At 64.0% G+C, this 55,917-nt stretch carries 50 protein-coding genes (1 of these 50 cut by a window edge); 17 read left to right on the top strand and 33 right to left on the bottom strand.

Annotated elements, in window-relative coordinates; all coding sequences use genetic code 11:
* Positions 1-273: 273 nt before the first annotated feature.
* The 3 genes from ACVNHC_RS20660 to ACVNHC_RS20650 form a co-directional block, all read right to left on the bottom strand.
* The gene (locus ACVNHC_RS20660; RefSeq protein ID WP_050473904.1) at positions 274-1,329 is read right to left on the bottom strand and encodes a patatin-like phospholipase family protein; all 1,056 of its coding nucleotides are present in this window, start codon (positions 1,327-1,329) and stop codon (positions 274-276) included.
* Entirely contained in the window at positions 1,329-2,111 is a 783-nt protein-coding gene (locus ACVNHC_RS20655) for a 3-hydroxybutyrate dehydrogenase (protein WP_050473905.1), read from the bottom strand. The genes ACVNHC_RS20660 and ACVNHC_RS20655 overlap by 1 nt, the downstream gene beginning before the upstream one ends.
* Positions 2,112-2,266: 155 nt before the next feature.
* A complete protein-coding gene (locus ACVNHC_RS20650; RefSeq protein ID WP_457169173.1) occupies positions 2,267-3,037 on the bottom strand; it encodes a hypothetical protein in 771 nt (256 codons plus the stop codon).
* Positions 3,038-3,274: 237 nt separating this feature from the next.
* Between ACVNHC_RS20650 and ispG the strand changes: the two genes are divergently transcribed.
* The 3 genes from ispG to ACVNHC_RS20635 are packed head-to-tail and all read left to right on the top strand — an operon-like array spanning position 3,275 to position 6,216.
* Positions 3,275-4,543, top strand: a complete 1,269-nt coding sequence (gene ispG / locus ACVNHC_RS20645) for a flavodoxin-dependent (E)-4-hydroxy-3-methylbut-2-enyl-diphosphate synthase (protein WP_050473907.1) — start codon at positions 3,275-3,277, stop codon at positions 4,541-4,543.
* A gap of 42 nt (positions 4,544-4,585) precedes the next feature.
* Positions 4,586-5,470 (top strand): pyridoxal kinase, encoded by an 885-nt coding sequence (pdxY, locus tag ACVNHC_RS20640; protein WP_058898570.1) that lies wholly within the window; start codon positions 4,586-4,588, stop codon positions 5,468-5,470.
* Entirely contained in the window at positions 5,467-6,216 is a 750-nt protein-coding gene (locus tag ACVNHC_RS20635; protein WP_457169170.1) for a DUF429 domain-containing protein, read from the top strand. The genes pdxY and ACVNHC_RS20635 overlap by 4 nt, the downstream gene beginning before the upstream one ends.
* Positions 6,217-6,229: 13 nt before the next feature.
* Here ACVNHC_RS20635 and ACVNHC_RS20630 read toward each other — a convergent pair whose 3' ends face one another.
* From ACVNHC_RS20630 to ACVNHC_RS20620, 3 genes are all read right to left on the bottom strand, one after another.
* On the bottom strand, positions 6,230-7,597 hold the full coding sequence (locus ACVNHC_RS20630) for a L,D-transpeptidase family protein (RefSeq protein ID WP_457169168.1): 1,368 nt from the start codon (positions 7,595-7,597) through the stop codon (positions 6,230-6,232).
* A gap of 228 nt (positions 7,598-7,825) precedes the next feature.
* A complete protein-coding gene (locus ACVNHC_RS20625; RefSeq protein ID WP_050473911.1) occupies positions 7,826-8,779 on the bottom strand; it encodes an acetyl-CoA carboxylase carboxyltransferase subunit alpha in 954 nt (317 codons plus the stop codon).
* 209 nt (positions 8,780-8,988) lie between these two features.
* Entirely contained in the window at positions 8,989-9,855 is an 867-nt protein-coding gene (locus tag ACVNHC_RS20620; protein WP_208982729.1) for a DUF3108 domain-containing protein, read from the bottom strand.
* A 377-nt stretch (positions 9,856-10,232) separates the two neighbouring features.
* On the opposite strand from ACVNHC_RS20620, the gene rpmB reads away from it, so the two are divergent.
* Entirely contained in the window at positions 10,233-10,529 is a 297-nt protein-coding gene (gene rpmB / locus ACVNHC_RS20615; RefSeq protein ID WP_050473912.1) for a 50S ribosomal protein L28, read from the top strand.
* A gap of 16 nt (positions 10,530-10,545) precedes the next feature.
* Positions 10,546-11,211, top strand: a complete 666-nt coding sequence (locus tag ACVNHC_RS20610) for a VUT family protein (RefSeq protein ID WP_058898573.1) — start codon at positions 10,546-10,548, stop codon at positions 11,209-11,211.
* A 9-nt stretch (positions 11,212-11,220) separates the two neighbouring features.
* Here ACVNHC_RS20610 and ACVNHC_RS20605 read toward each other — a convergent pair whose 3' ends face one another.
* The 4 genes from ACVNHC_RS20605 to ACVNHC_RS20590 all read right to left on the bottom strand — a co-directional run bounded on the left by ACVNHC_RS20605 (position 11,221) and on the right by ACVNHC_RS20590 (position 15,807).
* On the bottom strand, positions 11,221-12,261 hold the full coding sequence (locus ACVNHC_RS20605) for an esterase-like activity of phytase family protein (RefSeq protein ID WP_457169165.1): 1,041 nt from the start codon (positions 12,259-12,261) through the stop codon (positions 11,221-11,223).
* Entirely contained in the window at positions 12,258-14,159 is a 1,902-nt protein-coding gene (cobT, locus tag ACVNHC_RS20600) for a cobaltochelatase subunit CobT (protein WP_457169163.1), read from the bottom strand. The genes ACVNHC_RS20605 and cobT overlap by 4 nt, the downstream gene beginning before the upstream one ends.
* Positions 14,160-14,163: 4 nt before the next feature.
* Positions 14,164-15,150, bottom strand: coding sequence for a cobaltochelatase subunit CobS (cobS, locus tag ACVNHC_RS20595; RefSeq protein ID WP_457169161.1), 987 nt, complete (start codon positions 15,148-15,150; stop codon positions 14,164-14,166).
* A gap of 66 nt (positions 15,151-15,216) precedes the next feature.
* Positions 15,217-15,807: a J domain-containing protein gene (locus ACVNHC_RS20590; protein ID WP_457169159.1), complete on the bottom strand. Its 591-nt coding sequence runs from the start codon at positions 15,805-15,807 to the stop codon at positions 15,217-15,219.
* 144 nt (positions 15,808-15,951) lie between these two features.
* Here ACVNHC_RS20590 and ACVNHC_RS20585 point away from each other — a divergent pair, with 144 nt between their 5' ends.
* On the top strand, positions 15,952-16,257 hold the full coding sequence (locus ACVNHC_RS20585; RefSeq protein ID WP_457169157.1) for a BolA family protein: 306 nt from the start codon (positions 15,952-15,954) through the stop codon (positions 16,255-16,257).
* Between the two features lie 3 nt (positions 16,258-16,260).
* Here the strand turns inward: ACVNHC_RS20585 and ACVNHC_RS20580 are convergent, their stop codons facing one another.
* From ACVNHC_RS20580 to ACVNHC_RS20570, 3 genes are read right to left on the bottom strand one after another with little or no spacing between them, the layout of a single operon-like run.
* Positions 16,261-17,595 carry an HlyC/CorC family transporter gene (locus tag ACVNHC_RS20580; RefSeq protein ID WP_457169155.1) on the bottom strand — a complete coding sequence of 445 codons (1,335 nt, stop codon included), beginning with the start codon at positions 17,593-17,595 and terminating at the stop codon, positions 16,261-16,263.
* The gene (gene aroB / locus ACVNHC_RS20575; protein WP_457169153.1) at positions 17,592-18,728 is read right to left on the bottom strand and encodes a 3-dehydroquinate synthase; all 1,137 of its coding nucleotides are present in this window, start codon (positions 18,726-18,728) and stop codon (positions 17,592-17,594) included. Before aroB ends, ACVNHC_RS20580 begins: the two co-directional genes overlap by 4 nt.
* The gene (locus ACVNHC_RS20570; RefSeq protein ID WP_058898578.1) at positions 18,721-19,368 is read right to left on the bottom strand and encodes a shikimate kinase; all 648 of its coding nucleotides are present in this window, start codon (positions 19,366-19,368) and stop codon (positions 18,721-18,723) included. Before ACVNHC_RS20570 ends, aroB begins: the two co-directional genes overlap by 8 nt.
* Before the next feature lie 129 nt (positions 19,369-19,497).
* Here ACVNHC_RS20570 and ACVNHC_RS20565 point away from each other — a divergent pair, with 129 nt between their 5' ends.
* Positions 19,498-19,632: a hypothetical protein gene (locus tag ACVNHC_RS20565; protein WP_256387608.1), complete on the top strand. Its 135-nt coding sequence runs from the start codon at positions 19,498-19,500 to the stop codon at positions 19,630-19,632.
* A gap of 26 nt (positions 19,633-19,658) precedes the next feature.
* Positions 19,659-20,600: a site-specific tyrosine recombinase XerD gene (locus ACVNHC_RS20560; protein ID WP_457169151.1), complete on the top strand. Its 942-nt coding sequence runs from the start codon at positions 19,659-19,661 to the stop codon at positions 20,598-20,600.
* A 12-nt stretch (positions 20,601-20,612) separates the two neighbouring features.
* Here ACVNHC_RS20560 and ACVNHC_RS20555 read toward each other — a convergent pair whose 3' ends face one another.
* Positions 20,613-21,665, bottom strand: coding sequence for a MaoC family dehydratase (locus ACVNHC_RS20555; protein WP_457169149.1), 1,053 nt, complete (start codon positions 21,663-21,665; stop codon positions 20,613-20,615).
* A gap of 209 nt (positions 21,666-21,874) precedes the next feature.
* Here ACVNHC_RS20555 and ACVNHC_RS20550 point away from each other — a divergent pair, with 209 nt between their 5' ends.
* Complete coding sequence (locus ACVNHC_RS20550) at positions 21,875-22,555, top strand: carbonic anhydrase (RefSeq protein WP_208977121.1); 681 nt, start codon at positions 21,875-21,877, stop codon at positions 22,553-22,555.
* 78 nt (positions 22,556-22,633) lie between these two features.
* Here the strand turns inward: ACVNHC_RS20550 and ACVNHC_RS20545 are convergent, their stop codons facing one another.
* The gene (locus ACVNHC_RS20545; RefSeq protein ID WP_094463664.1) at positions 22,634-23,179 is read right to left on the bottom strand and encodes a CAP domain-containing protein; all 546 of its coding nucleotides are present in this window, start codon (positions 23,177-23,179) and stop codon (positions 22,634-22,636) included.
* Positions 23,180-23,341: 162 nt separating this feature from the next.
* On the opposite strand from ACVNHC_RS20545, the gene ACVNHC_RS20540 reads away from it, so the two are divergent.
* Positions 23,342-24,265 (top strand): response regulator, encoded by a 924-nt coding sequence (locus ACVNHC_RS20540; RefSeq protein WP_208977122.1) that lies wholly within the window; start codon positions 23,342-23,344, stop codon positions 24,263-24,265.
* 41 nt (positions 24,266-24,306) lie between these two features.
* Here ACVNHC_RS20540 and ccrA read toward each other — a convergent pair whose 3' ends face one another.
* The 5 genes from ccrA to ACVNHC_RS20515 all read right to left on the bottom strand — a co-directional run bounded on the left by ccrA (position 24,307) and on the right by ACVNHC_RS20515 (position 32,889).
* Positions 24,307-25,626, bottom strand: a complete 1,320-nt coding sequence (gene ccrA / locus ACVNHC_RS20535; protein ID WP_457169147.1) for a crotonyl-CoA carboxylase/reductase — start codon at positions 25,624-25,626, stop codon at positions 24,307-24,309.
* Positions 25,627-25,855: 229 nt separating this feature from the next.
* Positions 25,856-27,571 (bottom strand): YbaL family putative K(+) efflux transporter, encoded by a 1,716-nt coding sequence (ybaL, locus tag ACVNHC_RS20530; RefSeq protein ID WP_457169145.1) that lies wholly within the window; start codon positions 27,569-27,571, stop codon positions 25,856-25,858.
* Between the two features lie 101 nt (positions 27,572-27,672).
* Positions 27,673-30,216 (bottom strand): protein translocase subunit SecD, encoded by a 2,544-nt coding sequence (gene secD, locus ACVNHC_RS20525; RefSeq protein ID WP_457169288.1) that lies wholly within the window; start codon positions 30,214-30,216, stop codon positions 27,673-27,675.
* Between the two features lie 107 nt (positions 30,217-30,323).
* Entirely contained in the window at positions 30,324-30,755 is a 432-nt protein-coding gene (locus ACVNHC_RS20520) for a hypothetical protein (RefSeq protein WP_457169143.1), read from the bottom strand.
* A gap of 181 nt (positions 30,756-30,936) precedes the next feature.
* Positions 30,937-32,889 carry a methyl-accepting chemotaxis protein gene (locus tag ACVNHC_RS20515; protein WP_457169141.1) on the bottom strand — a complete coding sequence of 651 codons (1,953 nt, stop codon included), beginning with the start codon at positions 32,887-32,889 and terminating at the stop codon, positions 30,937-30,939.
* A 372-nt stretch (positions 32,890-33,261) separates the two neighbouring features.
* On the opposite strand from ACVNHC_RS20515, the gene ACVNHC_RS20510 reads away from it, so the two are divergent.
* Positions 33,262-35,268, top strand: a complete 2,007-nt coding sequence (locus ACVNHC_RS20510) for a methylmalonyl-CoA mutase family protein (RefSeq protein ID WP_374629130.1) — start codon at positions 33,262-33,264, stop codon at positions 35,266-35,268.
* A 5-nt stretch (positions 35,269-35,273) separates the two neighbouring features.
* On the opposite strand, the gene ACVNHC_RS20505 is transcribed toward ACVNHC_RS20510, so the two are convergent.
* From ACVNHC_RS20505 to ACVNHC_RS20485, 5 genes are all read right to left on the bottom strand, one after another.
* Complete coding sequence (locus ACVNHC_RS20505) at positions 35,274-36,167, bottom strand: DMT family transporter (protein WP_457169138.1); 894 nt, start codon at positions 36,165-36,167, stop codon at positions 35,274-35,276.
* Positions 36,168-36,178: 11 nt separating this feature from the next.
* Positions 36,179-36,892, bottom strand: coding sequence for a TenA family protein (locus tag ACVNHC_RS20500; protein ID WP_457169136.1), 714 nt, complete (start codon positions 36,890-36,892; stop codon positions 36,179-36,181).
* 131 nt (positions 36,893-37,023) lie between these two features.
* Complete coding sequence (locus ACVNHC_RS20495; RefSeq protein ID WP_019965398.1) at positions 37,024-38,058, bottom strand: aspartate-semialdehyde dehydrogenase; 1,035 nt, start codon at positions 38,056-38,058, stop codon at positions 37,024-37,026.
* 111 nt (positions 38,059-38,169) lie between these two features.
* Positions 38,170-38,295, bottom strand: a complete 126-nt coding sequence (locus ACVNHC_RS20490; protein WP_457169134.1) for a hypothetical protein — start codon at positions 38,293-38,295, stop codon at positions 38,170-38,172.
* Positions 38,296-38,391: 96 nt separating this feature from the next.
* Positions 38,392-39,591: a multidrug effflux MFS transporter gene (locus ACVNHC_RS20485; protein WP_457169132.1), complete on the bottom strand. Its 1,200-nt coding sequence runs from the start codon at positions 39,589-39,591 to the stop codon at positions 38,392-38,394.
* Positions 39,592-39,875: 284 nt separating this feature from the next.
* Between ACVNHC_RS20485 and ACVNHC_RS20480 the strand changes: the two genes are divergently transcribed.
* A complete protein-coding gene (locus ACVNHC_RS20480) occupies positions 39,876-42,089 on the top strand; it encodes an esterase-like activity of phytase family protein (protein ID WP_457169130.1) in 2,214 nt (737 codons plus the stop codon).
* A gap of 94 nt (positions 42,090-42,183) precedes the next feature.
* On the opposite strand, the gene ACVNHC_RS20475 is transcribed toward ACVNHC_RS20480, so the two are convergent.
* Positions 42,184-43,158 carry an NADPH:quinone oxidoreductase family protein gene (locus ACVNHC_RS20475; RefSeq protein ID WP_457169128.1) on the bottom strand — a complete coding sequence of 325 codons (975 nt, stop codon included), beginning with the start codon at positions 43,156-43,158 and terminating at the stop codon, positions 42,184-42,186.
* A 195-nt stretch (positions 43,159-43,353) separates the two neighbouring features.
* Here ACVNHC_RS20475 and ACVNHC_RS20470 point away from each other — a divergent pair, with 195 nt between their 5' ends.
* Positions 43,354-43,905: an RNA methyltransferase gene (locus tag ACVNHC_RS20470; protein ID WP_123195308.1), complete on the top strand. Its 552-nt coding sequence runs from the start codon at positions 43,354-43,356 to the stop codon at positions 43,903-43,905.
* A 98-nt stretch (positions 43,906-44,003) separates the two neighbouring features.
* On the opposite strand, the gene ACVNHC_RS20465 is transcribed toward ACVNHC_RS20470, so the two are convergent.
* Positions 44,004-44,612: a sigma-70 family RNA polymerase sigma factor gene (locus ACVNHC_RS20465; RefSeq protein ID WP_058898590.1), complete on the bottom strand. Its 609-nt coding sequence runs from the start codon at positions 44,610-44,612 to the stop codon at positions 44,004-44,006.
* Positions 44,613-44,841: 229 nt separating this feature from the next.
* On the opposite strand from ACVNHC_RS20465, the gene ACVNHC_RS20460 reads away from it, so the two are divergent.
* Positions 44,842-45,348, top strand: coding sequence for an invasion associated locus B family protein (locus ACVNHC_RS20460; protein WP_174235486.1), 507 nt, complete (start codon positions 44,842-44,844; stop codon positions 45,346-45,348).
* 307 nt (positions 45,349-45,655) lie between these two features.
* Complete coding sequence (rlmN, locus tag ACVNHC_RS20455; RefSeq protein WP_457169126.1) at positions 45,656-46,894, top strand: 23S rRNA (adenine(2503)-C(2))-methyltransferase RlmN; 1,239 nt, start codon at positions 45,656-45,658, stop codon at positions 46,892-46,894.
* A gap of 55 nt (positions 46,895-46,949) precedes the next feature.
* Here the strand turns inward: rlmN and ACVNHC_RS20450 are convergent, their stop codons facing one another.
* From ACVNHC_RS20450 to ACVNHC_RS20435, 4 genes are all read right to left on the bottom strand, one after another.
* Positions 46,950-47,327, bottom strand: coding sequence for a VOC family protein (locus tag ACVNHC_RS20450; protein ID WP_374629133.1), 378 nt, complete (start codon positions 47,325-47,327; stop codon positions 46,950-46,952).
* Positions 47,328-47,394: 67 nt separating this feature from the next.
* Positions 47,395-48,090, bottom strand: coding sequence for a helix-turn-helix transcriptional regulator (locus tag ACVNHC_RS20445; protein WP_457169124.1), 696 nt, complete (start codon positions 48,088-48,090; stop codon positions 47,395-47,397).
* Positions 48,091-48,302: 212 nt separating this feature from the next.
* Positions 48,303-50,498, bottom strand: a complete 2,196-nt coding sequence (locus tag ACVNHC_RS20440; protein WP_457169122.1) for a molybdopterin cofactor-binding domain-containing protein — start codon at positions 50,496-50,498, stop codon at positions 48,303-48,305.
* A 4-nt stretch (positions 50,499-50,502) separates the two neighbouring features.
* Positions 50,503-50,964, bottom strand: a complete 462-nt coding sequence (locus tag ACVNHC_RS20435) for a (2Fe-2S)-binding protein (RefSeq protein ID WP_457169120.1) — start codon at positions 50,962-50,964, stop codon at positions 50,503-50,505.
* A gap of 124 nt (positions 50,965-51,088) precedes the next feature.
* On the opposite strand from ACVNHC_RS20435, the gene ACVNHC_RS20430 reads away from it, so the two are divergent.
* Positions 51,089-51,715, top strand: a complete 627-nt coding sequence (locus ACVNHC_RS20430) for a TetR/AcrR family transcriptional regulator (protein WP_457169118.1) — start codon at positions 51,089-51,091, stop codon at positions 51,713-51,715.
* Between the two features lie 94 nt (positions 51,716-51,809).
* On the opposite strand, the gene ACVNHC_RS20425 is transcribed toward ACVNHC_RS20430, so the two are convergent.
* Positions 51,810-53,366, bottom strand: coding sequence for a glucan biosynthesis protein (locus ACVNHC_RS20425; protein ID WP_457169116.1), 1,557 nt, complete (start codon positions 53,364-53,366; stop codon positions 51,810-51,812).
* 285 nt (positions 53,367-53,651) lie between these two features.
* On the opposite strand from ACVNHC_RS20425, the gene ACVNHC_RS20420 reads away from it, so the two are divergent.
* On the top strand, positions 53,652-54,872 hold the full coding sequence (locus ACVNHC_RS20420) for an argininosuccinate synthase (RefSeq protein ID WP_050473942.1): 1,221 nt from the start codon (positions 53,652-53,654) through the stop codon (positions 54,870-54,872).
* Between the two features lie 695 nt (positions 54,873-55,567).
* Here the strand turns inward: ACVNHC_RS20420 and ACVNHC_RS20415 are convergent.
* On the bottom strand, positions 55,568-55,917 hold the 3' portion of the coding sequence (locus tag ACVNHC_RS20415; RefSeq protein ID WP_058898594.1) for a hypothetical protein. 64 nt of this gene lie beyond the right edge of the window; the window shows 350 of its 414 coding nt (coding positions 65-414); its start codon lies off the right edge, out of view; its stop codon occupies positions 55,568-55,570.

Genomic DNA, 55,917 nt, shown 5'->3' with positions numbered 1-55,917 from the left:
CTTGTCCCGGTCTGCATTTCAAAGATGGAGGGGAAGAGTGCTGCGGGCCGGAAGGAAGTAGCGGGTCGCAGTGCCACTTCCTTCCGTCCGCAATCGCTGACGACGCACAACCTGACAATCAGCTTCCCGACATTAGGATTGGAGTGGTTTCCAAAAGGTTTTCTTTGTCGATAAAACTGATCTTCGTGCGTTTTATTTGGTTTAATGATGTTTATCTTTGTTATTGATTTTATTATGCATGGCAGAATGCAAATTCCGGTTAATTTCTATTAATCACTGGAACTCCGAGCGCAGATCGACGGTCGAGCGCTCGCCAACGGCATCGTAATTGCGCTCCACCCAGCCGGCTGCGGTCTTGCGGCCGATGGAGAACAGCTCCTCGATGAAGGCCCATTCCGCATTGGACTTTGAGGAGGCCTGCAGCGGCTTCAGGGCTTCTCCGTCGATGCGGTGGAAATTGACCTTCTTGTAGTCCTCTTCATTCAGCTTGCCTTCGTTGAGAAGGCGCAGCACGAATTCGATGGACCGCATTTCGCGCAACAGCGTGGAATTGAAGGTGATCTCGTTCATCCGGTTCTGGATTTCGCGGGCCGTCTTCGGGGTTTCCTTGCGCTCGATCGGGTTGATCTGCACCAGCAGCAGGTCCTGCGTGCCGGTCTCATAGAACAACGGATAGAGCGGCGGGTTGCCCATGTAGCCGCCGTCCCAGTAGGGCACGCCGTCAATCTCCACCGCCTGGAACACCTGCGGCAGGCAGGCCGAGGCCATCACGGCATCGGCCGTCAGCTCGTCTCCGCTGAAGACCTTGATCTTGCCCGTGTGCACATTGGTGGCCGACACGAACACCCGCACACGCCCGCAGGCGCGGACGGAGTCAAAGTCGATGATCTCCTTCAGCACCTCATGCAGCGGATTGATGTTGAGCGGATTGAACTCGTAAGGCGAGGCGAAGCGGGAGATGAGATCCATGGCAATGTAGCTCGGCGAGAAGTCGAGGCTCCACTGGCCAAGGGCCATGTCCAGCGGTGAGCGCCGGATCGGGCTGAGATAGGCGTGCTGGCTGACCTTCTTCCAGAAGGTCCGCAGGCGCTCCCGGGCTCCCTCCACTCCGCCCTCGTGCAGGCCGCAGGCCAGGGCCACTGCATTCATGGCGCCGGCCGAGGTACCGCTGATGCCGTCGATTTCGAAGCGGTCATCTTCCAGAAGATAATCCAGCACCCCCCAGGTGAAGGCGCCATGGGCGCCTCCCCCCTGAAGGGCCAGATTGATGACCTTGCGCCCCGGCGCGGATTTGCGCGGCGGGACGTTCCGCTTTCTGGCCTCTGTCATTACTGGGCCGTCCAGCCGCCATCGACGGGCAGCAGCGTGCCTGTGATGGACTTGGCCGCATCCGAGCACAGGAAGACGGCAACAGCCGCGACTTCTTCCACGGTGACGAATTCCTTGGTGGGCTGAGCCTTCAGCAGCACCTCGCGCTTGACCTCGTCCTCGGTCATGTTGCGCGCCTTCATCGTGTCGGGGATCTGGGCCTCGACCAGCGGCGTCCAGACATAGCCCGGGCAGATGGCGTTGACGGTGACGCCATTTTCGGCAGCTTCCAGCGCAACCGTCTTGGTCAGCCCGGCAATGCCGTGTTTGGCGGCCACATAGGCGGACTTGAAGGGGGAGGCGACCAGCGCGTGAGCGGAGGCGGTGTTGATGATGCGGCCCCAGCCGCGCGCCTTCATGCCTGGCAGGGCGGCGCGGATGGTGTGGAAGGCCGAAGACAGGTTGATGGCGATGATCGCGTTCCACTTGTCGACGGGGAACTCGTCGATGGGCGAGACATGCTGGATGCCGGCGTTGTTGATCAGGATGTCGACGCTGCCGAATTCCTTCTCCGCCGTGGCGATCATGGCGGCGATCTCGTCGCCCTTGGTCATGTCGGCGGGCGAATAGAGGCAGCGGACGCCGAAGTCCTTTTCGATGCCGGTACGTTCGGCCTCGATCTTGTCCTTGTCGCCAAAGCCGTTGATCATCACATTGGCGCCTTCGGCTGCCAGCGCCCGTGCATAGGCAAGGCCGATGCCGGAGGTGGATCCGGTGATGACGGCGTTTCTGTTCTTCAGCATGTCTTTCAGGCTCCCTGACCGAATTCCGGCCGCAGCTTCACATGAAGCTGCCTTGCACTGCAACAACGCAGTTGCGCTGATGCGGTTGCGTGACAAATCGGTAATGAAAGCCTGAGCTTTTGCAGGGCGCTGCCCTGCCTGCTTGCAGCTGTCCGTCAGTGCTGGGCGAACATCGGATTGTCCGGGTTTTCGGCCCAGAGTTTTTCCGCGACGTCCTTGTAGGCCACCGTCACGACAGCAAGGCCAATGGTCGTGGTGATGATCTGCAGCAGTGTACCGAAAACGGCCAGAACCACGAAACCGAGGATGATCGAGCCACCGGCGAGGATCTGATATCCGCCTGCAATGGCAAGGCCGAGGACCAGGATCACCGGAATGCTGAGCAGAAGCGTTGTCACGAACATCGGCCCGGCATAGCCCTTGCTGATGCGGAAGGCTTCTGCGACCGGCAGGTGGTGGCCAACGGCAGAGGCCGGGACGATGAAGCTGATGCGGTACATCAGCGCAATGGTCAGGGCCGTCAGTCCGGCAAGCAGCACCACCATGATGATATGCGGCACGAAGGTGTTGAACATCATGGCAACGAGAATGATGCCGATGATCGGCCCCATCAGGATCAGGGCCGTCTGCACCATGCGCCAAAGTACCCGCCGCTCATACAGTCCAAAGCGCAGGTGGATGAGATCGGGCTGTTCCTGCAGCAGGCCAAACCGGTGCCAGCCGCTGGCGATGGAGGCGCCGCTGACCAGTGACAGCACGAAACCGGCCAGGGCCAGAATGATATTCAGGCCCGGGATGCCTTCGCTTGCATCGGTCAGGGCATTGATGACCAGCATGATCACCATCCACGATCCGGCAATACGGAAGGCGATGTTGATGTTCTGGCGGATCAGGGTCGCTGACTGATGCAGGATATCCGAATACATGGGGGCTCCAGGCTGGTCTTGTCACTTGCAGGAAATGCCAAGTGCAATCATCAGGTCTATAGGCCGGTCCGGCGGGGCGGCGCAAGTGCTCCGGATCACAGTTTGCCGCGCTGATGCGCTGCATCGCGCCTTGCGTGCGGTTCTTGATTGCCCTTATGTGAGAGCCAATTTAATCAGGCCATGAAAAGCGCCCGTCCCCGGTGCGGGCGGAGGGTGAATACGAGGTTGGCTGATCTGATGAGCGAGTATGTCCCGATGCGCCTGCCCCGGCGCCGGTCGGTTGCCGTGCAGGTGGGTTCCGTGATGGTGGGCGGCGATGCGCCCGTCGTCGTGCAATCCATGACCAACACGGACACGGCGGATGCCGATGCCACCGTGGCGCAGGTCGCCGCGCTGGCGCGGGCCGGGTCCGAGCTGGTGCGCATCACGGTGGACAGGGACGAGTCCGCCGCGGCCGTGCCGCGCATCCGCGAGCGGCTGGAGCGCATCGGCATCAATGTGCCGCTGATCGGCGATTTCCATTACATCGGCCACAAGCTGCTGGCGGATCATCCGGCCTGTGCCGAGGCTTTGGCCAAGTACCGCATCAATCCGGGCAACGTGGGCTTCAAGGCCAAGCGCGACACCCAGTTCTCGCAGATCATCGACATCGCCCAGAAATATGACAAGCCGGTGCGCATCGGCGTCAACTGGGGCTCGCTCGATCAGGAGCTTCTGACGAAGCTGATGGACGAGAATGCCGCCAGCGCCAACCCGATTGCCGCTTCCGCCGTCATGCGTGAGGCGATCATCCAGTCCGGGCTTCTCTCGGCCGAGCGGGCCGAAGGCCTGGGCATGGCCCGCAACAAGATCATCCTGTCCGCCAAGGTCAGCAATGTGCAGGACCTCATTGCCGTTTATGCGGATCTGGCGGCGCGCTGCGACTATGCGCTGCATCTGGGCCTCACGGAAGCGGGCATGGGCACCAAGGGCATCGTCGCCTCGGCTGCGTCCATGGGCATCCTGCTGCAGCAGGGCATTGGCGACACCATCCGCGTGTCGCTGACGCCGGAGCCGGGCGGTGACCGTTCGCGCGAGGTGCAGGTGGCGCAGGAGCTGCTGCAGGTGATGGGCTTCCGCGCCTTCGTGCCGGTGGTGGCGGCCTGTCCGGGGTGCGGGCGCACCACGTCGACCGTGTTCCAGGAGCTGGCCAGCGACATTCAGGAGCATATCCGCGTGTCGATGCCGGTCTGGCGCGAGCAGTATCCGGGGGTGGAGAACCTCAACGTCGCGGTGATGGGCTGCATCGTCAACGGGCCGGGCGAGTCCAAATTCGCCGACATCGGCATCTCGCTGCCGGGCACGGGCGAATCGCCTTCCGCCCCTGTGTTCATCGACGGCGAGAAGGTCATGACGCTGCGCGGGCCCTCCATCGCGGAAGACTTCAAGGCCATGGTGTTGGGCTATATCGAGCAGAAATACGGTTCGGGCAAGCCGCTGGAATTGCCCTCCGCTGCGCAGGAGTGAGTTCGCCCTCCCGGCCGCAGTGCTGAAACAGGAGTTGCCGGAATGCTGAATGCGGTGAAGGACGGCGGCACAAAGCCGGCCATTCTGGTGATCACATCACAGGTGGTGCGCGGCAGTGTGGGCGGGCGCGGTGCGGTCTTCGCGCTGGAGCGTCTGGGCTTCCCGGTGTGGTATCTGCCGACCATTCTGTTGCCCTGGCAGCCGCTGGTCGGGCGCGGTCAGCGCATCGTTGCGCCGATGACGGATTTCGACGCCATCACGGCGGATCTGGCAGCTTCCCCCTTCCTGCCGGAGATCGGCGCGGTCATCACCGGTTATCTCGGCTCGCCGGAACAGGCCGCTGCCGTCGCCCGGCTCGTCAAGGCGCTGCGCAAGCTGCGGCCCGAAGTGACCTATCTCTGTGATCCGGTGATCGGCGATCTGGAAGGCCTCTATGTGCCGGAGGCAACCGCTGCAGCCATCCGCGACGAGCTGGTGCCGCTGGCCGATATCTCGACGCCGAACCGTTACGAGCTGGCCTGGCTGACCGGGCGGCCAACCGATTCGGAGCTGCAGGCCCTGTCCGCCGCGCGGCATCTGGGGCCGGAACGGGTGGTTGTCACCTCCGCCCCGGCGCTGCGGCGCAATTCCATCTCCAACCTTCTGGTGGGCCGGCGCGGCGCCGTTGCGGCCGAACACGCGGCCATCGACAATCCGCCGCATGGCACGGGGGATTTCTTCTCCGCCCTGTTCATGGCCCGTCTGCTGGAAGGCATGGATGAGGACGAGGCGCTGGTGCGCGCTGCCGCTTCCGTGTTCGAGCTGGTTGCCCGTACGGTGAAGCAGGGCGCCAACGAGCTGCTTTACGCCGCCGAACAGCAGACCCTGTGCCGCCCCATGGCGCTGGTCAGCACCCGCCGGGTGATGGAGAGCGCCGGCGCGCGATGACCGGGCCGGGCTCCTTGTCTCAGGCCAGACGGGTTGCCGGAGTTGATGGCTGCCCGGCGGGCTGGATCGCGGTGATTCTTGACGAAAGCCTGACCGCTAAGCCGCAGGTGCTGGTGACGCCCCGTTTTGCGGATCTTCTGGCGCTTCAGCCCCGGCTTGAGGTTCTGGCCGTGGACATGCCCATCGGCCTGCCGGACCGGATCGGCCCAGAGGGGCGGGGGCCGGAACGGCATGTGCGCCCGCTTCTGGGCATGCGCCAGTCCTCGGTGTTTTCCGTTCCCTGTCGTGCCGCGGTCTATTGCGAAGACTACCGGGAAGCCTGCCGCATCGCGCAGGAAACCTCCGAGCCACCGCGCAAGGTGTCAAAACAGACCTTCCATCTCTTCCCGAAAATCCGCGAGCTGGACAAGGCGCTGGTCTCGGAGCCGGAGGGGCGTGTGTTCGAGGTGCACCCGGAAGTGGCCTTCTGGCGGCTCAATGGCGGCGCGCCCATGAGCCTGCCGAAGAAGGTCAAGAGCCGCATCAACCCGGCGGGCATGGACGAGCGCCGCGCCTGTCTGGCCGCTCACGGGCTTGAGCCCGCGTTCCTGTCACAAAAGCCGCCGCGCGGGGCTGCGGCGGATGATTTCCTCGATGCCTGCGTCAATGCGGTCATGGCCCTGCGCATCCTGGCAGGCGGGGCGGAGCCCTTCCCGAAGGATTTCTCCCGCGACAGCCGCGGCCACCGCATCGCCATCTGGGCCTAAGGTTCCGCGAGGTTCAGGGCTTCACCCGCGGCGCCGTGGTGACGGTGGTCAGGTCGACCTGGGGCGGGGTGGCGTCATCGTCTTGCGAGCCGCTGAAACTCAGCCAGCGTTTGAAGAAGCCGGGCTTCTGTTCACCAGCCTGAGCGTCCGGAGCAAAGGCCGTTGCGGTCACCTCCGCTGCGGGCTGCGGCTTTGCTGCGGCAGGGGTGGCCGCCTGAGAGGCTGCCTGAGAGGCCGCAGGTGATGCCGCGCCGGCGGCGGTCTGCCCGGGCTCGCCAGGTGCTGTCTCTGCCGGCTGGGCGGCTTTCGAGGCAAAAAGGCTGGCGAAGACGCCGCCGGTGGAAGCCGGTGTTGCTGGAGCCTCTTCGGCAGACGTTGCGGCAGCCGCCGGTTCGCCTGCCTCTTCCGGCTTGTCATCGCTGCCGAACTTCGGGTTGACGATGGAGGCGATCAGGGCGGCGCGTTCCTTGGCGCGCTTTTCGCGCTCCGCCTCTTCCCGGATGTTGGCCATGGCCACTTCGAAGGCCTGCGCGTCCTTCTTCTGCTTGGCCTCCACCGCAACCCGGATGGCCTGCGGCACTTCATAGGCCGGGCATTTGGCCGTGGCGCGGAAGGGCACATTGGCCATCAGCGGCGTGGCGTTGAACACATACTGCTTTTCGCAGACATCGATCTTCGGCGCCTGCTTCGTCACCTCGAAGTGGTCATAGCCCACCTTCAGCATGCGCCAGAAATCCATGTGCGGGCTGTCATTGTGCCGCGCCATGTTTTCCGCCGTCATGCGGAAGGGGAACGCCTGCACCTGGAACGACCGCTGCCCGCCCTTGAAGCTGTCCCGGGCCAGCGCATAGATGTCCTCGATCTGCGGATCGGTCATGGCATAGCAGCCGCGCGAGGAGCAGGCGCCATGCACCATCAGATGCGTGCCGGTGCGGTTGTGCGACCGGTCATAGGCATTGGGAAAGCCCATGTTGAAGGCAAGGTGGTAGCTGGAGTTCGGGTTCATCAGCCCCGGCGTGATCTCGTAGAAGCCCTCCGGCGCCTGCCGGTCGCCTTCCTTGACCTTCGGCCCAAGCTCGCCGGACCACTTGCAGATATCGAAGGTTTGGAGCAGAGCAAAGCGGCCTTCCCGGTTCTGCTTCCAGACCTCAAGCGTGCTTTCTTCCTTGAAGATGCGGATCAGGATGGGCGAGCGCGCATCCATCTTCAGTTCGGTGAACTTCGCCTTGATGGCCGGGCGCACCTCGCGCAGATGCTTGGGGCCGAAGGAAACGTATTCATCCCCCGACTGGCAGCCGGCAAGAAGCGTGGCCACAGCCAGGGCGCCAGCCAGGCGGATCACCTTGCGGCCCGGAATTTTCGCAAAGGCAATCACGCCCATCTGCCGTCACACCTGAAAGAAAAACTGCCCGCCTTCCCGCTGAGGACAGGCAAAGCCATCACCGGCACAAGGGTAAGGTGCCGTCTCTTCTTCCGCAAGATGGCAGTACCACGCTGGATCATAAATCACCGTAGAGAAAACGGGCGGATGGAGGGGATGAACCGGTCAAAACAAAAACCGGCGCAGGCATCCCTGCACCGGTTTCAGAAGGTTACATCCGCGCAGCTCTCAGAGGCTGCGGCCGATGGCGAGGAACTTGTCGCGGCGCAGCTTGCGGACCTCATCGGCGGACAGGCCCTCGAAGGACTTCAGCGCCTCGTCGATCGCCTTGCCTGCGCGGTCGATGGCCGTTTCGCGGGCGCGGTGGGCGCCGCCCGCCGGTTCCTCGATGATGCCGTCGATGATGCCGAGTTTCAGGAGGTCCTGTGCGGTGATCTTCATGTTGGTCGCCGCTTCCTGCGCCCTGGCGCTGTCGCGCCACAGGATCGAGGCTGCGCCTTCCGGCGAGATCACGCTGTAGATGGCGTGTTCCAGCATCAGCACCTTGCTGGTGGCGGCAATGGCGATGGCGCCGCCCGAGCCGCCTTCACCGATGACGGTGGCGATGTTCGGCACGCCGAGGCTGAGGCAGCGGTCGGTGGAGCGGGCAATGGCTTCCGCCTGGCCGCGCTCTTCCGCGCCAAGGCCCGGATAGGCGCCGGCCGTGTCGACGAAGGACAGCACCGGAATGCCGAACTGGTCGGCCAGATCCATGATGCGCACCGACTTGCGGTAGCCTTCCGGACGGGCCATGCCGAAATTGTGCTTGAGGCGGGTTTCCGTATCCGAGCCCTTTTCCTGCGCCAGAATGGCGACGGACTGGCCCCGGAAGCGGCCGAAACCGGCAATGATCGCCTGATCGTCGGAGAACTTGCGGTCGCCGGCCAGCGGCGTGAAGTCCTCGATGAGGCCCTGGATGTAATGGGCCGCATGCGGGCGGTCCGGATGACGGGCCACCAGCGTCTTCTGCCAGGGGGTCAGCTTGGAATAGAGGTCGTTGAGGGTCTGGCTGGCCTTGGCTTCAAGGCGGCCGACTTCCTCGTCCACGTTCACCGCTTCGCCGGTCGCTGCCAGCGCGCGCAGTTCCTGGGCCTTGCCGATGATGTCGGCGACGGGTTTTTCAAATTCCAGATAGCTGTGCATGAACCGTTTACCTGATGGCCGCTGCAGTCCCGCCCGCAGGAGGCTGGACCTTTCGCGCGCCGTGTGTCCCGGGTCTAATGTTGTGGCGCGACACTGGAGAGCAAGACCCCATGAGTCAAGCGGGGCTGTATCAGGAGGTTAAGGATGGTGCAAGCGATCCCCGGCAAAACCGCCGGGGCCTGTTTTGAAAAGGCCGGAAATCCGTGCCTTCAACGGGCAGCCTGATCCTGTCCGGGGCCGTTGATGTTCAGCTTCGTGGCTTCCACAACCATCTGGCCGCTCGCTGTGGGCATGACGATCCGGTAGGGAATGAGCACGTCATTACGGCCCATTGGCGCCAGCCAGGCTTCCATCTGGGCTTCTTCCATCAGCTTGACGGACTCCTTGCCCGGACGGTGGCCGGCAATCGCCTTCCAGCGCGCCCCGCAGACGACGACAGGCCCGTCATAGCCGCGGCCGGAGACTTCCTTGATCTCCTTGTATTCCATCTGGATGTCGAAGCGGGTCCAGCCGTCAAACACGGGCAGCTTGCGCTTGCAGGCGGCGGGCCCCAGCGCGTCCTTGCCCGTGGCGACCGGCATCACGGCGGCGCTCAGCGGGTCCATGGCGTTCTGCTGGTGCTTCTTGGTGATTTCGATGCGGTCCGGCACCGGCTTGAAGGGGGGCGCGGCCTCTGCCTCGCGGATGTTGCCGGAGCCCTGCGTCATCAGCACGTAGAAATCGCGGTTGGCGGCCTGCGAGGCCATGGAATATTTGGACGGCACCACTTTGCCGCCCACCAGCCAGCCGGTGGCCTCTGCCCCGCCGCGTCCGGTGGAAAACAGGCTGCCGATGCCGGCGGGCTCAAGCCCGACCTTGGCCGAATAGGCATTGCCCTGCAGCACGATGGACATGCTGCCCTTGCCGATGACAAGTCCCGCGACCGTGATGTCATAGAGCCCGCCGATGCGGGCGGTCTTGGCACCGGCGTCAGCGGAAGCCATCGAAACGGGCAGGGCGGTGGCGCAGGTCAGGGCGAGCGCACGAAGGGTGGCGGGCAAGGTTCCGGCCTTTCTGCTCAATACGTATCTCGACACGTCGAACCTCCTCGGCACCTTGTCCGGTGCCTGGTGACAACTTTTCCTGGCAGGAGCCGCCGCCCCATTGCTGCCTGCCTGGCGAATTCTTTCATGTGCTTCCGGCGCGGCTGGCGCGCAGCGAACGGCATCATCATGCCAATTGTTCGGCGGTATGGTAACCGCTTGGTTAATTTCCGGCATCCTGCATCGGATTTTGCAGCTTTCGCTTTCCTGAGGCGGTGAAGCCTTGACGCTGACCGCCAAGGCCAGTATAGGGAGCCAGATTTTTCCGAAATGAGCCGGTTTTGATGTTGCCGGACCTCGCGGTCCGCTCCATACCGGCTGTAACCGTACCGGGTCCCAGCGGCCCCGGCCAGTAGAAAAAGGGTGATCCAATGGCACGCCGTTGCGAGCTTTCCGGCAAGGACGTCATGTCCGGGAACAACGTTTCCCACGCCAACAACAAGACCCGTCGCCGGTTCCTGCCGAACCTGTGCAACGTTTCCCTCATCAGCGACACGCTGGGTGAGTCGTTCAAGCTGCGCATCAGCGCCCATGCCCTGCGCTCGGTCGAGCACCGCGGCGGCCTGGATGCCTTCCTTCTGAAGGCTGCTGACTGCGAGCTGTCCAACAAGGCACGGTTGATCAAGGCCGAAGTCAAGCGCCGTCAGACCGCAGCTGCTGCGGCCTGATACGGCCCGCTGCCGGATGAGCAAGACAAACGCCATTTCCAATGGTGATATCGCCATCGCAGTGCTTGCGATGGCGATTGTCGTTGTGGCCTCCAATTTCCTGGTCCAGTTCCCGGTCGAGGGAACGGTGGGCGGCCTTCAGCTGGCCGACCTGCTGACCTGGGGTGCCTTCACCTATCCGGCTGCCTTCCTTGTCACCGATCTCACCAACCGGCGCTTCGGTCCTGCCGCTGCGCGCCGGGTGGTCTATGCCGGCTTTGTGCTGGCGGTGCTGCTTTCGGTGGTCCTTGCCACGCCGCGCCTTGCGGTGGCTTCCGGCTCGGCTTTCCTGATTGCCCAGCTTCTCGACGTGACGCTGTTCAACCGGCTGCGCCGCGCGGCCTGGTGGAAAGCGCCGCTCGTCTCGTCGGTCATCGGCTCGGTGGTCGATACGCTGATCTTCTTCTCGATCGCCTTTTCGCCGCTCTTCACCGGCCTGCTCGGCTATCACGATGACTTCGCCGTTGAAAACGCGCCGCTTTTCGGCATCTTCGCCGCGGAACTGCCGCGCTGGATTTCCTGGGCCCTGGGTGATCTGACGGTGAAGCTTTCCGTCGCCCTCTTCCTGCTGGCGCCCTACCGCATTCTCTTTGCGTTCATCCGGCCAATGCAGGACACAGGTTCCGCGCCGCTCTCCCGCTGATCTGCCGTTTCAATCATCAAGCCTGAACCGCAGCAGCAGCGTGCGCTGCAGCAGCGAGCGGTTGTTGTCCGACATCAGCGTCAGGATCACGCGCCCGCCCGCGTCCTTGTGGACGGCCAGCGCTTCCATATTGTCGATTTCGTGCGACGGGCCTGCCTCCAGCAGGATTTCGCCCTTCAGTTTTGCGCCGGGGCGGATCTCGCTGCCCTTGAAGCGGCGCAGGCGCATGCCGATCCAGTCCTGCATGTTGAAGCGCCGCTCCAGCAGCAGAAGATCGCCACCCGGCAGGAACTCGGCCTCCGTGGCATCGAACTCGCCGGAGCGCTCGATCTCGAAACTGCCTGCCAATGGCCCGCCGATGATGAAGCCGGGCAGGGTGTTCTTCGCCGCATCCGGATTGCGCTCGCCAATGGCGACGAGACCGCCCTTCAGCGGGCTGGACAGGGCCGAGCCTGCCAGTGCCTCCGGCCCCTTGTTGCCGCGCAGTTTGCGGAAGCCTTCCGGCGTTTCCACCTGCGACAGGGCCCTGGCCTTGCCTGACGTCAGCGGCCAGGCAAAGCGGTAGATGCGGTTGACCCGCTCCACGCTGACGAACAGTTCCGTCCGCTTGCCGTTGATGCCAAGCGTCATGCCTTCCGTGTCCCAGGCCTTGCTGTTTTGCAGGACGGTGCCCTTCGGGTCGAGTGCAAGGGCGGTGCGGGCAGACGTGATGCCCAGCGGGCGGCCGTTGGCGTCCTGTTGCAGTTCGAAGGCGATCCAGCGGGCGTCATCGGTCACCGCCAGATGGGACGCGCCGCCCTCCAGCGTGATCAGGGCGGAGATGCCGCCATATTTCTTGGCAGGCAAGGACAGGTCCAGCCCGCCCAGAAAGGTGAGCTTGCCAAAGCGGGTTGCATCGCTGCCGCGCTGAAACTGGGTGATTGGCCGCGTGCGGATGGAGAGGCTTTCCCCGTCCTGCAGCAGCGGTGCGGCATGGGCCTCCGGAAGGCCTGCCGCACCCGTGAAGGCCAGCAGGATGGCGGCTGCCGCCGCCAGCCAGGCCTTCCTCATGCGCGCTTGCGCCGCCCGCGCTGGGGCACTGCGCCCACATTGGTGTCCTGGAACAGGTCGGCGAGCTGATCGGTCATGGCGCCGGCCAGTTCCTCCGCATCGACGATCGTCACCGCGCGCGAATAATAGCGCGTCACGTCATGGCCAATGCCGATGGCGATCAGTTCCACGGGCGACCGGTTCTCGATTTCATCAATGACGAAACGCAGGTGCCGCTCCAGATAGTTGCCCGGATTGACCGACAGGGTGCAGTCGTCCACGGGCGCGCCATCGGAAATCATCATCAGGATGCGGCGGTTTTCGGTCCGCGCCAGCAGGCGGCGGTGCGCCCAGTCCAGCGCCTCGCCGTCGATGTTTTCCTTCAAGAGGCCTTCGCGCATCATCAGGCCGAGATTGCGCCGTGCCCGCCGCCAAGGGGCATCCGCCGCCTTGTAGATGATATGGCGCAGATCGTTGAGGCGGCCCGGCTGAGCCGGCTTTCCGGCGGCAAGCCAGGCCTCGCGGGACTGGCCCCCCTTCCAGGCCTTGGTGGTGAAGCCGAGGATCTCCACCTTGACGCCGCAGCGCTCCAGCGTGCGGGCCAGAATATCGGCGCAGGCGGCAGCCACGGTGATCGGGCGGCCGCGCATGGAGCCGGAATTGTCGAGAAGCAGCGTCACCACCGTGTCGCGGAAGTTTGTGTCGCGCTCCTGCTTGAAGGCGAGCGGCTGCATCGGGTCCGTCACCGCGCGCGTCAGGCGGGCGGTGTCAAGGATGCCTTCCTCAAGATCGAAATCCCAGGAGCGGTTCTGCTGGGCCATCAGCTTGCGCTGCAGGCGGTTGGCAAGCCGGGCCACGGCGCTCTGCAGGTTGACGAGCTGTTTGTCGAGGAAGGCGCGCAGGCGGTCCAGTTCGGCCGCATCGCACAGATCTTCCGCCGTCACCACTTCGTCGAAGCGGGGCGTATAGACCCGGTAATCGGAGACCGGGCGGTTGCTCAGCGGGGCTTCGCGGCGCTGGTTCTCGCCCGGCTCCTCCGCATCGGCGTCGAGGTCTTCCTGATCCATTTCCATGGAATCGGATTCGGAGGCTTCGGTGTCGCCGGCCTCCATTTCCTCGCCGGTCATCTCCGTTTCCTGCGGCATGCTTTCGTCGCCGCCGGTGTCCTCTTCCGCCTCGCCGCCAGTTTCCGCATCCTCGTTGCGGCCCTGCTCGTCGCTCTCCTCCGGATCGTCGTGCTCGTCATTCTCGTCGCCGGCCTCATCGGCCATGTCGAGCGCCTTCAGCACGTTGCGCATCTGGCCGGCAAAGGCAGCCTGATCCTCAAAGCGGGTGACGAGCCGGTCGAGATCGTTTCCGGCCTTCTGCTCGATCCAGCTGCGCCACATGTCGACAAGCTTGCCAGCGCTTGGCGGCGGCGGGGCGCCGGTCAGGCGCTCGCGGATCATCAGCGACAGGGCATCGACCAGCGGCGCCTCCTCGCGGCTGGTGACATCGGCAGAGCCGAGACGGACGTATTTGTCGTCCAGCATGGCGGCCAGGTTGCTGGCAACGCCGGGCATGCGGGCCGCGCCCACCGCCTCGCAGCGGGCCTGCTCGACCGCATCATAGATCTGCCGCGCATCGGGGGCCTTCGGCGCGTGGCGCTGATGCACCTTCACGTCGTGGCAGGCCATGCGCAGGGCCATGGAATCACCCAGTCCGCGGGTGATCGTCAGCTCCCGCAGACCCGGCTTGCGGGCCGGTTCGGGCAGGCGCGCCGCATTGGGGGCAAGGCCCGGGCGGTCACCGGAGAAGATGACCTCCAGTTCCGGATTGCCCGCAATGGCACGCATGGTGCCGGTGAGGGCCTGCTTGAAGGGCTCGGTGGGCGACTGCCCCTTGCCCCCGGCTCCGCTGTTGCTGCCCGGACCTGCCATTGCCTCAGCTCATGACCATGTTGACGGAAGATTCCGGCAGCTCTTCACCGAAGCAGCGCTGATAGAATTCGCTCACCAGCGTGCGCTCGGTCTCGTCGCACTTGTTGAGGAAGGTCAGGCGGAAGGAGAAGCCGACGTCGCCAAAGATCTCGCAGTTCTCTGCCCAGGTGATGACCGTACGCGGGCTCATCACGGTGGACAGATCGCCGTTGACGAAGGCGCTGCGGGTCATGTCGGCAAGGCGCACCATGCGCGACACGGTGTTGCGGCCTTCCGCGCCCTGGAAGTGCTTGGCCTTGGCCAGCACGATCTCCACCTCGTTGTCATGCGGCAGATAGTTGAGGGTCGTCACGATCGACCAGCGGTCCATCTGCGCCTGATTGAGCTGCTGCGTGCCGTGGTAGAGGCCGGAGGTGTCGCCAAGGCCGATGGTGTTGGCGGTGGCGAACAGGCGGAAATAGGGATGCGGACGCAGGACGCGGTTCTGGTCGAGCAGCGTCAGGCGGCCGGAGGATTCCAGCACGCGCTGGATCACGAACATCACGTCCGGGCGGCCTGCGTCATATTCGTCGAACACGAGGGCGACGTTGTTCTGGTAGGCCCAGGGCAGGATGCCATCGCGGAATTCGGTCACCTGCTTGCCGTCACGCAGGACGATGGCGTCCTTGCCGATCAGGTCGATACGGCTGATGTGGCTGTCGAGGTTGACGCGCACGCAAGGCCAGTTGAGGCGGGCAGCGACCTGCTCGATGTGGGTGGACTTGCCGGTACCGTGGTAGCCGGTCACCATGACCCGGCGGTTGCGGGCAAAGCCGGCAAGGATCGCGAGGGTCGTCACGCGGTCGAACAGGTAGTCCGGATCAGCTTCCGGCACATATTCGTTGGCCGTCTTGTAGGCCGGCACGCGCAGGCTGCTCTGGAAGCCGAAGACTTCCTCGACGGAGATTTCGGTGTCAGGCTTGTTGTCAGCCACAGTCTTCGTATCAGTCATCGGTCCTCCGCTGCCACGGCCGGGCCGGGGTCAGGGTCGTTGGGGGGATGCCCGCGGAACGGCGGGCTAACAGAAACCGGCTTTCTTCAGGACGTTGTAGGCCTGAATGATTTCCCGCAGGCGGTCCTCGGAAGAACGATCCCCGCCATTGGCATCCGGATGATGCAACTTCACCAATTCCTTGTAGCGCGCCTTGATTTCGTCTCCGCGTGCCTCTCCGGGAAGATTGAGCACATCAAAGGACCGCTTTTCAAGGGCCAGTAGCTTTCTTGCGCGCGACACATGTTCGGCATTTTGCCGCGCATGGGCGCGCTGGCGGCCCGTGGCCCTCGGATCGAACCCGTCCGGCCCGTCCGCCGCCTGCCGGTTGACGCCCATTTTCCACGTGGGACGGTGGCCGGTGAGCGAATCCTTCTGATAGGCGCGCACCGCATCGTCGCTCATGCCGGTGAAATAATTGTAGGACTTGTTGTACTCGCGCACATGGTCGACGCAGAAATTGAAGAACATGCCTTCCCGGTCGCGGCCTTGCGGCGCGCGGTGGGTTCCGGGGCGGCTGCACCCCGGAAACTGGCAGGTGGGATAGGTATCCTCTTCGAGCCGGTCCCTGTCCGGCTTCACGCGTATGCGGTCGAAGATTTTGGAATCCAGTTTCATGCAGCGATTATGGACAGCGCTTGTGCCCGGAACAAGGTTGACCCGGACAATAAAGGAGAGGAATGAGTATCGGAACAGGCCTTGCGGTCCGGTGCGTGGTGCCGGTGCCACAGGGCATGAAGCTCATAACTCACACGGGATGCCATGAGTATCAAGACCCGCATGGCCGAAAGGCTGATTTCGATCTTTTCCCCCGCTGCGCTGGAGGTTCTGGACGAATCGGACCGGCACAAGGGGCACGGCGGCTGGCGGGAGGGCGGAGAGACCCATTTCCGCATCCGTATCGTGGCCGAGGCTTTCTCCGGGATGAGCCGCGTGGCCCGCCACCGCGCCATCAATGAGGCGGCTGCGGAGTTCTTCGCCGAAGGGCTGCATGCGCTCGCCATCGAGGCGCGCACGCCGGATGAACCGGACCCGCGCGCCCGTCAGGTCAGCCAGCCGGCCGGCTGACGTCTAGCGTGTTCCGCTGCCGGAGGAGGGCTGCGCTTCCCGCTTCTGCGGCGCAGGGCGCTGATCCTTGGCCGACAGCGGCATGACCCTGAGGCGGGTGATGCGGTTCTTCTCCCGCCGCAGCACCGTGAAGCGGAAGCCGTGGAAGGTGAAGATCTGACGCTCCTCCGGGATCATCCGCGCCTCATGGATGACAAGCCCGGCGATGGTTGTCGCCTCGTCATCGGGCAGGGCCCAGTCATTGGCGCGGTTGAGGTCGCGGATCGTCACCGATCCGTCGACGATGACCGAGCCGTCCGCCTGCGGGCGCACGCCGCTCAGTTCCACGTCATGCTCGTCCGCGATCTCGCCGACGATCTCTTCCAGAATGTCTTCCAGCGTCACGAGGCCCATGACCTCGCCATATTCGTCGATGACGAAGGCCAGATGGGACTTGCGCTTGAGGAAGGCGTTGAGCTGGTCCTGCAGGTTTGTGGTGTCGGGCACAAACCAGGGCGGTGTGGCGATCTTCATCATGTCCAGCTTGCCGAAGTCACCATCGGCCGCCTTCAGGGCGCGCAGCAGATCCTTGGCATGCAGCACGCCGACGAAATTGTCGCTCTCCCCGCGCCACAGCGGCATGCGGGTGTAGGGCGCGGCGAGGGCCGCATCGACGATCCGGGAGACATCGTCATCCACGTTGAGCGCCATCATGTTGGTGCGGTGGACCATGACGTCGGAGACTTCCAGTTCGGCAAGGTCCAGCAGCCCGCCCAGACGGTCGCGGTCGGCCTTGACCAGCCCGCCCTCCAGATGCTGCAGGTCCACGGCGCCGCGCAGTTCCTCATGCGGAGACAGGATCGAGGTGTTGTCGTCCACCCGGATGCCGATGGCCCGCATCAGCAGCCGGACGATGACTTCGATGCCCATGACGACCGGACCGAAGATGGCAACGATGATCCGTACCGGCCGGGCAACGGCAAGGGCGAAGCGGTCCGGGTTGGAAATGGCCCAGGTCTTGGGCATCACCTCCGAAAGAACGACGACAAGCACGGTCATCACCAGCGTCGCCAGCGCCACGCCCGCCTCGCCGAAAAGGCTGAGGAACAGGCTGGTGGCCAGCGATGACGCCAGAATGTTGACGATGTTGTTGCCCAGAAGCAGCGCGCCGATGAGGCGCTCACGGGCGGCAATCAGCTTGCCGACGATGCCGGCGCGGCTGTCACCGGCCTTTTCCATCTGGTGCATGCGCGCGCGGGAAGCTGCTGTCAGGGCCGTCTCGGAGCCGGAGAAAAATCCGGACAGAACGAGCAGGAACAGGATGGAGCCGCCGGTGAACCAGAGGGTGGTGTCGTTCATCGCTGAAGTTTCTCCTTCAGGAATTCAAGCACGGCGGCCGGGTCCACGCCTTTTTCAACGAAGGCCTGGCCGATGCCCCGGGTCAGGATGAAGGTCAGGGCGCCGCGGCTGACCTTCTTGTCCTGGGCGATGCTGTCGAGGAGGGTTTCGGCCGGCGGCAGCTGGCCGGGGATCTGATGCATGCGGACGGGTAGGCCCACCTTGATCAGGTGGGCTTCCACCCGCCCCACATCCGCCTGCGGCAGCAGGCCGAGGCGGGCGGAGAATTCATGCGCCAGCATCATGCCGATGGACACGCCTTCGCCATGCACGAGCCGGGTGCCGTCATATTCGACCGCTGATTCCAGCGCGTGGCCGAAGGTGTGGCCGAGGTTCAGCAGCGCCCGCTGGCCGCTTTCCCGCTCGTCCGCTCCGACAACGGCTGCCTTGGCGGCGCAGGAGCGCGCCACGGCTTCCTCACGGGCGGAGGTTCCGTCGAAGATGCCCTTCCAGTTGAGGTCGAGCCATTCGAAGAAGTCCGCGTCGCCCAGAAGGCCGTATTTCACCACTTCGGCATAGCCGGCGCGGAATTCGCGGTCCGAAAGCGTGTCGAGAATGGCTGTATCGGCCAGCACCAGGGCGGGCTGGTGGAAGGCGCCGATCAGGTTCTTGCCATGGCGGGAGTTGATGCCCGTCTTGCCGCCGACGGAGGAATCCACCTGGGACAGCAGCGTGGTCGGCATCTGGATGAAGGTCATGCCCCGGCGCACGGAAGCCGACACGAAGCCTGCCAGATCCCCCACGACACCGCCGCCAAAGGCGAGAACCGCGTCGCCGCGCTCCAGCCGCGCGGCCAGAACCTCGTCGCACAGACGCTCGAACTGGGCATAGCATTTGGTCTGCTCGCCCGGTGGCACGGTGATGACCGTGTGTTCCAGTCCTGCGGCCTTCAGGCTGGCCGACAGGGCCGGCAGATGGGTGCGGGCGACGGTTTCGTCGGTGATGACGGCGAGCCTTGCGCCCGGCATGAGGGCTGAAATGCGCGCACCGGCGCCCGTCAGCACATCGCGGCCGATGACGATGTCATAGGAACGCTCGCCCAGATCCACCGGCACGGTGACCGGCTCTGCCGTGGTCTCAAGTCTGTCAGCCATTTTGGCCCTCTTCGCTGTTCGTCCCGCCTGTGCGCAGGTTCAGATGGCCTTCGACAGCCGAAATCACGTCTTCCATCACCACTTCATGCGGCACTTCCCGGGACCAGACGGTGGTGTCCGCCAGGGCATAGACCGGCTCGCGCTTTTCCAGCAGCTGGCGCATGGTGCCTTCCGGATCGGCGTTTTGCAGCAGCGGGCGTGTCGGGCGCTTGCGGACCCTCACCATCACTGTGGCAAGATCGGCTCTCAGCCAGACAGACACACCGTTTGCCTTGATCGCGTTGCGTGTCGCCTCGCTCATGAAGGCGCCGCCGCCGGTGGCCAGCACCTGCGGACCCTGCTGCAGCAGGCGGGCGATCACCTTTTCCTCGCCGCGGCGGAATTCCGGCTCGCCGTGCAGGGCGAAAATCTCGGAAATCGTCATGTTGGCTGCCGTCTCGATTTCGGTATCGGCATCGACGAAATCAAGGCCCAGGCGCTGGGCAAGGCGGCGCCCGACGCTGGATTTGCCGCAGCCCATGATGCCGACAAGCACGATGGAGCGGTTTCCAAGGGCGGTGACGATCCGGGCCGCACGTGCGTCCTTCACCTGTGTGCCCGATGCGGCTGCGTTCACCTTGGCCCTCCCTGAACGGTTCATGAAGCGCCTTTTAACATATTCCGGCAAAAAACAAGCGGCTTGCTAGGGGAGCCTGCCTGCCGCAAAAAGAAAGGCGAGCCGCCGCCGATTCTCCTTGCCGGTTCTCTGGGGTTTTTTGCCGTGCCGACCTTGACCCGACTGATCCTGGTTCTGGCCCTTCTGGGGGCTGCCGGCTATGGCATCGTCTTTTCGCTGGCGAATTTTGTCCATCCGAGCGAGCGGGAGATCACCGTGCGGGTGCAGAAGGATGGCTTTGCCCGCTGACGGGCGGCCACAAGGGTGCAGCCAGCATGAACAGCAGCATCGAAGCCTTTCTGGAAATGATCGCGGCCGAGCGCGGCGCGGCGCTCAACACGCTGGAAAGTTACCGGCGCGATCTGGAGGATTTTTCGGACTTTCTGGGCTCCACCGCGCCGCAGTCGGCGGGCCAGGACGATATCTCCGCCTATCTCGGCGATCTGGCGGGGCGCGGCTTCGCCCCGTCCTCGCAAGCGCGGCGGCTTTCGGCCCTGCGCCAGTATTTCAAGTTTCTGTATGCCGAGGGCATGCGCACGGATGATCCGACGCGCACGCAAGGGGCGCCGAAGCGGCGGCAGTCCCTGCCCAAGGTTCTCTCCGAAGACGAGGTGGACCGGCTGATCGAGGCCGCGCGCAGCTCTGCCGATGCGGTGCAGGCAGGGGACGGCGAAGATGCGCAGACGGCCGCCACCCGCCGCCTCAGGGCAGCGCGGCTCTATACGCTGCTCGAAGTGCTTTACGCCACGGGCCTGCGTGTGTCCGAACTGGTGGCCCTGCCGGTCAAGGCGGCACAGCGCGATGCCCGGCTCATCGAAATCAAGGGCAAGGGCGGCAAGGAGCGGCTCGTGCCGCTGAGCTCAAGGGCGCAGGCGGCGATGAAGGACTATGTGGCCCTGCGCAACGCCGCAGGCGCCTTCACCGCCAGCCCCTGGCTGTTTCCGTCCTATGGCGAAAGCGGTCACTTCACCCGTCAGGCCTTTGCCCGCGACCTGAAGGCGCTCGCCGCCTCCATCGGCCTGGATGTGCAGAAGATCTCGCCGCACGTGCTGCGCCATGCTTTCGCTTCGCATCTTCTGCAGAACGGCGCGGACCTGCGCGTCGTGCAGCAGCTGCTGGGCCATGCGGATATATCCACAACGCAGATCTACACCCACGTCCTCGACGAGCGCCTGCAGGCCCTCGTCGAAGCCCATCATCCGCTGGCGAAGCGGTAGGGGGTTGGCAGGTCACTTCGGCATCAAGGCCCAGTAGTCGAAGTCCAGCACCACATTGTCCGCATAGACGCCATCTGCCGTGGCATAGGGGAAGTCCGCGCAAGGGGTGTTTCTGGTGGCAACGAGCCGCAGGCGCAGCGCGCCCACGTCTTCCCGGCCCTCGATCGTTGCCGTATCGATCACTTCAGACCAGGCATAGACCGTGTCGCCGGCAAACAGCGGTGCCACGTGGCGGCCGGCGTTGATGGCGGCGATGTGGAAGGCGGAGCCCAGCCCGTTGAAGGAGAGGGCGCGGGCCAGTGAAATCACGTGGCCGCCATAGATCAGGCGCTTGCCGAAGCGGCCCTTGCCTTCCGTGTGCTGGTTGAAATGCACCTTGGCCGTGTTCTGGTAGAGCCGGGTGGCAAGCTGGTGCTCGGCCTCTTCCACCGTCATGCCATCCACATGGTCGATGCGTTCGCCGGGCACATAGTCATCAAAGCGGAAGCGGCTTCCGGCCAGATCATTGTCCCAGTTGGCTGTGTCGAGCAGCGGAACGGCATCGCCAAGAGCATCCGGCGCAATGCTCTCGGGCAGGGTCGGGATGACAGGGGCAGGCGCCGGATTGCCGGGGTCCCGCTTGTTGACCATGACCCAGCGCACATAATCCAGAACCTCGGTGCCATCGGACTTGTAGCCGGTGGAGCGCACATAGACGACGCCGGTCTTGCCGTTGGAGTTTTCCTTGAGGCCGATCACTTCCGATACGGCGGACAGGGTGTCGCCGGGATAGACGGGGGCAAGGAAGCGCCCGCCCGCATAGCCGAGGTTTGCCACGGCATTGAGGGAAATGTCCGGCACCGTCTTGCCGAAGACGATGTGGAAGGTCAGCAGGTCGTCGATGGGCGCGGCCGGATAGCCCAGTTCCTGCGCGAAGGCATTCGAACTTTGCACCGCGAAACGCGGGCCGTAGATGGCGGTGTAGAGCGCTACGTCACCAGCGGTCACCGTGCGCGGGGTTGCATGCCGGATCACCTGGCCGATCCGGAAGTCCTCGAAGAAATTGCCCGCGCTGGTCTTGCTCACGTTCCGCCTCCCAAATCGTTGCATCTGCGGATGATTAAGACCGCTGCCCGGCTCCGGGGCAAGGGGAACCTTGGTTGAAGGCCTTGGGACAAGCCGGCGCAAGGGAGGACAGGTGCAGGGCAGGGAAGGCGCGGGGTTGGCGGCAGCGTCCCCTGCCTTTATAACCGCCTTCCGCGCCGCATACTGGGGCCTGCCGGATGGCAAGGAGCATGACTGACATGGCAAACGAGTTTCCGCAGGACCTGATCGACGGTTATGGCCGCTATCTCCAGAAGGGCTATGTCCGCTTCCGCGAGCAGCAGGAGCAGCTGGCGATTTATGGCCAGAAGCCCGAGGTGCTGGTCATTTCCTGCTGCGACAGCCGGGTCGCGCCGGAAGGTGTGTTCCATGCAGGTCCCGGCGAGCTTTTCGTGGTGCGCAACGTTGCCAATCTGGTGCCGCCCTTTGAGCAGACCGAAGGCCAGCACGGCACCAGTGCTGCGCTGGAATATGCCGTGCGCGTTCTCAAGGTGAAGCATATCGTTGTCATGGGCCATGCCAAGTGCGGCGGTGTGCAGGCATTCCGGCAGAATGCCAATGCACCGCTGGCGACGGGCGAGTTCATCGGCCGCTGGATCAAGCTGCTGGAGCCTGCCGCCATCGCCATGGCCTGCATGCCGGTGGACCGGCTGGATGACCCGCAGCTGGCGATGGAATATGCCGGTGTGCGCCAGTCGCTGAAGAACCTGCGCACCTTCCCTTTCATCGATCAGGCCTGCACCGACGGCTCTCTCAAGGTTCACGGCGCCTGGTTCGATATCGGCAGCGGCGAGCTGCGGGTGATGGACCCCGAGACCGAGCGGTTCGAAACCTGCCCCGGCTACGAGATTATTGCGGCGCCGCAAGGCTGATGCAGCTGGAAAGAGAACGGGAAAGGGCAGGGGTGGAGAAGCCGCCGCCTGCCCTTCTGTCTTTGTGCCGTCCTGAGGTCAGCCCCTGGGCGAGACGAGCACGAGGCTCCAGAACACCTTGTACTTGGAGGAGGGGCTGTAGGCGGTGGCAATGCCCATGCGGGTCACGCGCTCATCCAGCATCACCTTGTTATGGGTGGGCGACTCGCGCCAGCCGGAGAAGGCCTCAGCCAGCGTGCGGTAACCGGCGCTGACGTTCTCGACGCCATAGGACTTGCTCTCGCCGATGGCATCCAGCCGGTTCTTCAGCTGGTTCTGCGGGTAGAGCGAGGCACGGATATCATCCGCCGCTGCGATGACCCTTGCCTGCTGCTGGGCAAGGGTGATCAGGACCGGGTCCGCGACGACGCGGCCGCGCCCGTTGTTCTCCCGGTACTGGGAAATCATCTGCTGGGCCGTTGCCTGATCGATAACGGCGTTCACACGTGCCAGATCCCGGTAATAGGGCGGGACGTCGGCCGGTGTCTTGCTCTGGCAGCCAGCCAGCAGCAGCGCGCCGCCCAGCATCACGGAACCTGTCAGGATCTCGCGCCTGGAAGCGATGGCTTCCTCATCAAAGTGCATGTTGTCGTCGCCTCTTGTCCGGTCGCCCCGCAACCCGCCGAATCGTATGTGCACATTAGGCCGGAAATCCGGCGCCGGGCGATAGACGGCGCGTGGAATTCCCACGGCAAATGTATCTTGGGTTGAGGTATTGTTATTTTTTCCTACCTCTCCGCGGAATTCATGAAATTTCTGCTGGATGGTTCTGGAAAATTAAGCAAATCATGCGTTCTAAATGCGATGAATACCGGCAGAAAAAAAGACCGGCAGGTAAAATTCGACATCGGGCAATCGCGGGGCAGCTTTTTGGGATCGTCAGCTGAAGAGCCAATCAGGGTGCTGGTTGCAGACGACAGTGCAACTGTGCGCAAGTTTATTGAGCGGGCACTGCAATATTCAGGTTATGACGTTGCCATCACCGCTGCGGCTGATGGAAAGGAAGCGGTCGAGCTTCTGAGCAAGAACGCATTTCAGATTGCCTTCCTCGACATCAACATGCCGCAGCTGAACGGCGTCGAGGTCATGGCGGCCATTCAGGTCATGGGTTCGAAGACTTTCGCCGTCTCCATGTCCGATGGTCTCGATGAGGCGGCAGAGTCCAAGCTCAAGAACTTCGGTGCCTACGACTTTCTGGCCAAGCCTTTCACGGCTGCACAGGTCAAGCATATCCTCGATGTCTTTCAGGCCATCAGCACGCCCTTTGACGTTCTGATCGTGGATGACTCGACGACTGTCCGCAAGATCGTGCGCAAGGTGCTGGAGCGGTCGATCTTCAAATTGAACATCGTGGAAGCTGGGGACGGCGCGGCTGCCATCAAGCTGGTCAGCGAGAAACCCTACCGGGTGATCTTCACCGATTTCAACATGCCGAACATGACGGGTCTGGAACTGGCCGAGCGGTTGTCGACCGTGGCGCGCGGCTCGGATGTGATCCTGATGTCGACCGAATACAATGACACACTGGATTCAGCTGCCGAGAAGGTGCGGGCGCGCGCTTTCCTGCGCAAGCCCTTCTATCCGGCGGACGTGGACAGCATCCTGCATCACCTCTTCGGTCTGCGCCATTCGCGCTTCTCCAAACAGGTGCGCATGTTCGCGATGACGTGATGCGGGCCGCCGGAGGGCCGCCCGCTCACTGATGACCACCTTCAGCGCTTGCCCGCCTCCAGCACATCTTCAAAGGTCCGCAGGCCCGGCACCGGCGAGTTGACCAGAACGGCCATGTTGCCCGGCGCATGCTGGTTCTTCCACATCTTGGTGTGGGCCTTGGGGATCTGGTCCCAGCCGAACACTTCCGACATGCACGGATCGATGCGCCGGTCGATGACGAACTTGTTCGCCTCGGACGCCTGCTTCAGATGGGCGAAGTGCGAGCCCTGGATACGCTTCTGCCGCATCCAGACGTAACGGGCATCGAAGGTGATGTTGAAGCCCGTCGTGCCCGCACAAAACACGACCATGCCGCCGCGTTTGACCACCAGAGCCGAGACCGGAAAGGTCTGTTCGCCCGGATGCTCGAACACCATGTCCACGTCATTGCCCTTGCCGGTGATGTCCCAGATGGCCTTGCCGAATTTGCGCGCTTCCTGCGTCCAGGTGTTGAACTCGGGGGAGTTGACCTTGGGTAGCTGACCCCAGCAGTTGAAGTCCTTGCGGTTGATCACGCCCTTGGCGCCCAGCGACATGACGTAATCGCGCTTGTCCTCGTCCGAGATGACGCCGATGGCATTGGCCCCGGCGGCTGCAGCCAGCTGCACGCCGAAGACGCCAAGGCCGCCCGAGGCGCCCCAGACCAGCACGTTCTGGCCCGGCCGCAGCTGGTGCGGCGCATGGCCGAACAGCATGCGGTAGGCGGTCGCCAGCGTCAGCGTGTAGCAGGCGGCCTCTTCCCAGGTCAGGTGCTTGGGGCGCGGCATCAGCTGCTGCGACTGGACGCGGGCGAACTGGGCGAAGGAGCCATCCGGCGTCTCGTAGCCCCAGATCCGCTGGGTGGGCGAGAACATCGGGTCGCCGCCATTGCACTCTTCGTCGTCGCCGTCATCCTGATTGCAATGGATGACGACTTCATCGCCCACCTTCCAGCGCTTCACCTTGGAGCCGACGGCCCAGACAATGCCCGAGGCATCGGAGCCGGCGATATGATAGGCGCTCTTGTGGCTGCCGAAGACGGAGATGGGCTCGCCAAGTGCGGCCCAAATGCCGTTGTAGTTGACGCCTGCGGCCATGACGAGAACCAGAACCTCGTGGCTGTCGAGCGTCCAGGTCGGCACCACTTCCAGCTTCATGGCCTCTTCCGGCGGGCCGTGGCGGTCCTGCCGGATGGCCCAGGCATACATCTTCTCCGGCACATGGCCGAGGGGCGGGATTTCGCCGATTTCGTAAAGATCCTTCAAGGGTGTGTCCCCCTTCGTCAGATTGTCATTTGCCTCGGATGCGGCCTGCGATGCTGCCTGTGCCACGATCGCCATGGGTGTCCTCCTCCACTCCGGCATGAAACTGCCAGCCCGGCTCTTGCACGCCTCCCTGCGGCGCAGGACTATTGCAGCGCAGCAGCGGTTGGGTGCGAAAGACCCGCTATCGCGCAACTATCCGTCTAAAATTGCGTTTGATCTATACGACTATTGCTTAACTTGCGTTACGGCAGTCTGCCCTGTTTTGCGGTGCACAGAAGGTCAGGGCGCTGGGTGCAGGACAGGATCAGGTGAGCGGACGCGCTCCGGTCACCTTCTCCACGATGGCCCGGGCAATCTCATGCTCGCCCATGATGATGGTGCCGACACCGAGGCCGGCGAGATGGTCCACCTCCGCGTCGAAATGGGCGCGGGCGATGATGTCGATCTCCGGATTGGCGGCCTTGGCCTGCATGACGATCTGCCCCGCCTCAAAGGCGTTGGGAATGGCAATGATCAGCCGCCGGGCTTCTGCGATGTTGGCCGCCTGCAGCACGTCCTGACGCGCGCCATTGCCAACGATCACCTCGATGCCGGCTTCCTTCAGCGCGGTCAGGGATTTGTCCGCATCCTCGATCACCAGCAGCGGTTCGCCTGCAGCCTGCAGCTCCCGCCCGGTGAGGCTGCCGACCCGGCCGAAGCCGACGAGAATGGTATGCCCGGTCTGGCTGGTCGCCTGCACGACCGGCGTCTTCGCCTGCTTCTCCGCAGGTTGGGCCGCCGGTGCAGCGGCGGCACCTTCCTCCTGTGCTTCCGTTTTGGGCTTCAGCCAGTCGATGGCGGCAAAGAACAGCGGGTTGAGCAGGATGGACAGGATGGCACCGGCAAGGATGAGATCGCGGCCCTGATCCGGCAGGAGGTTCAGCTTGCCGCCAAGCTCGGCGAGAATGAAGGAGAACTCGCCGATCTGGGCAAGACTCGCGGCAATGGTCAGCGCGGTCTCCCGCGAATGCCCGAAGAGCCGGACAATGACAAAGGCCGCAACAGACTTGCCGGCGACGATGATGAAGACCGTTGCCATGACGGGCAGCGGGTCCTCGATGATGCTGGCCGGGTCGAACAGCATGCCGACCGAGACGAAGAACAGCACGGCGAAGGCATCGCGCAGGGGCAGGGATTCCTCGGCGGCCCGGTGGCTGAGCTGGGATTCGCTCAGGATCATGCCGGCGAAGAAGGCCCCCAGCGCCAGCGACACGCCGAAAAGCTTGGCCGCGCCAAAGGCGACACCCAGAGCGATGGACAGCACCGCAAGGCGGAACAGTTCGCGCGAGCCGGTGTGGGCAATGTAATGCAGGATCCAGGGGATCACCCGCCGCCCGATGATCAGCATCAGCGCCACAAAGGCCGCGACCTTGACCAGCGTCAGACCCAGGACGCCCCAGATGCCAAGGCCGAAACGGGCGGCCAGCGGATCGGGCGCGATGGTGCTTTCCCCGCCGATGACGCTGGCAATCGCGGGCAGGATGACAAGCGCCAGCACCATGGCCAGATCTTCGACGATCAGCCAGCCGACCGCGATGCGCCCTTGTTCTGTCGCAACGAGGCGGCGTTCCTGCAGGGCGCGCAGCAGCACCACGGTGCTGGCAACCGACAGGGCAAGGCCGAAGACAAGCCCGGAACGCAGCGGCCAGTCCATCATCCAGGCAAGGCCCGCCCCCATCAGCGTCGCGGCGAGGATCTGCACCAGTGCGCCCGGCACGGCAATCGCCCGCACCGACAAAAGATCCTTCAGCGAGAAATGCAGGCCGACGCCGAACATCAGCAGGATGACGCCGATTTCTGCAAGTTCGGGCGCCAGATTCTGGTCGGCCACGAAGCCCGGTGTGTGCGGCCCCACCAGCACGCCCGCGATCAGGTAGCCCGCCAGCGGCGGCAGCCTCAGGCGGTTCGCAATTGCCCCCAGAATGAATGCGATGCCAAGTCCGGCAACGATGGTGGCAATCAGCGGCGTGTCATGGGGCATATGGCTGTTATCCTTCTGGAACTTTCTTTTTGATTGAGTTCGTCCGTGCGGTGCAAGTGCCCCGCCGGCAAAAAGCGGCGGGGCAGGTTGTTTTTATAGGCTCAGGCTTGCGCCGCCGGTTCGGCGGGCAGTACCTGCGCCTTTTTCTGGCGGCGTTTGCGCCAGTCGCCGAGGAAGAGGAGGATCGGTGCGGCGATGAACACCGATGAACTGGCTGCCACCACGATGCCGAACACCATCGGCACGGCGAAGCTCTCCACCGCGCTGCCGCCCCAGATGGCCATGGGCAGCATGGCCAGGAAGGCGGTGATCGAGGTGTAGAGGCTGCGGCCGAGGGTTTCGTTGATCGATTTGTCGATCATCTCCCGCAGCGGCATCTGCTTGTAGAGGCGCATGTTCTCGCGCATGCGGTCATAGACCACCACCTTGTCGTTGACCGAGTAGCCGACGAGTGTCAGCAGCGCGGCAATGGCCGTGAGGTTGAAGTCGATGCCGGTGAGCGCGAAGAAGCCGGCCGTCTTGGTCACGTCCAGCACCAGTGTGGCGATGGCGCCGACCGCAAAGGGCCATTCGAAGCGGGCCCAGATGTAGAGCAGCATGGCAAGGCTGGCCAGAATGACGGCAAGGATGCCCGCTGCCGCCAGTTCGCCGCTGACCTTCGGCCCCACCACCTCCGTACGCTCGACCTGGGAGCCGGGTGCAATCTGCGCAAGGTTGCTGCGGATGGTGTTGACGGCTGCCGTCTGCGCCTCCTCGCCGCCCGGCTGGCGCTCGGCCCGCAGGAGGACGTGGGTGGGATCGCCGAATTGCTGCAGGGCGATCTCGCCAAGGCCCAGCCCGCCCAGTCCGCTGCGCAGGCTGGCAAGATCCGCGGGACCTTGCGTTGTCACCTCCATCTGGATGCCGCCCCGGAAGTCGACGCCGAGGTTGAGGCCCGGCTTGATCAGCAGAGCCACCGAGGCAAGCGACAGGAAGATGGACATGCCGATGCCGATGAAGCGCCCGCGCATGAAGCGGATGCTGGTGCCGTCGGGGATCAGGCGGAAGCCGAAGGGCGGTTCGATGACCAGCTTCTTCAACCGCCACCTGCGCACGATGGCCGTCATGATGACCCGGACGATCGACACGGCGGTGAACATGGAAATGGCGATGCCGAGGCCCATGGTGACGGCAAAGCCGCGCACCGGGCCGGTGCCGAACCAGAACAGCAGCATCGTTGCGATCAGTGCCGTGACGTTGGAATCCACAATCGTCGCATAGGCGCGCCTGAAGCCGGCATCGAGCGCCGCATGGGCACTGAGCCCCTTGCGTGTTTCCTCGCGGATGCGTTCGTTGATCAGCACATTGGCATCCACCGCAAGGCCGATGCCGAGCACGATACCGGCAATGCCGGGCAGCGTCAGCGTTGCGCCCATCAGGCTGAGGGCGCCCAGCGTCAGCAGCACGTTCAGCGCCAGCGCGAAATTGGCGACAAGACCCCAGCGGCCGTAGAGCACCATCATGAAGGCATACACCAGGCCGAAGCCTGCGATGCCGGTTTCAACGCCCCTTGCAATGGCATCGGCTCCCAGATCCGCGCCGACGGTCCGCTCCTCGATGACGGTGAGCGGGGCAGGCAGGGCGCCCGCGCGCAGCAGGGCGGCAAGGTCTGCAGCTTCCGCAATGGTGAAGTTGCCGCTGATCTGGCCCGAGCCGCCGGTGATCGGCTGCTGGATGACCGGTGCGCTCAAGACCTTGCCATCCAGCACGATGGCGAAGGGCTTGCCGGTGTTGGTCTTTGTGATTTCGGCAAACTGCCTTGCGCCGCTGCTGTCAAAGCGGAACAGCACCAGCGGAGCGCGGGTCTGCGGGTCAAAGCCTGCCCTTGCATCGGCCAGCCGCTCGCCTGACAGGGCCACACGGTTTTCGACCGGATATTGCGTGCCGCCTTTGACGGCGGGGAGCAGACTGACGCCGGCCGGCAGGCGTGCGCCCGGTGCGGCATCGGCCAGCATATGGAACGAGAGCTTGGCGGTGCTGCCGAGAAGCTCGCGGATGCGGGCCGGGTCCTGCACGCCGGGCAATTGCACCATGATGCGGTCCCCGCCCGCCCGCTGGATCACGGGCTCGGCGACACCGGCCTGATCGATGCGCATGCGGATGATCTCGAGGCTCTGGGCCACGGCCGCACTGATGCGGTCGCGGATGCCTTCTTCCGTCAGCTTCATCTCCAGCGTGCCGCTGCCCGTGCGGGTGATGGTCATGTCCGGCGCTCCGGCCATGCCGGGCATCAGTCCGCCTGCGGCGTTGATCAGCGGGCGCAGCGCTTCCACGGCGGCGTCCGTCTGCCCTTCATCCTTGAGGGCAATGGTGACGGTGCCGTCCCCGGCGCGCAGGGACGATGTGGCAATGCCGGCACTGGTCAGGCTCTGACGGGCCTGCCGCTGCAGATCGTCGATCCGGTCCTTCAGCAGGGCCTTCGTGTCCGTTTCCAGCACGAGATGCGATCCGCCGCGAAGATCGAGGCCCAGCGTGACGGGCTGTTTCGGCAGCCAGCCGGGCAGGCTGGCCAGTTGTGAGGGAGACAGGAAATTGGGCAATGCCGCCAGCAGCCCGAAGATGATGACAGCCAGATAGGCTGCAAGCACCCAGCGTGATTTGCGCATGGTGTGATGATCCATGGAACGGCACGCCCGCGCGGAGCCAGTCCTGCGCAAGCGTCAGCCGTGGAGAAAAACAGGGAAAGTCAGGTCAGAAAGGGAGCAATGCTCCGTCAGGCCGCAGCCGGAGGGGCGCGGGCATCAAAATCGCGCGGCAGCGCCAGTGCGGGCAGGGCAGGCGAAACAGCTGCCTGTGCCAGCCGTCCGGCCTGCGGAAGGTGCTCTGTGCCTGAGGGGGCAAGGCCAGCCGGATCAGACCCTTGCGGCGGCGGGGAGAGGTGACGGTCCGGCCCGGACTTGCGCCATTCCGCCGTTGCAGTGCGCCAGGCGTCTCTGGCGCGCTGGGCCGCTTGCGCGGCCTGTCCGGCGCTGGCAAGTCCGGCCTCGGCCCTTTGCAGATCCGGCCGGGAGATTTGTCCCGGCAGGGCCGTCCATTGCAGGGCGGCCAGAAAAGCCAGCAGCAGCAATTTGAACAGGGCCGGTGCAAGGTGCGATGCTCCTGCGGTCCTGTCTTCTGTGTCTTGTCTGCTGTGTGCCGGTGTCATGCCATGTCCGGGGTACGCCGCCATCTCGGGCGCTCTACCCGGGCAATGTGGCCAACATAGGGGCTCATGCTGCCGTTTGCCAGCCATTGCGGCCGGAAAACCGGTATTTCGCCGGGGCCCTCATATGAAGACAGCCCCGCGCGGGGGGGCTGTCCTTGTCTTGCAGTGGTGGCGGTGGTTGTCAGCCGGCGCGGACGCGGCGGACGAAGCCTTCCACCTTGCCCTTCAGTTCCTCGGCCTGGCTGGAAATGCCGTTGGAGGCGCTGACAACATCACGGGCGATGTGGCCAGTCAGTTCTGCGGCTTCGTTCACATCGGTGATGTTGCGGGACACTTCCACGGTGCCGGTCGCCGCTTCCTCGACATTGTGCAGGATTTCGGTGGTGGCCTTGTACTGCTCGTCGATGGAGCCGGAGATCATGCCGGCAATGTCGGAAATCTCGCCCACGACCGAGCGGATGCCCTGAATGGCGCCCACCACATTCGAGGTGCCCGACTGCACGTCGGAAACCAGCGAGGCGATTTCTTCCGTGGCCTTGGCGGTCTGGGCCGCAAGGTCCTTCACTTCCGTCGCCACCACGGCAAAGCCGCGTCCGGCCTCTCCGGCACGGGCTGCCTCGATGGTGGCATTGAGGGCGAGGAGGTTGGTCTGGGAGGCGATCTGGTTGATGAGGTTCACGATCTCGCCGATCTTCTGGGCCGCCTGAGCCAGACCCTCGGCCATGGACCCGGCCCGCGCTGCTTCGGTGTTGGCCTTGACGGTGATCTCGGCCGATACCTGCACCTGACGGCTGATCTCGCGGGTCGAGTTCGACATTTCCTCGGTCGCTGCGGCTACGGTGCGGACGTTGGCAGAAGCCTGTTCGGACGCTGCGGCCACGGCTCCGGCGCGGCTGGAGGTACGCTCGGCCTGGGTGCCCATCTGCCCGGCATTGCGCTCCAGATTGAGGGCAGCTTCTGCCAGCGCCTGGGCCACGCCCATGACATCGGCTTCAAAGCCGGAGGCAAGCGCATCGAGCTCCTGGCGCCGCATCGCTTCTGCCCGGGCCTTCATCTCTTCCTTTTCCTGCTCCGTGCTGCGGATCTGGATGGCATTGTCGCGGAAGATGGTCACGGCCTTGGCCATTTCGCCGATCTCGTCCTCACGCCCGGAGCTGGGGATCGGAATGTCGAGGTTGCCATGGGCAATCTGGCTCATGGCGCCGGTCATGGCGCTCATCGGACGGATGACCTTGGCCGCAATGATCCAGAAGGCAGCAGCTGCGGTCAGCAGCACGAAGGCCATCAGGGCCAGCGTGGAATAAAGGCTGCTGGCGGCATCCGCCCGCAGGGTTTCGATGCGCTGCAGGGCCGCTTCGAAGGCGGCATCGCGGACAGCCAGAACGGCGGGCCACAGCGCGACACCACGCTGGCGGTAGGCGTTGCCGTCAATCTTGAACTCACCCGTGGCAAAGCCCGGCTGCACATCCGCCTTCAGGGCGGCGAAGGCATCCACATAGTTGGCCTTGGCGCCGGCAATGGCCGCCTTCACGGCCGGATTTGCGCCGGGCTTGTCTGCCTCCTTGATGATCTCGCTCCAGATCTGGCGGACTTCGCCATCGAGGCGGGTAAAGGTCTCAAGCTGCTCGGGCGTGAGCGCCTGGCCGCTGACGACGAAGCCCTGCATCATGCCGGCCTGACGGCCACCGGTATCACGCAGCTGCCAGACGGTGCGGGCCAGCTTGCTGTAGTTGAGCGCAACGCCATCGACTTCGGCAAGGATCTCCATCTCGCGGTCGATGGTGTCCAGCACCGACTTGTTCATGTTCGCCGAGGCTGCGAAAGTCTCCTGCGAGGCCTTGCGGCGCTGCTCCAGCGGGGCGGAATAGACCAAACGGTCATTGGCTGCGCGCATCTGGAGCCAGTCTGCCTGGCTCTTCTTCACGATGTCTGCGGCGGCGGCACTGGCCGGCTCAAGCGCGGCAAGCTCTGCCGCTGCATCCAAGGCCTTGGTGAAGGCAACATCCGTCGGCTGGCGGCTCTTGGCAACGTCGGCCTCGCGCGAGCGTTCGGCCGCATTTTCGGAATCCAGAAGAAGAGTGATCAGGCCCCGCTCCGCGTTCGCATTTGCGGGAATGTCAGACAGGGCCTGCATCGTCTTAACGCGCGCATTTGCAAGGCTATATTTCTGAAGCCTCGAGTTCGATTCAATACTTATCCATCCTGTGATCAGGCATGCCGTTGCGGCAAGTGTTCCGACAACGGCTCTAAGGATAAATGACAATCTCATGTGACTTAGTTCCTGATTTCAACCTAACTATACTAGAGGTAAGTGCGTGTTAATTTTTTATTATTTGACGTTACGGCAAATTTGTACGGTGCGGTATTTTTCTCATGAAAATTATTTCGTTTGGTGAAATTATATTGCGCCGCAGCAGGGCGACTTTTGGCGAATTTATCCGGTGCCGCTGAGGCCTTATCGTGCTGGGATGGATGACGGTCGGCAGGCCGGGTGGAGGGTGTCCGCATGAGTGATGACAAGACGATGGGCGAGGGCGGCCGGAAGCGGGATGAGCCCTGGATCTTCCGCACCTATGCGGGCCATTCCACGGCGGCCGATTCCAACAGGCTTTACCGGGCCAATCTGGCCAAGGGCCAGACCGGCCTTTCCATCGCCTTCGATCTGCCGACCCAGACGGGCTATGATCCTGATGACCTGCTGTCGCGGGGCGAGGTCGGCAAGGTGGGCGTGCCGGTGGCGCATCTGGGGGACATGCGCACCCTGTTTCAGGACATTCCGCTGGAGCGGATGAACACGTCCATGACGATCAACGCCACCGCCCCCTGGCTGCTGGCGCTCTATGTGGCGGCGGCTGATGAACAGGGGGCAGACCGCAAGCGGCTGGCCGGCACCACGCAGAACGACATCATCAAGGAATATCTCTCGCGCGGCACTTACGTTTTCCCGCCTGCACCCTCGCTGCGGCTGACCACGGATGTGATCGCCTGGACCTACAGCGAGATGCCGAAGTGGAACCCGATGAATGTCTGCTCCTACCATCTGCAGGAGGCGGGAGCGACGCCGGTGCAGGAGCTGTCCTTCGCGCTGGCAACGGCCATCGCCATTCTGGATGGCATGAAGGCAAGCGGGGCCATTCCGGAGGCGGAGTTTCCGCAGGCGGTGGGCCGCATTTCCTTCTTCGTCAATGCCGGCATGCGCTTCATCACCGAGATGTGCAAGATGCGCGCCTTCACCGAGCTCTGGGACGAGATCTGCCGCGACCGCTATGGCATCGCCGATCCGCGCTACCGCCGCTTCCGCTACGGGGTGCAGGTCAACTCGCTGGGTCTGACCGAGCCGCAGCCGGAGAACAACGTCTACCGCATTCTGATCGAGATGCTGGCCGTGGTTCTGTCGAAGAATGCCCGCGCCCGCGCCGTGCAGCTTCCGGCCTGGAACGAGGCGCTGGGCCTGCCCCGGCCGTTCGATCAGCAATGGTCCCTGCGCATGCAGCAGATCCTCGCCTATGAGACGGACCTGCTCGACTATGACGATATTTTCGACGGCTCCTCCGTCATCACCGCAAGGGTGGAAGAGCTGAAGGCCGAAGCGCGGGCGGAACTGGCCCGGATCGATGCCATGGGCGGGGCCGTCGCTGCCGTGGAGACCAGCTACATGAAGCAGCAATTGGTGGAGGCGAACAGCCGCCGCCTTGCCGGCATTGAAAGCGGCGAGCAGATCGTTGTCGGCGTCAACCGCTGGACCGAGAGCGAGCCTTCGCCGCTGGCCGCCGGTGAAGATGGCGGCATCCTGACCGTTTCTGCCCATGTGGAGGATGAAGCCATCGAACGCATCAAGGCCTGGCGTTCCGCCCGTGACGGGGCCGCTGCCGAGGCGGCGATTGCCGGGCTCAAGGCGGCGGCGCGCGAAGGGCGCAACATCATGGAACCTTCGATTGCCGCGGCAAAGGCGGGTGTCACCACCGGTGAGTGGGGAGCAGCGCTGCGCGAGGTCTTCGGCGAGTACCGCGCCCCCACCGGCGTTGGCCGTGCCGCACGGGATGATGCGGGCGATGTGGCGGCGGTGCGCGAAAGCGTTGAAGCCGTCTCGCGCAAGCTGGGACGCAGGCTGAAGTTCCTTGTTGGCAAGCCGGGGCTCGATGGCCATTCCAACGGCGCGGAGCAGATTGCCGTGCGTGCCCGCGACTGCGGCATGGAAGTGGTCTACGAGGGCATCCGCCTCACCCCGGCGCAGATCGTCAACGCGGCGCTGGAGGAGAGCGTGCATGTCATCGGCCTGTCGATCCTCTCCGGCTCCCATCTGGCGCTGGTGCGCGACGTGCTGGAACGGCTCCGGGCGGCAGGCATTGCCGATATTCCCGTCGTTGTCGGCGGCATCATTCCGGATGAGGACGCCCGGACGCTGAAGGCCATGGGCGTTGCTGCGGTCTACACCCCGAAGGACTTCCAGCTCACCGGCATCATGGCCGATGTGGTGCGCATTGCCGGCGAGCAGGGAGAGCGGGCGGCCTGAAGCGGCTACACCCCGAACATCAGTCCGCAGCCGAAAACGACCAATGCGGCGCCGATCCAAGCGCCGGGGGCCGGCATTTCGCCGGTGCGCCACCACAGGAGCGGCAGCTGCAGGGCTGGCGTCGTGGCGGACAGGGTGGAGATGATGCCCACCTTGCCGCCGGACAGCGCGAACAGCACCAGCGTCATGCCCACACCCATGCCGATGAAGCCCGACAGGGCCGTCCAGCCCGCAATCCTGAGCGTGAGCGGGTTCGCCGGTTTCAGATAGGAAAAGGGCAGGGCGCCGAGGCAGACAAGGCCGAGCGCGGCGATGCCGATGCGCACGGCCGAGGCCACGACCGGATCAACGCCCGTTTCCATCACCGGACGGGCAATGAGCGAGCCGATGGACTGGGACAGTGCAGCGGCCAGCCCCAGCAGAAGGCCGATCCACACAGGCCCCTTGATGCTCTCCCATGTGTGCAGCTGCGACCGGCGCTTGCCGAAGGCGATGGACAGCATCACCCCGGCGAAGCAGATGACGACACCGGCCAGCACCTGTCCGCTCAGCGCTTCGCCCAGCACCAGCCAGCCGAGTACCGCAGACATGGGGGCGTTCAGCGAGAACAGCATGGCGGTGCGGCGCGGACCCATGCGGTTCAGTGTCAGGAACAGGGCCGTATCGCCGATGAAGATGCCGATGAGGCCGGAGAGCACCAGCGCGCCCATGTGCTCATAGCCGAGCGAGCTCCATCCGGGACCAACGGTCACCGCAGCAGCCAGCATGGCAAAAACCATCAGCATGCGCAGCCGGTTGAAGGCAATCGCACCCAGATGGGAGGACGGTGCGGCGGAGATGATGCCGCCATAGGCCCAAAGGGCCGCCGCCGCGAGCGCGGCGATTTCATAGATGGGCATGATGGTGGGGGTCAGGCCGGTTGGGCCGCTCCTGCTGGGCCGTTCCAGGCCGCGTCGAAGAAGGATTTCTCCAGTGCGCACATGTGCACAAACCGCTCCGTGGCCCGGCTTCTCTCGGTTTCCGTAAGGCGGGCGGCAGTCCGGTCCATCTCATCGCGCAGGAACGAGACGAAGCCCTCGAAGCCGGGACCGGCGTGCAGATTGATCCATTCGGCCAGCCAGAAATCCGCCGGGCGCGGCTTCCGGGCCTCGCGTGCGCCCCAGGTCAGGTAGACCCATTCGGCGCAGAGCAGGCACGCAAGCCCTTCCTCGTAGCTCGCCTCGGCGGCCTCCAGCAGCAGGCTGGCGAAGGCACGTGTGACGGGCCCCTGTGCGGCCTCAAGATAGATCTCCGGCGCCACATCGAGCGCAGCAAAGGAGCGGATGAAATAGTCGTTCTCGTTGGAGGTCAGCAGCGCCAGAAACGCCGCGTACGGGCGCTTTGCCGCCATGTCCGGGGCCTTGGCCACCAGATAGCCGATCACGGACGCCAGATCGGTGATGAACGTATAGTCCTCGATGAGATAGCGGACATAGGCGTCCCGGGGCATGGTGCCGCTGCCGATGGCATGGGTGAAGGGATGTTCGGTGGCAGCGGTCCAGTCCGCTCCGGCGGCCTGCACCAGCTGGTCCGAAAAGCGCGTGGCGGCATGGCCTCTAGCGGCTGCGCCCAAGATGCCCGTCATCTGTTTCCTCCATGGCCGCAGGCTGCCTGTCCGGCGCGCGGCGTTCTGTTCTGGCGGGCATGTTAAAGCTGAAAAGCCCCGGAGGTTCAATCCGGGGCTTTTGCTGACGGGATCTGTTCAGTGCAGAAGGATCAGGCGGCCTGCTTCTTCGGCTTGATCAGGCCGCGGTTCACCAGAACCTCGGCGATCTGCACGGCGTTGAGGGCTGCACCCTTGCGCAGGTTGTCGGCCACGACCCAGATGTTGAGGCCGTTCTCCACCGTGGCATCTTCGCGGATGCGGGAGATGTAGGTGGCGTCTTCACCGGCGGTCTCGTAGGGCGTGATGTAGCCGCCGTCCTCGCGCTTGTCGATGACGAGGCAGCCCGGCGCCTCGCGCAGGATGTCGCGCGCTTCATCGGCCGAAATCGGCTTCTCGAACTCGATGTTGACGCTTTCCGAGTGGCTGATGAACACCGGAACGCGCACGGCGGTGCAGGTGACCTTGATCTTCGGATCGAGGATCTTCTTGGTCTCGGCCAGAACCTTCCACTCTTCCTTCGTGTAGCCGTCTTCCATGAACACGTCGATGTGCGGGATGACGTTGAAGGCGATGCGCTTGGTGAACTTCTGGTTCTCGACCGGATCATTCACGAAGATGGCGCGGGTCTGGTTGAACAGCTCTTCCATCGCCTCCTTGCCGGCGCCCGAAACGGACTGGTAGGTGGAGATGACGACGCGCTTGATGGTGGCCGCGTCATGCAGCGGCTTCAGCGCCACGACGAGCTGCGCGGTGGAGCAGTTCGGGTTGGCGATGATGTTCTTCTTGGTGAAGCCGGCAACTGCGTCCGCATTCACTTCCGGCACGATCAGCGGCACTTCCGCGTCGTAGCGCCAGGCGGACGAGTTGTCGATGACGACGCAGCCCTGTGCGCCGATCTTCGGAGCCCATTCCTTGGCAACGCTGCCGCCGGCGGACATCAGGCAGATGTCGGTGTCGGAGAAATCATAGTTTTCCAGCGCCTGCACCTTCAGCGTCTTGTCGCCGAAGGAGACTTCGGTGCCCTGCGACCGGCGCGAGGCCAGCGGCACGACTTCAGCTGCCGGGAAGCCGCGCTCGGCCAGAATGTCCAGCATTTCGCGGCCCACATTGCCCGTGGCACCAACAATGGCGATCTTGTAGCCCATGAATTCCTCTCTCATCCGTCTCCCCGCTTGCCCGGCGGGCCCGCACACGCGGCACCTGCCCGGCTCTCCGGCGCCCGCCCATCCCGGGGGAGCGCGGGACGAGAGGCACCGTCAAACGGTGGTTTTAGCGGTGGTTTTAGTGAGTTTGGCTGCGGTGGTCATAAGACGAGCGGCAGCAGCGCTGGCCGGAGCCATCGCCTCAATGCCCATGTCTGCGGCAGCAAGCCGGAACATCATCGTCTCAATCCACACTCTCTAACGGCAGGACCGGCCACGCTTTTGGCGGGAATTGCGGCAGTTGTCAATGTTTGATTGGCCGAAGGCCGCTCCACCTCAGGGGTGGAGCGGTGCGGTCCGGTTGCGCCCCAGCGTGGGGACGGCGATGATGAAGGCGCAGGCCGCACAGGCGGCGATGGCGCCCACCATGGGCAGCACGCTTCCGTCGAAGAACGGGCTGGCCAGCACCAGCATCAGGGCGCCCGCCAGCATCTGCAGCGTGCCGCCGAGGGAGGAGGCAAGGCCAGCGTTCTCGCCATGATCGTCCAGCGCCATCACCATGGTGGGCGCAATGACGAGGCCAAGGCAGGCATTTCCGAGGAACAGCAGCACCATCACCACGGGAAGGGCATCAAAGCCGAAGGCCACCAGCGTTACCAGCACCCCGTTGCACAGGGCAAAGCCGGTGACGGCCAGAAAGGCGACGCGTGCCATGCCATGCTTGCGCCCGAGCCCGGCCGCGAGCTGCGACGTGCCGAAAAAGCCGATGGCATTCAGCGCGAAGGCAAGGCTGAAGCCCACCGGGCTCATGCCATAGTGGCCGGTGTAGACAAACGAGGCCGCGCCGATGAAGACGAAGAAGCTCGCCATGCCGAAACCGCCCGTCATCGTCAGCCCGAGGAAGCGGGCATCGCGCATCAGGTCAAGGCAGCCTCTGAGAATGGCTTTCGGCCGCAGCGGCACGCGCCGCTCCGGCGGCAGGGTTTCGGGCAGCTGCCAGGCGGTGAGGGCCATGGCCAGCGCTGCGGCAAGGCCAAGGGCCACGAACAGGAAGCGCCAGCTCCCCACCGCAATGATGGCTGAGCCGGTGAGCGGTGCCAGCATCGGCGAGATGCTGATCACCAGCATCACCAGCGCCATCAATCGAGTAGCTTCTGTGCCGGTGTGCATGTCGCGCACGATGGCGCGCGGAATGACCATGGCAGCCGCAGCACCCAGGGCCTGGACGAAGCGGCCAAAGACCAGCCAGTTGATGTCAGGGGCTATTGTGCAGATGGCGGATCCGGCGATGAACACGGCAAGGCCTGCATAGATCGGCGGCTTGCGCCCCAGCCAGTCCGCCATCGGGCCGAAGATCAGCTGGGCAAGGCCAAAGGCGAGGAAATAGGCGGTGAAGGTCATCTGCGCAGCGCTGGCCGTCGTGCCAAGGCTTTCCGTGATCTGCGGCAGGGCAGGCAGATAGAGATCGACCGCAAAGGGGCCGACGCAGGAAAGCAGGCCAAGCACAAGGGCAAGGCGCGAGAAGGCGCTTGTCATCCTGGGTATCCGCGAAAGGAGAGCGTGAAAATGGCTGGCCGTACTCAAGTGGCCAGCCGGCGGACGTTGGGCCATCCGCATGTGAGCCTGAGTAAAGACCCGGCGGGGGCATCTGTCCAGAATTTATGTGATGTGCCGCCGCTCAAGCGCTTCAGGCTGTTGCGCAATTGCCGCAGTCCAAGGCCTTGCGTCACGAAAGCTTCACGCTTCTGTCACCGCGGCTTCGCCGGCGTTGCCTAGCGTGTCCCGTCTTTTCATCAAACGTCCCGTTTCGGGGAGGCATCATGATTTCTCTGCGCAGCCAGCTTCTGGCTGGTTTTTCCGTTCTGGCCGCTGTCTCACAGGCATCTGCTGCCGACACCTATTTCACCCGCATCGCCACCATGCCGGTCTACAAGACGCTTGGCGAAGGTGTTGATCCGGCGACGCAAACCTCGGCCGAGATCATCGCCGTGACGAAGGATGGCCAGACGCTGGTCTTTTCCGACAGCCCCGGTGAGGCCGTGGTCTTCGTTGACATCGCCAATCCGGCCGAGCCGAAACCGGCGGGCCGCATCGCCATGGGCGGTGAGCCCACGTCGGTAACGGCGGCGCAGAAGTTCATCCTCGCCGGTGTCAACACCAGCCCGAACTACACCGAGCCGTCGGGCCATCTGGCGGTGATCAGCCTTGCGGACCAGTTCATCGCCGCCACCTGCGACGTGAAGGGCCAGCCGGATTCGGTCGCCATTTCGCCGGACGGCAAGTTCCTGGCCGTTGCCATCGAGAACGAGCGCGATGAAGAGCTGAATGAAGGCAAGCTGCCGCAGATGCCCGCCGGCCATGTCGCCATCTTCGATCTGGATGCCGATGGCATGCCCGTCAATTGCGAGGCGGCCCGCATCGTTGACGTGACCGGTCTTGCCGAAATCGCACCGGAAGATCCGGAGCCGGAATTCGTCTCGATCAACGAAGACAACGTCGCGGTCCTGACACTGCAGGAAAACAACCATCTGGCCCTCATCGATCTGGCCTCCGGCACGGTGACGGCACATTTCTCCGCCGGTACCGCCAGCGCGGAAGCTGTTCCGGTCGCCAAGGGCGCCAGTTCCGACGCCTCGGGCAACACCGAGAACGTCAAGCGCGAGCCCGATGCCGTGGCCTGGCTCGACAATGACCGCTTCATCACCGCCAACGAAGGCGACTATGAAGGCGGCTCGCGCGGCTTCACCATCTGGAACACCAAGGGTGAAGTGCTCTACGACAGCGGCAACAAGCTTGAGCACATCGCCATGATGACCGGCCACTATCCGGCCAAGCGCGCGTCCAAGAAGGGCACTGAGCCGGAAGGCGTCGCCATCGGCGAGTTCGGCGGCCAGAAGCTGATCTTCGTGAACTCCGAGCGCGCCAACATGGTGTCGGTGTTCAAGGACACGGGCGGCGAGCCTCAACTCCTGCAGATGCTGCCCACCCATGTGGCGCCGGAAGGCGTCCTGGCGATCCCGTCCCGCAATCTCTTCGTTGTCGCCAACGAGGCCGACAAGCCGAAGGACGGTCTGCGCTCGCAGGTCGGTATCTATGAGTTTGGCGCAGACAAGCCGGCCTATCCGGTGCTGACCTCCGCCTTTGATCCGGAAACCGGTGCCCCGATCGGCTGGGGTGCCCTTTCGGGCCTTGCGGCTGACAAGACCGACCCGAACAAGCTCTATGCCGTTTCGGACAGTTTCTATGATCAGGCCCGCATCTACACGCTCGATCTGTCGATGAGCCCGGTGGAGATCGCTTCCTATGTGAACATCACCGGCGGCTCGCCGAAGAAGTTCGACATGGAAGGTATTTCGCTGGCTAATGATGGCGGTTTCTGGCTTGTCAGCGAAGGCAATCCGGAGAAGGAAGGCGTGCCGCATCTCCTGGTCAAGGCCGATGCCAACGGCAAGGTGACGGAAGAAATCAGCCTGCCGGAAGCTCTCGTTGCCCAGTCCAAGCGTTTCGGTTTTGAGGGCGTCGCCGAGTTCGAGCGCGGTGGCCAGACGCTGGTCGTGACCGCAATCCAGCGTGAGTGGGGCGATGATGCCAAGGGCCTCGTCAAGCTCGGCATCTACAACCCGGCGGACAAGTCCTGGGGCTTCGTCCACTATCCGCTCGACGCTCCGAAGAGCTCTGCCGGCGGCTGGGTTGGCCTGTCCGAAATCACCCATCTGGGCGGCGAGCGCTTCGCCGTGCTGGAGCGTGACAATCAGGGAGGCGAACTTGCTGCCATCAAGCAGATCAGCGTGATCGATCTTGCCGGCATCGAGCCGGTTGCCCTCGGCGGCACCCTGCCTGTGGTGGAAAAGACCGTGAAGCTGGATCTGATCTCGGCACTGGCCTCGTCCAAGGGCTGGCTGCTCGACAAGCCGGAAGGCTTTACCGTCACCGCCGACGGCCGGATGATCCTCGTCACCGACAATGACGGCGTCGACGACGCTCCGGGTGAAACCCAGATCTTCACCCTCGGTTCGGTGGACAAGCTGAACTGATCTCTTCCGCAGATGCCATGACCGGAGCCCGGGCCTCACGCCCGGGCTCTTTTCGTTTCAAACGGCAGGCGGGCGAAGAGCCTTGGCAGCCCGGTCAGGGCGTCAGGATCACTTTGCCCATGACCTTGCGGTCTGCGATTTCCTGGATGGCCTTTGCGGCCTCCTCCAGCGGGTAGACCGCGTGGATCTGCGGCTTCAGCCGGCCCTGGCGCACCCAGTCGAGAATCTGGCTCATGTTGGCCCAGTGGCCCTCGGGGTCGCGGATGATCGATTCGCCCCAGAAGACGCCGAGGACATCACAGCCCTTCAGCATCACCAGATTGAGCGGGATCTTCGGGATATCGCCGGCCGCAAAGCCGATGACCAGATAGCGGCCTTCCCAGCCGGTGGCCCGCAGCGCCTGCTCGGCCAGATCACCGCCCACCGGATCATAGACCACATCGGCCCCGGCGCCGTCCGTCAGCTCCTTGATCCGCGCCTTCAGGTTCTCTTTCTCGTAATTGATGGTCAGCACCGCGCCGAGCTGGCGGGCGCGGCTGAGCTTTTCTTCCGAGGAGGCGCAGGCGATGACGCGTGCGCCCATCAGGGAGGCGATCTCCACCGCAGCCTGTCCCACGCCGCCGGAAGCCCCCAGCACCACCACGGTTTCGCCTTCCTGAAGCTTTGCCCGGTCGCGGAAGGCGTGCAGCGTGGTGCCATAGGTGACGGAAACCCCGGCGGCTTCCTCGAAGGAAATACCCTCCGGCATGGGGATGAGGTCATCCTCGCTGGCCGCCACCAGTTCCCGCGCCGCGCCGAAGCGGACGTAGCCGATCACCTTGTCGCCCGGCCGCACGCGTTCCACGCCCTCGCCGGTGCGCTCTACGATGCCTGCAAATTCGGCGCTGGGGGAGAAGGGCATTTCCGGCCGCAGCTGGTATTTGCCCTGAATGATCAGCGTGTCGAAGAAGTTCAGCGCACAGGCTTTGACGCGGACCAGCACTTCGCCCGGGCCAACGGAGGGCGCAGGCAGATCTTCAACGGTCAGCGATGAAGCTGGACCGTAGGTATGACAAAGGATGGCTTTCACGCAGGGCCCCCGCTCCACACATGTTGTGAACCATAGTTAATCTGTGGCCGGCGCTGCTGCACTGCAAGGAAAATCTCGTTACGGAAAGTACCGTGCGGCTGGCTCGGGCGGGCATCCGTAGGCGTTGGCGGGTTGAGGCGGGCAGCCCCAGCGTCTATGAGCCTCTGCAGGAATGACGGAAGAAGGAAGTGGAAGATGCGCGGCTATTTCGGGGTGGGGGCTGAGGGCCTGTCCAAGCGGATGAACCTTGGGAACCTGATGCGCTCGGCGCATGCTTTCGGGGCGAGCTTCTTCTTCACCGTGGATGCCGGGCCTGCCATCCGCCGGGCGCCGCGCTCCGACACCTCCAAGAGCCCGGACCATCTGCCGCTGTTCGAATGGGACACGGTGGACACCATGGATCTGCCCGCGGGCTGCCAGCTTGTCGGCATCGAGCTGACCGACGAGGCCATCGATCTGCCGAGCTTCATGCATCCGCTGCGCGCTGCCTATGTGCTGGGGCCGGAGCGCGGCTCTCTGTCCTCCGCCATGCTGGCGCGCTGCGACCATGTGGTGAAGATCCCGGCGAAGTTCTGCATCAACGTCGCCACCGCCGGGGCCATCGTGCTCTATGACCGGCACCGGGCGCTGGGCCGCTACGCTGACCGGCCGGTCACAGCGGGCGGGCCGAAGCAGGACAAGACCCCGCACCGCCATGGCGGGCCCATCATGCGGCTGGGGCGGCAGATTCCGGGCTGGGAAGACTGATATCAACTTCCGGTGAGTCTGGTTCACCGGAAGTTGATGAAGCCCGTGCGGCGCTTGAGCAATTTCCAGGCGTGATGCGCCAGCATCATCAGCCGTGTTCAGTCGATGTCGACCGCCGCATCTGCCTCCAGCACCTGCCGCAGGCGGGCGAAGGCAAGGCGGATGCGGGACTTGACGGTGCCGAGCGGCAGGCCGGTGCTTTCGGCGATCTCGTTGTGTGACAGCCCGAGGAAAAAGGCCTGGCGCACCACCTCCCGCTGAGCCTCGGGAAGCTCCTCGAGAGCGGCGCGGATGCGCTCCTCCCGCAATCCTGTGTCGAGAATGACGTCCGGATCTTCCGGCGCGGAGGGCTGCAGGGCGGGATCTTCCGCATCCAGATCGCCGTTCTTCAGGCGGCGCAGGGAGTCGATGCGCCGGTTGCGGGCAATGCGGAACAGCCAGGTGCTGGCAGAGGCCTTGGTCTTGTCGAAAAGGGCGGCCTTGCGCCACAGGATGACCATCACCTCCTGCGCCAGTTCCTCGGCGCTGGCGCTGTCGGTGCCCTGCTGCATCAGGTAGCCTTTGATGCGCGGCGCGAAGTGATCGAATAATTCGATGAACGCAGCCTTATCCTGCGTTGCGGCGACCTTCTCGATCAGTTCTGAAAAATACTGCGCCTGACTCACCGCAGACTTCACTCCCAATGCGCCGGGTTTTAACCCGGTCATAATCCGGTAATCCCGGAACGTATGTCACACTCTCGCCCGATTTATCCAGCCAGCGTGCGCATGACGCGAGCCGATAATAGCGGGAATGGCGGCGAGCGCCACGCGATTGATTGGCTTTCAACCCTTTCGTAACCGGCTTTAAGGTAGCCTTAATCCAAGGTTTATATGCCGGACGACACTTGAGTAAAATCTGAAGCGTTTGACGCGCAAGCAAAACGGTGTGGAGATGATGCAAGCACGAACCCTGGTAACCGCCGGTCTGTTCCTCGCTCTGTCCGGAGCTGCCGCCGTCGCCCAGGCTCCGACGCTGCTGAAGCAGCAGAGGGATTGGGCGGCCTATACCCACGCGAGCGGTGGCGGCAAGGTCTGCTTCGCCCTGACCAAGCCCACGCAGATGCTGCCGACGGACCGTAATCACGGAGATGTGTTCTTCTTCGTGTCGACCCGTCCTTCGGAAGGCGTGAACAGCGAGCCGAGCCTGCAGGTCGGCTATCCGCTGCGGGAAGGATCGCAGGTGACTGTCGATATCGACGGCAAGCCCTTCACCATGTTCACCAAGAACGATGGGGCATGGGTGGAGAACGCGGCCGCCGAACAGCAGCTCGTTGCCGCCATGAAGGCGGGCAGCAAGATGAGTGTAAAGGCTGTTTCGGGCCGCGGCACGGAAACATCCTATGCCTTCTCGCTCTCGGGCGTGACGGCGGCCATCGACACGGCCAACCAGGCCTGCCGCTGAGCCTGAAGGCAGCCGGTGGTACCGGCCGCCTGGCACTCCGCGGATCAGCGCCTTGTTCAAGGCGCGCAGGGGGCAGCCTCCGGGCTGCACCCCTTGCCGCACGGCATTTGCCGCCTCTCATCGCATCGGCAGTTGATTTTCCGGCGCTCCTGTGGTTTTTCAGGCGCCAATGGACGCGGCTCCTGCGGGAGGCTGCGCCTTTTCTGTTTTCAAAGCGCTGAAGCAGCGGACTGGTCCGTTCCGGCGCATGGCTTTTGCGGCCTCTCAACCTTCGGGTTTTGACCCTCGGATCTGGATACTGGACGCCATGGCGATCTCGCTTGACCTTGCGCATCGTTCCGCCGCGCAGACACCTGCAGCTGCACAGTCGGCCGCTCCGGCCCCGGCGCTTGTTGCTGCGGCGGAAAAGCCCACGCTGATCGGTCTCGACAGGGCCGGGCTCGCCGAAGCCATGGCCTCCATCGATATCCCCGAGCGCCAGCGCAAGATGCGCGCCCAGCAGCTGTGGCACTGGCTCTATGTGCGCGGCGTGTCCGACTTTGGCCAGATGAGCAACATCGCCAAGGATCTGCGCTACACGCTGCAGGACCATTTCTCCATTGCGCGGCCGGAAATCGTCTCGGAGCAGATCTCCGTCGACGGCACGCGCAAGTGGCTGTTCCGCTTTCCCCCGCGCGGGGCAGGGCGTCCGGTGGAGATCGAGACCGTCTATATTCCGGAAGAAGGGCGCGGCACGCTCTGCGTTTCCTCGCAGGTGGGCTGCACGCTGACCTGCACCTTCTGCCACACGGGCACCCAGAAGATGGTGCGCAACCTCACTTCGGAAGAGATTCTCTCGCAGATACTGATCGCGCGCGACCGGCTGGGCGATTTTCCCGACGCCGCCACTCCGCAGGGTGCCATCGTGCCGTCCGAAGGCCGCCTCGTCACCAATGTGGTGATGATGGGCATGGGCGAGCCGCTCTACAATTTCGACAATGTGAAGCAGGCGCTGCTGATCGCGTCCGATGGCGACGGCCTGTCGCTGTCCAAGCGCCGCATCACCCTGTCCACCTCCGGCGTGGTGCCGGAGATTGCCCGCACGGGCGACGAGATCGGCTGCATGCTGGCGATCTCCCTGCATGCGGTGCGTGATGATCTGCGCGACGTGCTGGTGCCGATCAACAAGAAGTGGCCGATCCAGGAGCTTCTGGATGCCTGCCGCCGCTATCCGGGCCTGTCCAATGCCAAGCGCATCACCTTCGAATATGTGATGCTGAAGGGCGTGAACGACAGCGATGCGGATGCGCGGGAACTGGTGCGCCTGCTCGCGGGCATCCCGGCGAAGATCAACCTCATCCCGTTCAACCCCTGGCCGGGCTCGGACTACGAGTGCTCCGACTGGGAACGGATCGAGGAATTCGCCGACATCGTCAACCGCGCCGGCTATGCCTCGCCCATCCGCACCCCGCGCGGCCGCGACATTTTCGCCGCCTGCGGCCAGCTCAAGTCCGCCTCCGAGCGCATGCGCAAGAAGGACCGGGACGCGCTGGAAGGCGCTGCCTGACACTTTAGAAAGAATGGTCCGCACAGGCGTGCTGCCTGCGCGGAGCTTTTCGTCTTCACACCGGATTTTCATTGCGGCGGTAAACGCGCAGCCGGTGCCCGTCCGGGTCTGCGGCGGTGAAGGTGTAGCCGAAGTCTCTCTGCTCGGGCTTCTGCAGGATGACGGCGCCGATCCCGGTCCAGGCGCGGTGGGTGGCCTCGAGCTCTTCATTGCTCGCGCATTCGAACATCACTTCGGTGCCGCCAATCTGGCCGTCCGAGGGCGGGATGACACTCTGCCCCTGCCACAGGCCGAGCTTGAACCCTTCAGGCGTTACGAACATGGCAAAGCCCGGCATCTGTTCCACCGGGCCCATGCCCAGCAGCCTGGCATAGAAAGCCGCGCTTGCGGCGGTATCCTGCACATAGAAAATCACGAAATTGGACGGCTTCATCTGTCTCTCTCCTTCCGGTGTTGGACAGGAAGAGACTAGACAATGCTGCTGCCAGAAAATGGCAGTATCAATTCACCTCTGTGCGGGTTTTCAGCAGCTCCCACCAGTCCTTCATCATCACCTGTCTGCGGCGGGGGTAGCGCTTGCCTGTTTCCTCAAGACTGAGGATGCGGTCCGTCCGGAAATGGCGGTAGTCCTGGCGCAGCTCGCACCAGGCGGAAATGACGCGCACCTTGTCGAAAAAACCCAGCGCAAAGGGCCAGATGCTGCGCGCCGTGGTGCGCCCGGCCGCGTCTTCATAGGCAATCTGCAGGATGTGCTCGCGGCGGATGGCGAGCCGGATGACGGTCAGATCCGCTTCCGGCCGCTGCGGCGGCTCGCCCGGCCCGGCCAGAAGATTGGTGGCATCCAGCTGTTCGCGCAGATCTTTCGGAAGCACTGCGGCAATCTTGGCGAGCGCATTTTCAGCCGCCTGTCCCAGTGCTCCGCCCGCCCGCTTGGAGACCCAGCGTGAGCCCAGCACAAGGGCTTCCAGCTCGTCTTCGGTGAACATCAGGGGCGGCAGCATGAAGCCTGGCTGCAGCACATAGCCGACGCCCGGTTCTCCGGTGATGCCGGCCCCTTGCGCCTGAAGCGTGGCGATGTCCCGGTAAAGGGTGCGGATGGAAATGCCAAGCTCTTGCGCCAGGCTTTCGCCGCTGACGGGCCTGCGGTGGCGCCGCAGGATCTGGATGAGATCGAGCAATCGGGCAGAACGGGACATGCCTCATCTTGCCACAGTCTGCTGCCGGAATCTGTCATCATGTTGCAAGGCCGGATGGTTCCTTGTGCCTTTTCGGGCGCGGCTATCCCGCCGGATGACTGGCGGCAAAGAAAGGGCCCGGACGGGATGCCGTCCGGGCCCTTGATACGGGTCTTTGCGATGCAGCTTTGCACCGAGTGCCGCCGTGCCGGCGGCTCCGGCGCCTTTGAGGGTCAGGCCAGTCCGTGCTTGCTGAAGGGTAGCACCGTCACATAGTCGCCCCGCGCGGCTGCGATTGCATTGGCCACTGCCGGTCCGATCGGCGGCGTGCCGGGCTCGCCGATGCCGGTCGGTGCTTCTTCGGATGGCACGATATGCACCTCGATGACAGGCATGTCGGACATGCGCAGGGGCAGGTAGGTGTCGAAGTTCGACTGGTCCACCTCGCCGTCCGTGAGCGTGATCTCGTTGCGCAGCACGGCGCCAAGCCCATAGCCAATGCCACCTTCGACCTGAGCCCGGATATTGTCCGGATTGACCGGGATGCCGCAGTCCACGGCGCAGACGACCTTTTCCACCTTCACCGTGCCGTCTTCGCGGAAGGAGATTTCCGCAACTTCGGCCACATAGCTGCTGAAGGAGGTGTGGACCGCAACGCCGCGGTAACGGCCCTCGGGAAGCGGGGTGTCCCAGCCTGCCTTTTCTGCGGCCAGCCGCAGAACGCCCAGCTTGCGCGGATCATCCTTGATCAGGCTTTCGCGGAAGGCCACCGGATCGGCGCCGGTCTCCCGGGCAATGCGGTCGATCATGGTCTCCATCACATAGGCCGTGTGGGTGTGCCCGACCGACCGCCACCACAGCACCGGCACCGGCGTTGCGGTCATGTGCGCTTCCAACTGGAAGCCGGGGATGTCGTAGGTCGTGCCATGCACGCCTTCCACCATGGTGTCATCGATGCCGTTCTTGATCATGAAGGCTTCGAACCCCGTGCCCTTCATGATGGACTTGCCCGCGATGCGATGCTGCCAGCCGGTGATCCGGCCTGCCTCGTCCAGGCCCACCTTCACCTTGTGGGCAGTCATCGGGCGGTAATAGCCGCCGCGAATGTCGTCCTCACGGGTCCAGACAATCTTCAGCGGCTGGGGGGCATGGCCTGCCTCATGCCGTGCCTTGGCAATCAGTGCCGCTTCGGCGAAATAGTGGCTGTCCGGCTGGGCGCGCCGGCCGAAGGAGCCGCCGGCCCAGAGCGTGTTGATCGCCACCTTGTCCGGTGTCAGGCCCAGGATGGCGGCGCTGACGGCCTGATCCGTCGTCTGGAATTGCGAGCCGGTCCAGAAGGTGGCGCTGCTGCCGTCGTAAAGCACGGTGATGTCCAGCGGCTCCATCGGTGCATGCGCCAGGAAGGGGAACATGTAATCCGCTTCGATGACCCGCGCTGCCCCGGCCAGCAGGGGCTCTGCATCGGCATTGCCTTCCGCGGCTGCGCCCGGTGTGCCGGTCAGGTCTCTCAGTTCGGCTTCCATGTCCGCAGTCGAGCGCATTTCGGCGGCGCTGTCGTCCCAGGTGACGGAGAGGGCATCGCGCCCCTGCATGGCCTGCCAGGTGCCGCTTGCCAGAACCGCAACACCACTGGGCAGGGTGATCACATCCACCACGCCCGCAATGGCCCGGGCGGCGCTGTCATCGACGCTGGCAACCGTGCTGCCGAAGCGCGGAGGGCGGGCGAGAACGGCGGTCAGCATGTTGTCGAAACGCTGGTCCATGCCATAGACGCCCGCAGCCCCGGCGGATTTGCGCGCAGTGTCGACCCGCTTGAACGACTTGCCGATATAGACCCATTCCTCCGGGGTCTTCAGCCGTGGCTCGGCCGGAACGGCCTCGGCCGCCGCAAGCCCGGCCATCTCGCCGAAGCTCGCTGATTTGCCGGAAGGATGAGAGATCCGGCCCGAGCTGACCGTGACCTCAGTTGCGGGAACCGACCAGGCCTTGGCGGCTGCCTGAACCAGCATGCTGCGTGCGGCAGCACCGGCCGTGCGGTATTGCACGAAGGAATTGGCAATGGCGGTGGAGCCGCCCGTGCCCTGGAGGCCGAAGAGCAGGTTCTTGTAGAGCGCGGCGTCGGCCGGGGCGAAATCGGCCCGGACCTGGGCCCAGTCTGCGTCCATTTCGTCTGCAACCAGTGTCGCAAGACCCGTGGCCACACCCTGTCCCTTGTCGAGATGCTTGGACAGGACAACAACGGTGTTGTCAGGCAGCACATGCACGAAAGGCTGGAACATGCCTTCAGACGTTGCGGCAGCCGCTGTTCTTGCGCTGCCCGGCAGGTTGAGGCCGATCAGCAGCCCGCCGGCAGCGCCTGCGGAAAGCTTGAGGAAGCCGCGGCGGCTGGGCGCTGCAGCGGTGAGGGGAGAGAAAATCCTGTGCAGCATTCTGTCAGCCCTCCAGCTTGTCTGCAGCCGCATGAATGGCTGTCTTGATGCGGGCATAGGTGGCGCAGCGGCAGACGTTGCCATCCATGGCCGCCTCGATATCGGCGTCGGTGGGTTTCGGTGTTTCCATCAGCAGGGCCGTTGCGGCCATGATCTGCCCGGACTGGCAATAGCCGCACTGCGGCACGTCAAGGTCCGTCCAGGCCGCCTGAATGGCCTTGGCGGCCGGGCTTTCAAGCCCTTCGATCGTGGTGATGCTGGTTCCTTCCACATCGCCCAGATAGGTCTGGCAGGAGCGGACCGGGGTGCCGTCCAGATGCACCGTGCAGGCGCCGCACTGGGCAACGCCGCAACCGAACTTGGTGCCGGTGAGGCCGAGGGTATCGCGAAGGACCCAGAGCAGGGGCGTGTCCGGGTCGGCGTCGATCACCTGTTCCTTACCGTTGAGTGTCAGGGTAACTGGCATGAAGGGCTCCCGTGGCTAGCTTGTGTTGGCTAGGGGTAAACTACACGGTGCAGTTTACATCAGGGAGCGGCGTTATGTAAACTCCCGAGTTTACATGGGGGCCGGTTTCTGGAAAGAAAGGGGCATGACCGAGGAAAGAGAGCTTTCGCTCAGCGAGCAGAAGCGCAAACAGATCATTGAAGCCGCCGTGGCCGAGTTTCAGGAGCGCGGATTTGCCGGGGCCAGCATGGACCGCATCTCCGGCCGCGCAGGTGTTTCCAAACGCACGGTCTACAATCACTTCGACAGCAAGGAAGCGCTGTTCCGTGCCATCACGGATTGCCTCGCTTCCTGGATGACCGCTGCCCTCAATGTGACGTTCCGCCCGGACCTGCCGGTTGCCGGGCAGCTTGAAGCCCTTGGCTGGGCCGAGGGCGAACTTCTGGTCAATCCCTGCTTCCTGCGGATGGCGCGCATGATCTTTGGCGAGGCGTTCCGTGATCCGGTTCTGTCTGCCGAAGTTGCCGCGCGCATGGACAAGTTCCGTGTTTTCCAAAGCTTCATGCAGGATGCTTTCGCAGCCGGTGCCCTGCAAAGGGGAAAGCCGGAAGTGGCCGCCGCCCAGTTCCTGGGGCTGCTGAAGTCGCGCGGCTTCTATCCCTATTTCTTCTCGGGCAGCGCGGTCGGCCGGGAGGAGATGGGCGCGATCATCTCCGAGACCGTGGATATGATGCTGCGGGCCTATGGCCCCGTCTCCGGGGCCGGCGCCTGAAGGCCGCCTGACAGGCGGCCTGGCCCGGTCAGAGCGAAAAAAAAGGCCCGGACGGGGATGCCGTCCGGGCCCATTCTGTTTGCGTTACAAGCCCTTACTGCGGGCGGGCGACCAGTTCGTGGCTGATCTGGCCAAGCCAGGTTTCGGTCACCACGTCATCGCCGTGCTTGAGGAAGGCCCGGGCTTCGATCGGGTCATGATCTTCCACCTTGGCGTCGAAGATCAGGCGCCAGCGGTCCGTGCCGACAACCGGCAGGACGTAGGGGTTGATCGGCTCGCCGCGCGACAGTTCCACCACCGCCGTCACACCATCCTGCTGGCCGAGACCCTTGAGGGCTGGGCCCTCGAAGTCGATGGACAGCTTGATCTGGTCTGCCGGGCGCGGCTGGCCGGGAACACCGCCCTGACCGGCACGGGTCGCCACGGTGCGGGCGCCGGAGCCGGGCAGCGGATGGGCGTCCTTCCAGTGCATCCGGTAGGAGAAGCTGCGCTCCTCACCGGCGGCCGGCAGGTTGCTGGGGATGAAATAGGCGACGATGTTGTCGTAGATCTCGTCATCGGTCGGGATCTCGATCAGTTGCACCGCGCCTTCGCCAAACGGCGTCAGCGGCTCCAGCCAGACGGACGGGCGCTTTTCATAAAACACGCCGTCATCTTCATAGTTGGTGTAGGCGCGGTCACGCTGGGCCAGGCCGAAGCCCTTTAGGTTGGAGGCCTGGAAGGTGGAGGTGCGCACGCTCTTCGGGTTGTTCAGCGGACGCCAGATCTGCTCGCCGTTCTCCATGACGATGGCGAGGCCGTCCGTGTCATGCACTTCCGGGCGCCAGTCGAGGCCCGTGGAGCGGTTCGTCTCCGAATACCAGTACATGCTGGTCAGCGGCGCGATGCCGAGGCGCTCCACCGGCTTGCGGAAGAACAGGCGGCTTTCCACGTCGATGGTCTGGCCCGCACCGTCCTTGTTGCGCATGGTCATCTTGTAGGCCCCGGCAACGCTGGGGCTGTCCATCAGCGCGTAGAGCACCATGGTTTCTTCCGGAGCCTCGCCCGGCGCCAGCCAGAAGGACGTGAAGCGCGGGAATTCCTCCGGTTCGGACATGCCCGAGTTGATGGCAAGGCCGCGGGCCGACTGGCCATACTGATGCGACTGGCCGTCGGTGCGGAAATAGGAGGCGCCGAGGAAGGAGATCCAGTCCGTCTTCAGGTCCGGACGCATGATGCGGAAACCGGCGAAGCCGATATCGGCAGGCAGCTTGCGCGCCGGGCTGTCCTTGGGGCTGTCGAAATAGCCCGGATCATAGAGGATTTCGCGGCTGACACCGCTCTCCACCTGATAGATCTTTACCGGATCCTTGAAATACCGTCCGAGGTGAAAGAACTGGACCGGTGCGTCCGGACTGATCGAAACCGTTTCTTCCGGGTCAAACCGGATCTTCCAGTGCGCGTCGTAGTCGATCGCCTCAAGCGTGTCCGCAGCGCGGGTCTTGGGCGCAGCATAGGGCTTGGCCGCCAGCGCCTTGGCCTGGCCGGTCACGGTGTCGAAGCTGAAAGGCGCAGCCGGGCCGCGCCGGGCCGAAAGGTCACTGGCGAGAGCTGGCACGGCGTTGGCCGCAGTCAGTCCCAGAACAAACAGGCAGGAAGCAAAGAAATTCATGTCTCATCCCTGATGGAAAAACCGCCAGCTGGGAACAGGCCCGGCAATTCTGCCCATTTCAGGGCGGCGGCGGAAAATACATCTGCAACGATATACCTGCAAGCGGCGTATTTGCTTGGCTGGCGGCCTTTTGGGCCGGCAGGTGCATGGCGCAGAAAAAGGCTTTGCAGTCAGCTTTGCCGCCACTAGAGTGCGCGCGGTTTTCCAAGGCATCCGGCGGCGCAGCCGGAATGCCTTAACACGCCAAATGTGACGTCAAAAAGAACAGCGAACGGACATATCTCCATGGCCCATGGCGACATCAAGAAGGTCGTGCTTGCCTATTCCGGCGGCCTCGACACCTCCATCATCCTGAAGTGGCTCCAGACCGAACTGGGCGCCGAAGTGGTGACCTTCACCGCTGACCTCGGCCAGGGCGAGGAGCTGGAGCCGGCCCGCAAGAAGGCCGAGATGCTGGGCATCAAGGAAATCTTCATCGAAGACGTGCGCGAGGAATTCGTCCGCGATTTCGTCTTCCCGATGTTCCGCGCCAATGCCGTCTACGAAGGCGTCTATCTGCTGGGCACCTCCATCGCCCGTCCGCTGATCTCCAAGCACCTGATCGAAATCGCCCGCAAGACCGGCGCGGATGCCATCGCCCATGGCGCCACCGGCAAGGGCAATGATCAGGTCCGCTTCGAACTGTCCGCCTATGCGCTGAACCCGGACATCAAGATCATCGCCCCCTGGCGCGACTGGACCTTCAAGAGCCGCACCGACCTGCTGGACTTTGCCGAGAAGCATCAGATCCCGGTCGCCAAGGACAAGAAGGGCGAGGCCCCGTTCTCCGTGGACGCCAACCTGCTGCACTCCTCGTCCGAGGGCAAGGTGCTGGAAGACCCGGCGGTCGAAGCTCCCGAATATGTGCATATGCGCACCATTTCCCCGGAATCGGCGCCCGACACCCCGACGATCATCAAGATCGGCTTCGAGCGCGGTGACGCGGTCTCCATCAACGGCGAGCGCCTGTCCCCGGCAACCCTGCTGGCCAAGCTCAACGACTATGGCCGCGACAATGGCATCGGCCGTCTCGACCTCGTCGAGAACCGCTTCGTCGGCATGAAGAGCCGCGGCGTCTATGAAACGCCGGGCGGCACCATCCTGCTCACCGCGCACCGCGCGATGGAATCCATCACGCTGGACCGCGGCGCGGCGCACCTGAAGGACGAGATCATGCCGCGCTATGCGGAGCTGATCTATTACGGCTTCTGGTTCTCGCCGGAGCGCGAAATGCTGCAGGCCCTGATCGACAAGAGCCAGGAGCATGTGGAAGGCGAAGTGACGCTGAAGCTCTACAAGGGCAACGTCATGGTCACCGGCCGCGAAAGCCCGAAGTCGCTCTATTCCGACAAGCTGGTTACCTTCGAGGACGATCAGGGTGCCTACGATCAGAAGGACGCGGCCGGCTTCATCAAGCTCAACGCCCTGCGCCTGCGCACCCTCGCCAAGCGCAACCAGAGCCGCTGAGCATTTTTCAGGACGGCAAGTTCAGACCGGGGCGCCGCGCAATCGGCGCCCCGAGTGTTTTTTGGTGCAGACAGGCGGAGCCGGGACAAGCAGCCAGCACCAGCATGCGCCGTTATCACTGGACCCGCCGTCATCACTGGCCATGCCGCTGGCGGAGCGCTTGCACAAGCTGGCAGGCCGCCTGCCCATAGCACATGCGTTCACGGCGAATTTCCAAAATGCCCGGCCGCCCGCCTTTCCGGCCCGAGGCGCTGGGCGGAAAGGCGGAGCAGAAGGCGAGCGCCAAGGCACCCGGGGCAGGATGCGGGCGCTGTTGCCTGCTGCGTCTGCGGGCAGGTGCGGCATGGTCTGCGGCACTCGTGCAGGCGGGGATCCTGCCAGAATGCCTGACTGTGCCCGGCTGTGTGCCGGGCGCAAACCATGTGCGGATAGGGAGCCTCCCTCCAGACTGGCGTTGAATGGGCCGGTTGGCGTTCCGGCCCGTCACCTGGATTTTGTTCTTCCTATGTTCCTATTGATTCCAGAAGAGTTTGATCCAGTCAAGCGGCGGCTTGGCTGTATTTTCACTTTTTGTTCTAAGCTGCACCGGCTTTAATACCAAGGCTTTCGATGCTGACGCATCACGCCTTGAAAATGCTCAAGCGCCGCAAAGGCTTAACCAATGCTCGATGAGTGAGCCTCATTAAGGGGTGGCTTTACTGCGAGCGGCGGTAGACGGAGATGTTGCGGCTGGTGACGGCGCCGGGCAGCAGGACAGTCTGGGTGACGGTCAGCGTGCGGCCATCTTCCGAGAGTTCGCGCTCCGCCTTCATCAGCGTGACGCCGTCGCGCTGGGCTTCGGAGACGAGATTGCGCTCCGTGGCAAAGCCAAGCCGCATGGAATCGGCCAGCCCGCTCTTGCCAAGTCGGATCGGCGGGCCGTCCGGCATGGCGGTGAAGCTGTCATTGGTGACTACGCCATTGGCCGACACGGTGTTCATCGTGAAGGTCAGCACGCCGAAATCGTCTTCGATGCGCAAGGTGGCCGAGCGTGGCGGCTCGCCCT

The organism is Pannonibacter sp. Q-1 (assembly GCF_054073275.1).
The sequence above is the reverse complement of the archived record's forward strand: the minus strand, read 5'-3'. Positions and strand labels throughout refer to the sequence as shown.

Excerpts from the sequence above, each read along its gene's own strand:
- ACVNHC_RS20450 (WP_374629133.1), bottom strand. The coding sequence starts at position 47,327 with ATGAAGCCGTCCAATTTCGTGATTTTCTATGTGCAGGATACCGCCGCA.
- ACVNHC_RS20655 (WP_050473905.1), bottom strand. The coding sequence starts at position 2,111 with ATGCTGAAGAACAGAAACGCCGTCATCACCGGATCCACCTCCGGCATC.
- ACVNHC_RS20610 (WP_058898573.1), top strand. The coding sequence starts at position 10,546 with ATGAGCAAGACAAACGCCATTTCCAATGGTGATATCGCCATCGCAGTG.
- ACVNHC_RS20465 (WP_058898590.1), bottom strand. The coding sequence starts at position 44,612 with ATGACCGGGTTAAAACCCGGCGCATTGGGAGTGAAGTCTGCGGTGAGT.
- ACVNHC_RS20505 (WP_457169138.1), bottom strand. The coding sequence starts at position 36,167 with ATGCCCATCTATGAAATCGCCGCGCTCGCGGCGGCGGCCCTTTGGGCC.
- ACVNHC_RS20510 (WP_374629130.1), top strand. The coding sequence starts at position 33,262 with ATGAGTGATGACAAGACGATGGGCGAGGGCGGCCGGAAGCGGGATGAG.
- ACVNHC_RS20630 (WP_457169168.1), bottom strand. The coding sequence starts at position 7,597 with ATGGGCGTGATTGCCTTTGCGAAAATTCCGGGCCGCAAGGTGATCCGC.
- ACVNHC_RS20420 (WP_050473942.1), top strand. The coding sequence starts at position 53,652 with ATGGCCCATGGCGACATCAAGAAGGTCGTGCTTGCCTATTCCGGCGGC.
- ACVNHC_RS20590 (WP_457169159.1), bottom strand. The coding sequence starts at position 15,807 with ATGAAACTGGATTCCAAAATCTTCGACCGCATACGCGTGAAGCCGGAC.
- ACVNHC_RS20660 (WP_050473904.1), bottom strand. The coding sequence starts at position 1,329 with ATGACAGAGGCCAGAAAGCGGAACGTCCCGCCGCGCAAATCCGCGCCG.
- ACVNHC_RS20545 (WP_094463664.1), bottom strand. The coding sequence starts at position 23,179 with ATGCACTTTGATGAGGAAGCCATCGCTTCCAGGCGCGAGATCCTGACA.
- ACVNHC_RS20500 (WP_457169136.1), bottom strand. The coding sequence starts at position 36,892 with ATGACGGGCATCTTGGGCGCAGCCGCTAGAGGCCATGCCGCCACGCGC.
- ACVNHC_RS20430 (WP_457169118.1), top strand. The coding sequence starts at position 51,089 with ATGACCGAGGAAAGAGAGCTTTCGCTCAGCGAGCAGAAGCGCAAACAG.
- ACVNHC_RS20540 (WP_208977122.1), top strand. The coding sequence starts at position 23,342 with ATGAAATTTCTGCTGGATGGTTCTGGAAAATTAAGCAAATCATGCGTT.
- cobS (WP_457169161.1), bottom strand. The coding sequence starts at position 15,150 with ATGACTGATACGAAGACTGTGGCTGACAACAAGCCTGACACCGAAATC.
- ACVNHC_RS20480 (WP_457169130.1), top strand. The coding sequence starts at position 39,876 with ATGATTTCTCTGCGCAGCCAGCTTCTGGCTGGTTTTTCCGTTCTGGCC.
- cobT (WP_457169163.1), bottom strand. The coding sequence starts at position 14,159 with ATGGCAGGTCCGGGCAGCAACAGCGGAGCCGGGGGCAAGGGGCAGTCG.
- ACVNHC_RS20550 (WP_208977121.1), top strand. The coding sequence starts at position 21,875 with ATGACTGACATGGCAAACGAGTTTCCGCAGGACCTGATCGACGGTTAT.
- ACVNHC_RS20490 (WP_457169134.1), bottom strand. The coding sequence starts at position 38,295 with ATGATGTTCCGGCTTGCTGCCGCAGACATGGGCATTGAGGCGATGGCT.
- ACVNHC_RS20605 (WP_457169165.1), bottom strand. The coding sequence starts at position 12,261 with ATGAGGAAGGCCTGGCTGGCGGCGGCAGCCGCCATCCTGCTGGCCTTC.
- ACVNHC_RS20570 (WP_058898578.1), bottom strand. The coding sequence starts at position 19,368 with ATGAACCGTTCAGGGAGGGCCAAGGTGAACGCAGCCGCATCGGGCACA.
- aroB (WP_457169153.1), bottom strand. The coding sequence starts at position 18,728 with ATGGCTGACAGACTTGAGACCACGGCAGAGCCGGTCACCGTGCCGGTG.
- ACVNHC_RS20585 (WP_457169157.1), top strand. The coding sequence starts at position 15,952 with ATGAGTATCAAGACCCGCATGGCCGAAAGGCTGATTTCGATCTTTTCC.
- ACVNHC_RS20635 (WP_457169170.1), top strand. The coding sequence starts at position 5,467 with ATGACCGGGCCGGGCTCCTTGTCTCAGGCCAGACGGGTTGCCGGAGTT.
- ACVNHC_RS20515 (WP_457169141.1), bottom strand. The coding sequence starts at position 32,889 with ATGCAGGCCCTGTCTGACATTCCCGCAAATGCGAACGCGGAGCGGGGC.
- ACVNHC_RS20650 (WP_457169173.1), bottom strand. The coding sequence starts at position 3,037 with ATGTATTCGGATATCCTGCATCAGTCAGCGACCCTGATCCGCCAGAAC.
- ACVNHC_RS20435 (WP_457169120.1), bottom strand. The coding sequence starts at position 50,964 with ATGCCAGTTACCCTGACACTCAACGGTAAGGAACAGGTGATCGACGCC.
- ybaL (WP_457169145.1), bottom strand. The coding sequence starts at position 27,571 with ATGCCCCATGACACGCCGCTGATTGCCACCATCGTTGCCGGACTTGGC.
- ACVNHC_RS20460 (WP_174235486.1), top strand. The coding sequence starts at position 44,842 with ATGCAAGCACGAACCCTGGTAACCGCCGGTCTGTTCCTCGCTCTGTCC.
- secD (WP_457169288.1), bottom strand. The coding sequence starts at position 30,216 with ATGCGCAAATCACGCTGGGTGCTTGCAGCCTATCTGGCTGTCATCATC.
- ispG (WP_050473907.1), top strand. The coding sequence starts at position 3,275 with ATGAGCGAGTATGTCCCGATGCGCCTGCCCCGGCGCCGGTCGGTTGCC.
- ACVNHC_RS20425 (WP_457169116.1), bottom strand. The coding sequence starts at position 53,366 with ATGAATTTCTTTGCTTCCTGCCTGTTTGTTCTGGGACTGACTGCGGCC.
- ACVNHC_RS20580 (WP_457169155.1), bottom strand. The coding sequence starts at position 17,595 with ATGAACGACACCACCCTCTGGTTCACCGGCGGCTCCATCCTGTTCCTG.
- ACVNHC_RS20560 (WP_457169151.1), top strand. The coding sequence starts at position 19,659 with ATGAACAGCAGCATCGAAGCCTTTCTGGAAATGATCGCGGCCGAGCGC.
- ACVNHC_RS20485 (WP_457169132.1), bottom strand. The coding sequence starts at position 39,591 with ATGACAAGCGCCTTCTCGCGCCTTGCCCTTGTGCTTGGCCTGCTTTCC.
- rpmB (WP_050473912.1), top strand. The coding sequence starts at position 10,233 with ATGGCACGCCGTTGCGAGCTTTCCGGCAAGGACGTCATGTCCGGGAAC.
- ACVNHC_RS20495 (WP_019965398.1), bottom strand. The coding sequence starts at position 38,058 with ATGGGCTACAAGATCGCCATTGTTGGTGCCACGGGCAATGTGGGCCGC.
- pdxY (WP_058898570.1), top strand. The coding sequence starts at position 4,586 with ATGCTGAATGCGGTGAAGGACGGCGGCACAAAGCCGGCCATTCTGGTG.
- ACVNHC_RS20470 (WP_123195308.1), top strand. The coding sequence starts at position 43,354 with ATGCGCGGCTATTTCGGGGTGGGGGCTGAGGGCCTGTCCAAGCGGATG.
- ACVNHC_RS20445 (WP_457169124.1), bottom strand. The coding sequence starts at position 48,090 with ATGTCCCGTTCTGCCCGATTGCTCGATCTCATCCAGATCCTGCGGCGC.
- ACVNHC_RS20440 (WP_457169122.1), bottom strand. The coding sequence starts at position 50,498 with ATGCTGCACAGGATTTTCTCTCCCCTCACCGCTGCAGCGCCCAGCCGC.
- ccrA (WP_457169147.1), bottom strand. The coding sequence starts at position 25,626 with ATGGCGATCGTGGCACAGGCAGCATCGCAGGCCGCATCCGAGGCAAAT.
- rlmN (WP_457169126.1), top strand. The coding sequence starts at position 45,656 with ATGGCGATCTCGCTTGACCTTGCGCATCGTTCCGCCGCGCAGACACCT.
- ACVNHC_RS20625 (WP_050473911.1), bottom strand. The coding sequence starts at position 8,779 with ATGCACAGCTATCTGGAATTTGAAAAACCCGTCGCCGACATCATCGGC.
- ACVNHC_RS20520 (WP_457169143.1), bottom strand. The coding sequence starts at position 30,755 with ATGACACCGGCACACAGCAGACAAGACACAGAAGACAGGACCGCAGGA.